At 43.7% G+C, this 57,671-nt stretch carries 52 protein-coding genes (2 of these 52 running past the window's edge); 25 read left to right on the top strand and 27 right to left on the bottom strand.

Annotated features, from left to right (window positions below):
- Positions 1-96, bottom strand: partial view of an endonuclease/exonuclease/phosphatase family protein gene (locus ACZ5ZC_RS07820; protein ID WP_464931579.1) — the 5' end (the start) only. Its footprint begins 858 nt before the window's first position; the window shows 96 of its 954 coding nt (coding positions 1-96); it begins with the start codon at positions 94-96; the stop codon falls past the left edge of the window.
- Positions 97-322: 226 nt separating this feature from the next.
- Between ACZ5ZC_RS07820 and ACZ5ZC_RS07815 the strand changes: the two genes are divergently transcribed.
- Positions 323-856, top strand: a complete 534-nt coding sequence (locus ACZ5ZC_RS07815) for an RNA-binding S4 domain-containing protein (RefSeq protein WP_054867581.1) — start codon at positions 323-325, stop codon at positions 854-856.
- Positions 857-959: 103 nt separating this feature from the next.
- Here ACZ5ZC_RS07815 and ACZ5ZC_RS07810 read toward each other — a convergent pair whose 3' ends face one another.
- The 7 genes from ACZ5ZC_RS07810 to ACZ5ZC_RS07780 all read right to left on the bottom strand — a co-directional run bounded on the left by ACZ5ZC_RS07810 (position 960) and on the right by ACZ5ZC_RS07780 (position 7,495).
- Positions 960-1,778, bottom strand: a complete 819-nt coding sequence (locus tag ACZ5ZC_RS07810; RefSeq protein ID WP_464931578.1) for an EAL domain-containing protein — start codon at positions 1,776-1,778, stop codon at positions 960-962.
- 92 nt (positions 1,779-1,870) lie between these two features.
- Entirely contained in the window at positions 1,871-2,791 is a 921-nt protein-coding gene (locus ACZ5ZC_RS07805; protein WP_464931577.1) for an amino acid ABC transporter permease, read from the bottom strand.
- 81 nt (positions 2,792-2,872) lie between these two features.
- A complete protein-coding gene (locus ACZ5ZC_RS07800) occupies positions 2,873-3,691 on the bottom strand; it encodes a transporter substrate-binding domain-containing protein (protein ID WP_025795545.1) in 819 nt (272 codons plus the stop codon).
- 9 nt (positions 3,692-3,700) lie between these two features.
- Entirely contained in the window at positions 3,701-4,498 is a 798-nt protein-coding gene (locus ACZ5ZC_RS07795; protein WP_182033746.1) for an amino acid ABC transporter permease, read from the bottom strand.
- Complete coding sequence (locus tag ACZ5ZC_RS07790; RefSeq protein WP_054867583.1) at positions 4,498-5,232, bottom strand: amino acid ABC transporter ATP-binding protein; 735 nt, start codon at positions 5,230-5,232, stop codon at positions 4,498-4,500. The genes ACZ5ZC_RS07795 and ACZ5ZC_RS07790 overlap by 1 nt, the downstream gene beginning before the upstream one ends.
- A 170-nt stretch (positions 5,233-5,402) precedes the next feature.
- Positions 5,403-6,050 (bottom strand): lysoplasmalogenase, encoded by a 648-nt coding sequence (locus tag ACZ5ZC_RS07785; protein ID WP_464931576.1) that lies wholly within the window; start codon positions 6,048-6,050, stop codon positions 5,403-5,405.
- A gap of 296 nt (positions 6,051-6,346) precedes the next feature.
- On the bottom strand, positions 6,347-7,495 hold the full coding sequence (locus ACZ5ZC_RS07780) for an iron-containing alcohol dehydrogenase (protein ID WP_006742257.1): 1,149 nt from the start codon (positions 7,493-7,495) through the stop codon (positions 6,347-6,349).
- Positions 7,496-7,701: 206 nt separating this feature from the next.
- Here ACZ5ZC_RS07780 and ACZ5ZC_RS07775 point away from each other — a divergent pair, with 206 nt between their 5' ends.
- Complete coding sequence (locus tag ACZ5ZC_RS07775; RefSeq protein WP_053808441.1) at positions 7,702-8,583, top strand: AraC family transcriptional regulator; 882 nt, start codon at positions 7,702-7,704, stop codon at positions 8,581-8,583.
- 277 nt (positions 8,584-8,860) lie between these two features.
- Positions 8,861-12,025, top strand: a complete 3,165-nt coding sequence (locus ACZ5ZC_RS07770; RefSeq protein WP_464931575.1) for a chitinase C-terminal domain-containing protein — start codon at positions 8,861-8,863, stop codon at positions 12,023-12,025.
- A gap of 97 nt (positions 12,026-12,122) precedes the next feature.
- Here ACZ5ZC_RS07770 and glgC read toward each other — a convergent pair whose 3' ends face one another.
- The 4 genes from glgC to ACZ5ZC_RS07750 form a co-directional block, all read right to left on the bottom strand.
- Positions 12,123-13,340 (bottom strand): glucose-1-phosphate adenylyltransferase, encoded by a 1,218-nt coding sequence (glgC, locus tag ACZ5ZC_RS07765; RefSeq protein ID WP_006742254.1) that lies wholly within the window; start codon positions 13,338-13,340, stop codon positions 12,123-12,125.
- Between the two features lie 410 nt (positions 13,341-13,750).
- Positions 13,751-15,499, bottom strand: coding sequence for a formate--tetrahydrofolate ligase (locus ACZ5ZC_RS07760; protein ID WP_464931574.1), 1,749 nt, complete (start codon positions 15,497-15,499; stop codon positions 13,751-13,753).
- A gap of 236 nt (positions 15,500-15,735) precedes the next feature.
- Entirely contained in the window at positions 15,736-17,040 is a 1,305-nt protein-coding gene (locus ACZ5ZC_RS07755; RefSeq protein ID WP_005397615.1) for an inosine/guanosine kinase, read from the bottom strand.
- 232 nt (positions 17,041-17,272) lie between these two features.
- Positions 17,273-17,743: a CreA family protein gene (locus tag ACZ5ZC_RS07750; protein ID WP_005397614.1), complete on the bottom strand. Its 471-nt coding sequence runs from the start codon at positions 17,741-17,743 to the stop codon at positions 17,273-17,275.
- A gap of 266 nt (positions 17,744-18,009) precedes the next feature.
- Between ACZ5ZC_RS07750 and ACZ5ZC_RS07745 the strand changes: the two genes are divergently transcribed.
- Together ACZ5ZC_RS07745 and ACZ5ZC_RS07740 are read left to right on the top strand one after the other, a co-directional pair.
- Entirely contained in the window at positions 18,010-18,519 is a 510-nt protein-coding gene (locus ACZ5ZC_RS07745) for a hypothetical protein (RefSeq protein ID WP_005397613.1), read from the top strand.
- Between the two features lie 194 nt (positions 18,520-18,713).
- Positions 18,714-19,382 carry an HAD-IA family hydrolase gene (locus ACZ5ZC_RS07740; RefSeq protein WP_054867586.1) on the top strand — a complete coding sequence of 223 codons (669 nt, stop codon included), beginning with the start codon at positions 18,714-18,716 and terminating at the stop codon, positions 19,380-19,382.
- 429 nt (positions 19,383-19,811) lie between these two features.
- Here the strand turns inward: ACZ5ZC_RS07740 and ACZ5ZC_RS07735 are convergent, their stop codons facing one another.
- On the bottom strand, positions 19,812-21,242 hold the full coding sequence (locus ACZ5ZC_RS07735; protein WP_464931573.1) for a methyl-accepting chemotaxis protein: 1,431 nt from the start codon (positions 21,240-21,242) through the stop codon (positions 19,812-19,814).
- Between the two features lie 568 nt (positions 21,243-21,810).
- Between ACZ5ZC_RS07735 and ACZ5ZC_RS07730 the strand changes: the two genes are divergently transcribed.
- Both ACZ5ZC_RS07730 and ACZ5ZC_RS07725 read left to right on the top strand, forming a co-directional pair.
- Positions 21,811-22,413, top strand: coding sequence for an acyl carrier protein phosphodiesterase (locus ACZ5ZC_RS07730; protein ID WP_054867588.1), 603 nt, complete (start codon positions 21,811-21,813; stop codon positions 22,411-22,413).
- Positions 22,414-22,480: 67 nt separating this feature from the next.
- Positions 22,481-23,740, top strand: coding sequence for a DEAD/DEAH box helicase (locus tag ACZ5ZC_RS07725; RefSeq protein WP_226420632.1), 1,260 nt, complete (start codon positions 22,481-22,483; stop codon positions 23,738-23,740).
- A gap of 27 nt (positions 23,741-23,767) precedes the next feature.
- Here the strand turns inward: ACZ5ZC_RS07725 and ACZ5ZC_RS07720 are convergent, their stop codons facing one another.
- Entirely contained in the window at positions 23,768-24,556 is a 789-nt protein-coding gene (locus tag ACZ5ZC_RS07720; protein ID WP_054867590.1) for an EAL domain-containing protein, read from the bottom strand.
- 186 nt (positions 24,557-24,742) lie between these two features.
- Positions 24,743-25,375, bottom strand: a complete 633-nt coding sequence (locus ACZ5ZC_RS07715; protein ID WP_464931572.1) for a hypothetical protein — start codon at positions 25,373-25,375, stop codon at positions 24,743-24,745.
- A gap of 186 nt (positions 25,376-25,561) precedes the next feature.
- Between ACZ5ZC_RS07715 and ACZ5ZC_RS07710 the strand changes: the two genes are divergently transcribed.
- From ACZ5ZC_RS07710 to ACZ5ZC_RS07700, 3 genes are all read left to right on the top strand, one after another.
- The gene (locus tag ACZ5ZC_RS07710; protein WP_005395529.1) at positions 25,562-25,804 is read left to right on the top strand and encodes a DUF2164 domain-containing protein; all 243 of its coding nucleotides are present in this window, start codon (positions 25,562-25,564) and stop codon (positions 25,802-25,804) included.
- 174 nt (positions 25,805-25,978) lie between these two features.
- The gene (locus ACZ5ZC_RS07705; RefSeq protein ID WP_012842319.1) at positions 25,979-26,518 is read left to right on the top strand and encodes a cytochrome b; all 540 of its coding nucleotides are present in this window, start codon (positions 25,979-25,981) and stop codon (positions 26,516-26,518) included.
- Positions 26,515-27,084, top strand: coding sequence for a YceI family protein (locus ACZ5ZC_RS07700; protein WP_464931571.1), 570 nt, complete (start codon positions 26,515-26,517; stop codon positions 27,082-27,084). The genes ACZ5ZC_RS07705 and ACZ5ZC_RS07700 overlap by 4 nt, the downstream gene beginning before the upstream one ends.
- A gap of 138 nt (positions 27,085-27,222) precedes the next feature.
- Here ACZ5ZC_RS07700 and focA read toward each other — a convergent pair whose 3' ends face one another.
- Positions 27,223-28,674 carry a formate transporter FocA gene (gene focA, locus ACZ5ZC_RS07695; RefSeq protein ID WP_048625025.1) on the bottom strand — a complete coding sequence of 484 codons (1,452 nt, stop codon included), beginning with the start codon at positions 28,672-28,674 and terminating at the stop codon, positions 27,223-27,225.
- Between the two features lie 304 nt (positions 28,675-28,978).
- On the opposite strand from focA, the gene ACZ5ZC_RS07690 reads away from it, so the two are divergent.
- Both ACZ5ZC_RS07690 and ACZ5ZC_RS07685 read left to right on the top strand, forming a co-directional pair.
- Positions 28,979-29,884 (top strand): LysR substrate-binding domain-containing protein, encoded by a 906-nt coding sequence (locus tag ACZ5ZC_RS07690; RefSeq protein WP_005395522.1) that lies wholly within the window; start codon positions 28,979-28,981, stop codon positions 29,882-29,884.
- A gap of 435 nt (positions 29,885-30,319) precedes the next feature.
- Positions 30,320-30,802: a DUF1097 domain-containing protein gene (locus ACZ5ZC_RS07685; RefSeq protein WP_005395520.1), complete on the top strand. Its 483-nt coding sequence runs from the start codon at positions 30,320-30,322 to the stop codon at positions 30,800-30,802.
- A gap of 151 nt (positions 30,803-30,953) precedes the next feature.
- On the opposite strand, the gene ACZ5ZC_RS07680 is transcribed toward ACZ5ZC_RS07685, so the two are convergent.
- Positions 30,954-32,588 (bottom strand): ATP-dependent endonuclease, encoded by a 1,635-nt coding sequence (locus tag ACZ5ZC_RS07680; RefSeq protein ID WP_012842315.1) that lies wholly within the window; start codon positions 32,586-32,588, stop codon positions 30,954-30,956.
- 271 nt (positions 32,589-32,859) lie between these two features.
- Between ACZ5ZC_RS07680 and ACZ5ZC_RS07675 the strand changes: the two genes are divergently transcribed.
- The 3 genes from ACZ5ZC_RS07675 (at position 32,860) to ACZ5ZC_RS07665 (ending at position 36,718) form a co-directional block, all read left to right on the top strand.
- On the top strand, positions 32,860-34,602 hold the full coding sequence (locus tag ACZ5ZC_RS07675; protein WP_464931570.1) for a bifunctional metallophosphatase/5'-nucleotidase: 1,743 nt from the start codon (positions 32,860-32,862) through the stop codon (positions 34,600-34,602).
- 626 nt (positions 34,603-35,228) lie between these two features.
- Entirely contained in the window at positions 35,229-36,248 is a 1,020-nt protein-coding gene (locus ACZ5ZC_RS07670; protein WP_134645655.1) for a TerC/Alx family metal homeostasis membrane protein, read from the top strand.
- A 278-nt stretch (positions 36,249-36,526) separates the two neighbouring features.
- Positions 36,527-36,718 (top strand): hypothetical protein, encoded by a 192-nt coding sequence (locus ACZ5ZC_RS07665; protein ID WP_005376351.1) that lies wholly within the window; start codon positions 36,527-36,529, stop codon positions 36,716-36,718.
- Positions 36,719-36,908: 190 nt separating this feature from the next.
- Here the strand turns inward: ACZ5ZC_RS07665 and ACZ5ZC_RS07660 are convergent, their stop codons facing one another.
- The 4 genes from ACZ5ZC_RS07660 to ACZ5ZC_RS07645 all read right to left on the bottom strand — a co-directional run bounded on the left by ACZ5ZC_RS07660 (position 36,909) and on the right by ACZ5ZC_RS07645 (position 41,774).
- Positions 36,909-37,466: a PhnA domain-containing protein gene (locus ACZ5ZC_RS07660; RefSeq protein WP_005395511.1), complete on the bottom strand. Its 558-nt coding sequence runs from the start codon at positions 37,464-37,466 to the stop codon at positions 36,909-36,911.
- A gap of 289 nt (positions 37,467-37,755) precedes the next feature.
- Complete coding sequence (locus ACZ5ZC_RS07655) at positions 37,756-37,965, bottom strand: YgdI/YgdR family lipoprotein (RefSeq protein ID WP_041853072.1); 210 nt, start codon at positions 37,963-37,965, stop codon at positions 37,756-37,758.
- A gap of 135 nt (positions 37,966-38,100) precedes the next feature.
- Entirely contained in the window at positions 38,101-40,509 is a 2,409-nt protein-coding gene (locus ACZ5ZC_RS07650) for a VolA/Pla-1 family phospholipase (RefSeq protein ID WP_104973668.1), read from the bottom strand.
- Positions 40,510-40,529: 20 nt separating this feature from the next.
- The gene (locus tag ACZ5ZC_RS07645) at positions 40,530-41,774 is read right to left on the bottom strand and encodes an outer membrane protein transport protein (protein WP_005395507.1); all 1,245 of its coding nucleotides are present in this window, start codon (positions 41,772-41,774) and stop codon (positions 40,530-40,532) included.
- A gap of 423 nt (positions 41,775-42,197) precedes the next feature.
- Between ACZ5ZC_RS07645 and ACZ5ZC_RS07640 the strand changes: the two genes are divergently transcribed.
- A complete protein-coding gene (locus ACZ5ZC_RS07640; protein ID WP_257887997.1) occupies positions 42,198-43,226 on the top strand; it encodes a site-2 protease family protein in 1,029 nt (342 codons plus the stop codon).
- A gap of 74 nt (positions 43,227-43,300) precedes the next feature.
- Here ACZ5ZC_RS07640 and ACZ5ZC_RS07635 read toward each other — a convergent pair whose 3' ends face one another.
- Entirely contained in the window at positions 43,301-44,089 is a 789-nt protein-coding gene (locus tag ACZ5ZC_RS07635) for a M48 family metallopeptidase (protein WP_237285079.1), read from the bottom strand.
- Positions 44,090-44,292: 203 nt separating this feature from the next.
- Here ACZ5ZC_RS07635 and ACZ5ZC_RS07630 point away from each other — a divergent pair, with 203 nt between their 5' ends.
- The 5 genes from ACZ5ZC_RS07630 to cutA all read left to right on the top strand — a co-directional run bounded on the left by ACZ5ZC_RS07630 (position 44,293) and on the right by cutA (position 47,338).
- Entirely contained in the window at positions 44,293-44,727 is a 435-nt protein-coding gene (locus ACZ5ZC_RS07630; protein WP_012842307.1) for a hotdog fold thioesterase, read from the top strand.
- A gap of 6 nt (positions 44,728-44,733) precedes the next feature.
- Positions 44,734-44,967 (top strand): DUF3389 domain-containing protein, encoded by a 234-nt coding sequence (locus ACZ5ZC_RS07625; RefSeq protein WP_054867596.1) that lies wholly within the window; start codon positions 44,734-44,736, stop codon positions 44,965-44,967.
- Positions 44,968-45,046: 79 nt separating this feature from the next.
- Positions 45,047-46,756, top strand: coding sequence for an SgrR family transcriptional regulator (locus ACZ5ZC_RS07620; RefSeq protein WP_012842305.1), 1,710 nt, complete (start codon positions 45,047-45,049; stop codon positions 46,754-46,756).
- A complete protein-coding gene (locus ACZ5ZC_RS07615) occupies positions 46,740-46,991 on the top strand; it encodes a hypothetical protein (RefSeq protein ID WP_012842304.1) in 252 nt (83 codons plus the stop codon). The genes ACZ5ZC_RS07620 and ACZ5ZC_RS07615 overlap by 17 nt, the downstream gene beginning before the upstream one ends.
- Before the next feature lie 14 nt (positions 46,992-47,005).
- Positions 47,006-47,338, top strand: a complete 333-nt coding sequence (gene cutA, locus ACZ5ZC_RS07610; protein WP_031780471.1) for a divalent-cation tolerance protein CutA — start codon at positions 47,006-47,008, stop codon at positions 47,336-47,338.
- On the opposite strand, the gene ACZ5ZC_RS07605 is transcribed toward cutA, so the two are convergent.
- A complete protein-coding gene (locus ACZ5ZC_RS07605; RefSeq protein ID WP_054867598.1) occupies positions 47,300-47,896 on the bottom strand; it encodes a DUF2238 domain-containing protein in 597 nt (198 codons plus the stop codon). The genes cutA and ACZ5ZC_RS07605 overlap by 39 nt on opposite strands.
- Positions 47,897-48,138: 242 nt before the next feature.
- Here ACZ5ZC_RS07605 and ACZ5ZC_RS07600 point away from each other — a divergent pair, with 242 nt between their 5' ends.
- Complete coding sequence (locus ACZ5ZC_RS07600) at positions 48,139-48,978, top strand: isopenicillin N synthase family dioxygenase (protein WP_005376329.1); 840 nt, start codon at positions 48,139-48,141, stop codon at positions 48,976-48,978.
- 203 nt (positions 48,979-49,181) lie between these two features.
- Entirely contained in the window at positions 49,182-49,802 is a 621-nt protein-coding gene (locus ACZ5ZC_RS07595; RefSeq protein WP_054867599.1) for a DNA-J related domain-containing protein, read from the top strand.
- Between the two features lie 82 nt (positions 49,803-49,884).
- On the opposite strand, the gene ACZ5ZC_RS07590 is transcribed toward ACZ5ZC_RS07595, so the two are convergent.
- The 4 genes from ACZ5ZC_RS07590 to tesA form a co-directional block, all read right to left on the bottom strand.
- Positions 49,885-51,540: an ABC-ATPase domain-containing protein gene (locus ACZ5ZC_RS07590; RefSeq protein WP_005395489.1), complete on the bottom strand. Its 1,656-nt coding sequence runs from the start codon at positions 51,538-51,540 to the stop codon at positions 49,885-49,887.
- Between the two features lie 71 nt (positions 51,541-51,611).
- Positions 51,612-53,522 carry a bifunctional diguanylate cyclase/phosphodiesterase gene (locus tag ACZ5ZC_RS07585; RefSeq protein ID WP_053808423.1) on the bottom strand — a complete coding sequence of 637 codons (1,911 nt, stop codon included), beginning with the start codon at positions 53,520-53,522 and terminating at the stop codon, positions 51,612-51,614.
- A 180-nt stretch (positions 53,523-53,702) separates the two neighbouring features.
- The gene (fabV, locus tag ACZ5ZC_RS07580; protein WP_048625035.1) at positions 53,703-54,902 is read right to left on the bottom strand and encodes an enoyl-ACP reductase FabV; all 1,200 of its coding nucleotides are present in this window, start codon (positions 54,900-54,902) and stop codon (positions 53,703-53,705) included.
- Between the two features lie 82 nt (positions 54,903-54,984).
- The gene (gene tesA / locus ACZ5ZC_RS07575; protein WP_005395483.1) at positions 54,985-55,587 is read right to left on the bottom strand and encodes a multifunctional acyl-CoA thioesterase I/protease I/lysophospholipase L1; all 603 of its coding nucleotides are present in this window, start codon (positions 55,585-55,587) and stop codon (positions 54,985-54,987) included.
- Here tesA and ACZ5ZC_RS07570 point away from each other — a divergent pair.
- Complete coding sequence (locus ACZ5ZC_RS07570) at positions 55,586-56,278, top strand: ABC transporter ATP-binding protein (protein WP_005395482.1); 693 nt, start codon at positions 55,586-55,588, stop codon at positions 56,276-56,278. The two genes, tesA and ACZ5ZC_RS07570, sit on opposite strands and share 2 nt — an antisense overlap.
- On the top strand, positions 56,278-57,671 hold the 5' portion of the coding sequence (locus ACZ5ZC_RS07565; protein WP_464931569.1) for an ABC transporter permease. Its footprint extends 1,063 nt past the window's final position; only the first 1,394 of its 2,457 coding nucleotides appear in the window; it begins with the start codon at positions 56,278-56,280; the stop codon falls past the right edge of the window. Before ACZ5ZC_RS07570 ends, ACZ5ZC_RS07565 begins: the two co-directional genes overlap by 1 nt.

Genomic DNA, 57,671 nt, shown 5'->3' with positions numbered 1-57,671 from the left:
CGAGTAGATGTTTTCGAAATCATAGTAGGCATCAGGAGGTGCGACAAAATTAAACAAGTTAGCCGTGACAAAGGTAATTCTGCTTGGTTGAGACAAAGTATTCGCTCTTTTCAACAATAACTTGAAGAGTATATACCTTCAGACTGCGTAATTGCAGCTTCGTTTGAGCCAAGCCTCGATATACAAGCTAACGAGCAGCAAGTTAAATGGGTTAAGAGGTGCTCAAATGCCAAGGCTAATCGGTGATTGAGCATCGGCAGAGGTTTCTATTTTTAAGCATTGCGTTTAAACTTCAGGGCATCAAATAGTAAGAGTAAGTAACATGACCCAAGATTACGACCACGAAGAGTATTTAGAAGGCGAAGAGATTGAGATCGAAGCGATTGGCATCGACGTTGATGCGCATCCGATCGAACTGTACAAGCTTTTTAAAATCGCGAACTTGGTCAGCGGTGGCGGCGAAGCAAAGCATATCATCGAAGAAGGTTACGTCGCGGTGAATGGTGAGCTAGAAACACGTAAGCGCCGCAAGATGTATGATGGCGACTTTTTTGAGTTTAACCAGGAATATTATGTTGTAGTTTGCGATGCGCCAGTAACCGAACCTGAAACGGCAGAGCAAAAAGCGGAAAAGAAAGCGAAGAAAGAAGCGCAATCTGCACGTAAAGAGAAATCTCGCCAAAGCAAGCCAGCTAAAGGCTCTGGACCTAAGTCAACAGGCCGAAAAGCAGCGCATAAAGAGCGGAAAGCACAACAAAACGCGCTGTCGCAATCGGCGAAGAAAGGTAAGAAAGCTGAAAAGCCGCAGGCGACTCGCGATCCGAAGAGTGGGCGTAACTCTATTGATTTTTTCTAAGCAAATTAATATCTAGCTAGGCAGGTCATCGCCAAGCAAAACCAAAAAGCGCCGAGTATATATCGGCGCTTTTTTGGTTTTACTGTATCGTAAGGGGGTAGTGTCAATGCACTGTCGTCTCTATGTTTAGGCTATCGGTCCAGTGATGAATGGCGCAAGGCTTACCTAAGTAAAAGCCTTGGTAATAATCCAAATCAAGTTGATACATCGCTTGCAGCTGCACGTCTTCTTCTACCCCTTCTATGATCACTTTTGCTCCCATATGAGCCGCGAGCTCAGCGGCGCTATGTATGGAAAAGGTTTCTCCGGCGCAGTAATCAAGTAGATAGGAGCGATCGATTTTTATGATGTCAGGGCAAAGCTGCTGAACACGTGCGATATCAGAATGTTGAGCGCCAAAATCATCGATAGCAAAGATAAAGCCATTCGCTCTCATTAACTGCACGGCTTTGATCAGTAAATCAGTATCACCGCATGACTCTTCGACTACTTCAAACACCACGTCTGATGGGTTCATACCAAGGTCGGAAAGGCGCTTGTAAAGCAGGCCGTTGTCTTTAAAGCCCATGTCTTTGGTTAGGGTGAGTAGGGTTTGAGGCATGACATTGAGAAACAGTTTGATAGGCGTTCCTGCGAAACAGCGTGCAAAATTTCGAATGTGCATTGCTCTGGATAAAAACTCAACACACAATCGAAAGTAGGGATCGAGGCCATTGTTGGCCAGAAATACATCAGGACGAATTAACGAACCATCAATGCCACGAATTCGCAGTAGAGCTTCCATTCCAATAATACGCTGGTGCTTATCAAAAATCGGCTGATAAACACTGTGAAAAGTGAATTGATTGAGAACTACATAATATTCACCAAGATTATCTTGCTTAATGTATCGCTCGTAGTCCGATTGATTCTTTAACTCCATGAAAAACGCCGAAAATTTAGCATCTTTTCAATGTAACAGGATGCAATTCTGATTTGAAGATTCAAATGTGTCTAATTACATATACGGTTGAGTTAATTTGAAATGGATTCCGATTTTGCTTCAATGTAGCGAAAAATAAGTGACAACCCGAAACAAATAAAAAAGTAAGCAATGCCGACAATGAGCCAAATTTCAAAGATATAGCCTGATGAATTTGCCATCTCGGTCCCAACAAACGTCATTTCTTGTATCGAGATCAGTGAAACGATAGAGGTGTCTTTCACTAGAGAGATGGTTTGACCTGCAAGTGCTGGGGTGATGATTTTGAGCACTTGCGGCGCGATAACGAATCGGTATTTCACCCACCGAGACAAGCCCAATGAATCTGCCGCTTCCCACTGTCCCTGGTCGATACTTTGTAAACCTGCACGCACCACTTCTGCAACGTAGGCAGAAGAGAGTAGGCCGACGCATAACACGCCAGAGGCAAGATTTTCCCAAAGGTTAGAAGGCCCAAAAAGAAAGCTTTGTAGCGCATTTGGTTCACCGCTGTAGTTTCGTAGAAGATCTTCCAAACCGAGTAGCGGGATCAACTGGTTAGAAATGAAAAAGTAGAAAATAAAAACAAAAACCAACGGTGGGATGTTTCTTACCAACTGGATAAATGTGTTTGCAGGTGTGCGCAACCAAACGGAGCGAGAGAAGCGTGCTAAGCCTAGCAACGTGCCAAGCACTAACGCGAAGCTGATGCCCCAAATACTGAGCCTTAACGTCGAAATCAAACCTTGGAAGAAGTAAGGTAAACCACCATCGGCTCTTGGCGTAAAAAGTAGTTCAAACGCCTCTTTCCACTGCCACAAATAATGCACACCAACGTTGGAACGATGGTACAGCCAAACACCACCAATACCACAGATAATAAGCAGTACCCAATCGAGCGTGTTTAACCGAACTAGAAAGGAACCTGTGTTGGCCTTTGTGGGTGCTGTGCGAGTGGTGGTTTGTTCGCCCAAAAATTTAACTCCGATAGATGATGGAAAAGTAAAATAGATGATTCAAAAGTATAGGCTCGCGAAGACCACGAGCCATTTAGATTACTGGCCTTGCGCGACTTGATCTTGCCAATCTAATGTCGAGAACCAGTATTCATAACGCTGTTTTAACCATCCATCTTGGGTTCTTTCTTCAATCCATTTATTGAAAAAGGCTTTTTTATCTTCCTCCCCTAAGCGAACCGCAAAGGCTTCGTTACCTTTTGATAGTCGTTCAGAGAATGGAAGGAATAGCTTGTCGCTGTGTTTCACTGTCTCATGTTCTGGCTTTGGGCTAGAGGCAATGACCGCGTGGGCGTTACCATTCAGAACCTCTTGGAAGGCTTGCGCGTCGTCATCAAATTGCAGAATCTTCGCTTTCGGGAAGGTTTCTCTGGCGACTTGAACGGTGAATGCGCCGCGACGAGCCGCTATTTTTACGCGTCGTGAGTCAAAATCCGAGAATTCGCTAAAACCAGAAGCCAGTTCTTTATTTGCTGCTACTTGAACACCGGAGTGTGAATAGGGTTCAGTAAACAACACGCTTTTGGAACGCTCGGGCGTGACCGACATGCCACCGATGATCACGTCGAACTTTTTCGCCAGTAGTGCGGGAATAATGCCATCCCACGCGGTCGGTACAAATTCCACTTTCAAACCTGAATCTTCTGCTAAGCGTTTGGCCACATCGATTTCAAAACCGATTAACTCACCTTGCTTGTTGCGCATTGCCCAAGGGACAAATGTTGACATACCAACGCGCAAAGTGCCTCGTTCTTTGATTTGATCTACATTGGGTGTGGCAACATCTTCTTTCGCGATTGTAGGCATAGCGATGGCTAGCCCTAATAATGCAGTAATGGTCGCTTTGAATAACTTCATGTTATCTCCTTATAATTTGCGCCAACTGGCTCCGAGTTTGTGTTCTAGCCATGCAGACAAGCCAGAAAGTGATAGAGTGAGAGCAAGATAAATTGCTGCCACGGTAAACCAAATTTCAAACGGCATCGCCGTCTCAGAGACGATGTTGCGTGCCTGTGTTGTTAAATCAAAAATCGCCATCACGCTTACAATGGAAGAGTTTTTGATCAAAGAAACCACTTCATTGGTCAATGGCGGTAATGTGCGCTGTAAAACCTGGGGCAAAATTACGTCTTTGTAAGTGTAAAACGGTGATAACCCGAGTGTTTGTGATGCTTCGAATTGCCCTTTAGGAATACTGTTTAAACCTGCGCGGAATATTTCTGCAGTGTAAGCACCTTGAAAAAGGGACAAAGCCAAAACGGCGGTGCTGAATCGGTCCAAACCAATCACGGGGCCAAACACGAAATAGAGCAAATAGATTTGCACCAACAACGGCGTGTTACGTATTACCTCGACATAAGTGGTGCCAATAACATTGCCGACTTTCGAATCGCTAAGCCTTAGTAACGCGGTGACCAACCCCAACACTAAGGTGAAGAATAGACTAATGGCCGAGATGTTAAGCGTGACCAATAGCCCATCGATAAGTTCTGCGGGCCACCATTCGCCATCTTCATAAAAAGCGATGTAATCAGGCACGCGTTCCCATTGCCATTGATAGCCCATAGCATCGGCACCAGAGTCCAACACCCACACAATCGCGATGAAGAGGAGCATCATTTGCAGTAAAGCTTGAAGGACGGGTTTGATTACGCGAACTATCATCAGTAACTTAAAATTTGGTTCAAAAATGCTTGGGTTCGTGGATGCTGTGGCGTCTCAAATAAGGCGATCGGTGAGTTCATTTCCAGGATTTGGCCTTCATCCATAAATACCACGCGGTTCGCTACTTTTTTGGCAAATCCCATTTCGTGCGTGACACAAATCATCGTCATTCCGCTTTGTGCCAACTCAACCATGGCATCCAACACTTCATTGATCATTTCCGGATCAAGCGCCGAAGTTGGTTCGTCAAACAGGAGCAAGTCAGGTTCCATGCATAAGGAGCGGGCAATCGCGACGCGTTGCTGCTGACCGCCAGAAAGCTGGATAGGGTACTTACTCGCTTGCTCTTCAATGTTGACTCGCTTTAGGTAATGTCGTGCGCGTTTTTCAGCTTCTTGTTTTGACAATTTGAGTGTGCGAATCGGCGCTAAGGTGAGGTTTTCCAGTACAGTCAAATGAGGAAAAAGGTGGAAGTGCTGGAACACCATGCCGATTTTACCGGGCTTGAGAGATTTTGCGTGAGAAGGCTGGTCGAATACATGAAGCTGGCCTTCTTGAATCGATTCAAGATGGTTGATGCAACGAATGAGCGTTGATTTTCCTGAACCAGAAGGGCCACACACAACGACGATCTCGCCAGAATGCACGGAGAAGTTGATATCTTTTAGAGCGTGGTAATCGCCATACCACTTGTTTACGTTGCTAAATTCAACGACGGGAGTGTTCTCTTTCAAAGGGGCACGCTATAAAGGAAAAATATCCTTCTACAATAGCAAGTTGTACGCATGATTTCATTAAGAACAAGCTTATATTCAGGTTCTAAGATTAAGAACCTGCTCACTTTAGTGCTTGATAAAGTAATGTTTTAAGAATTAGACACAGAGGCTATTACTAATAATTCAGTTCAACTGAGATACGGATAACGAACAACGATGGCAACAACGGACATCACCATCAATGTTTGTGCGGAATAGTAGGTCACCATGACGACTTGTCGGGAAAATACGGATCGTCCCCCGAAGCGTTCAAAAGCTAAGACGGTACCAGAAACGATGAAGATAAAGCTTCCGAGTACTGCAAATGAGGACGATTGTGTTTTTCCACTCAAATAATACTCGATAGCAGCCCAACACATGGTCATCAATACCAATATGTAGCTGGCAACCGGGAGCTTTTCTTGACCAAGGTTCGGTCGAAACAACCAATAGAAACACACACCGAGTCCAAATAAAGCAATAGGGAGCCAAGGCGTAAAATGCCAAGCGGACATGATGGTAAAACCGTAGCTATAGGAAAGATGGGCAGAGCAGAAGAGCACTAATCCGGTAATAAACTTATCTCTAGGGAGCATTAATAGTAGATCACCAAGCAACGAGAGCGATAAGCCAACCAAAATCCAATGCGTGTATGGCATATGATAGGCAGGAGACTGGATTAAAATCCCTAACATACAGAGCACTGGTAATGGTTTGGATACGTAGAAGACCCACTTAGGACCTTTACGGATACTGATGATATGTATGAATGCTAATACGACAACAACTAGCCACATAAAATGGATTCTCGAACAGACAAGCTAATGTAGTGGATAACTACAACAAATAAAAGGTCCATTAAATGAGTAAGTTAGACCTTTGAATTCAATTTTATTTTTGTTTGTGTAAAGCTGGACAGTTGTCTCTTTACTGACCTACACGATCAATGAGTTTGTAGGGATTAATCGTTATTTTGAGGAGTTCCCGAATTTGAACGTGATGAAGCTTACAAAATAGCATAAAAAAACGGTATTGTGACCGTTAAGTCACAATACCGTTAAACCCTAGAAAGGGCAGTGAACTGTTTTTGCTGTTAGGCAACAGCGAGTTCTAAAATTTCACGACTACGTTCAAGAGTAATCGCCTGGTTTTCACCGAGAACGGTCATTCCGTGTTTATTGAGTTGTTCGATGATGGCATCGATCGCTTGTTCACGACTTTCACCATAGTTTTCTAGCTTAGTTGCGACATCAAGTTGATGATAAAACGCTTCGATCGCTTCGATGGTACGTTCAGCAAGATCGTCTCCAGCTTCAAGTCCAAATACGTTGCGACCCATTTGCTCTAGTTTAGGACGTTTAAATTGCATTTGGTTGCGAAGTAGCGATGGTTGGACGATTGCAAGAGAACGTGCATGATCGACGCCCCATAGAGCCGTTAATTCATGGCCGATCATATGTGTCGCCCAGTCTTGTGGAACGCCACTACCAATTAACCCGTTCAATGCTTGGTTAGCAGACCACATTAAGTTTGCGCGCCACATATCGTCGTCTCGCTCGGCAAACTGTTCTCCGAGTGTTTTTAAGGTTTTCAGCAGTGTTTCTGCATAGCCATCTTGAACCATTGCGCCGGTAGGAAGCGTCAAGTATTGCTCACATACGTGCACCCATGCGTCAACAATGCCGTTGATAAGCTGGCGTTCTGGAAGTGTTTTCATTACATCCGGGTCTAACACAGCAAATTTAGGCTGTACTGCTGGAGACATGAACGGAAGTTTGTCTTGAGTTTCTTTTTTAGTGATAACTGCGCCCATGTTTGACTCTGAGCCTGTTGCTGGCAGTGTCAAAATTGCAGCTAGAGGCGTCGCTTCAGTGACTTGGTGTTTACCAATCATGATATCCCAGCCATCACCATCATACTTAGATGCTGCTGCTACGTATTTAGAGCCATCAATGACTGAACCACCGCCAACAGCAAGAATAAAGTCAACACCATGTTCTTTTACCATTGCGACCGCTTTATCGAGCGTTTCTTTGGTTGGGTTGGGTTCAACACCAGAAAACTCTAGCCATTCATGTCCCTCTAGTGCTTCTGAGACTTGGTCGTACACGCCATTTTTTTTAATTGAGCCACCGCCGTATACCACTAAAACTTTTTGGTCGGATGGGATAGCTTCTTTGATTGCAGCGATTTGTTTTTGACCAAAGAAAATCTTGGTTGGGTTTACATAAGAAAAGTTCATTATTAGCCCTCTTGCTTCCAGTAAAGGAGATTGAATACGTGCATATTAGTCCTGATTAACGTTCGTTAACAGGTCGATTTCTGCAAATAATTTGCCTATTTCTACAAAATTAATGCTCTTGAACTAGAAAGTTAAAGTTGAGAGGAAGTATAGTGCTCACAATAATAATAGAGACCAAACTCGTTGGTCATTGATGGAGCGCTCTAATGCACACTCTCGCAGATATCATGCAGCAATATGTTGAAAAGCAGGGACTGCATGACTTAGAAGGTATGAAGAAAACCGCAATAGATGGCGTATGGTTTTATCGCAGTAGCAAAGGAAATCATCGACAGCCGTTTGTCTATCAGTCTGGCATTATTGTTTTAGGTCAAGGACATAAGAACATTCATATTGGTGATACACCTGTCCAATATGGGCCCGATGATTACCTTGTCGTAGGAGTTCCCATGCCCCTGGAGTGCGAAGCGTTTGCGACAAACAATGAGCCTTTACTTGGCATCTCGATAGATATTTCGCCAACGCTTCTTCATAAGCTCGTTAAAAAACTTGAGGCTGAGAAATTCAGTAATAAGTGTCTGGATGCTACCCGTTGCGGCCTTAAATCGGTACGCATGAGCGAAGGTATGCTGGATGCATGCAAGCGACTAATGAGCGCGTTGTGTAATGAGCTTGATGTTGTCATGCTCGGTGATCTACTTCTTGAGGAAATTGTTTATCGCACTTTGGTAAGCAAAGAAGGGTATGTTTTATTTGACTTAGCACACCAAGAAGGCTCTTACGCTAGAGTGGCCAAAGCACTGAATCGTGTTCATCAAGCGTACCATGAACAGTTGAGCGTACAAACATTGGCAGAAGAAGCCAATATGAGTGTGTCTGCTTTCCATCAAGCTTTTCGCAATGTCACGCTTGAATCTCCGTTGCAATACATTAAGAAAGTTCGACTTAATAAAGCGCGCGAGTTAATCCAGTTGGAGGGGCGACGTGTTAATGATGCCGCGAGACTGGTCGGGTACACGAGCCCATCACAGTTTAGTCGTGAGTACAAGCGACATTTTAATGAAACGCCAAGGTCAACAAAGGCTTAGTGATCTTTATTTCAAAATAACGACTTTTTTTGCCTTTTTTATTAATTTGCGAGTGACATATTTATTTGATTTATAAAATTAGTTACTGGTGCCAAATAATAGGTATGTTGTTGCAAGCATTTAGTGGATTGTTGCGAGGCGGTGTGGAAAACTCGTAAATAGATAGTGTGAAATCACCAACTTGTACTTAAGTTATTTTACGTCGAAATAAAAGTATAAGTGCGCTTTGTTTAGCGCATTTAGTATTGTTTTAACAATAACTTAAGGAAGAGCGATTATGCACCTTAAAAACGGCAACGCAGTGAAAAGCGTGTTCACACTAAGCACTCTCACCGCTTCTTGTCTTATGGCCTTCAATAGCTACGCAGCGGTTGACTGTGCCCCTCTAGAAACTTGGCAATCATCAAAAGTTTATAACGGTGGTGACCAAGTTCAACATGAAGGTAATGCTTACAAAGCACGTTACTGGACGCAAAACAGTAACCCAGCGCAATCTGGTGAGTGGGGCGAGTGGGAAACACTTGGCGCATGTGATGGCACTGGACCGGTTGATCCACCTCAGAATGAAGTCCCGACTGTTACTCTGACATCGCCTTCTGCGTCGGCTTCTGTGACTGCGGGGGATGTTGTTAACCTAGCTGCAGATGCAGCAGATACCGATGGAACCGTTAGCAAAGTAGAATTCTTTGTTGATGGCGTATTAGTTGGTCAGGCAACGTCTGCGCCTTATGCTGCGTCATGGACAGCGACTGAAGGCCAGCATGAATTCTCTACTAAGGCGTATGATGATACGGGTGCAGTGAGCACAGCAAGTGCTGTGACGTTAACTGTGGCACCAGCACAACCTGGTAACGAAGCGCCGACAGTGGATGTTGCACTTTCTGCGACTTCTATTGACTTGGGTGGCTCCGTCACACTGACTGCGAATGCCGCAGATGCGGATGGCACTGTTGCTAAAGTTGATTTCTATGTGGCGGGCGTCCTTGCTGGCACCGCAACAACTGCACCATACACGCTTGATGTAATGCCTTCACAAGCTGGTTCGCTAAGTGTTTATGCGAGAGCAACCGATGATGCCGGAGCAACTGCAGATTCTGCACTCGCGACGTTAACGGTAAACGGTGGCGCGGTGACATCTAACTGCCGCCCTGATGGCTTGTATCAAACAACGGGTGTAGACGTTCCTTACTGTTCTATTTATGACGAAGAAGGTCGCGAGAAAATGGGCGCCGATCACCCACGTCGTGTGATTGGTTACTTTACTAGCTGGCGTGCAGGTGAGGACCCTCAATCTACTTACCTTGTTAAAGATATTCCTTGGGAGCAACTTACTCACATTAACTACGCGTTTGTGAGCATTGGTTCTGATGGTAAAGTAAACGTTGGTGACGTTAATGACCCTAACAACCCTGCTACGGGTAAAACTTGGCCTGGCGTTGAGGTAGATCCTGCTCTTGGCTTTAAAGGTCACTTTGGTGCGCTAGCGACTTACAAGCAAAAACATGATGTTAAAACGCTAATCTCTATCGGTGGTTGGGCTGAAACGGGCGGTCACTTCGATACGAACGGCAATCGTGTAGCTGATGGTGGCTTCTACACCATGACGACGAATGCGGACGGTTCTATTAACCATGCAGGCATCGAGAAGTTCGCAACTTCAGCCGTTGAAATGATGCGTCAGTACAAGTTCGATGGCCTGGATATCGACTATGAATACCCGACATCAATGGCTGGTGCTGGTAACCCTTACGACAAAGACTTCATGGAACCACGTCGTCAGTATCTATGGGCGTCTTACCAAGAGCTGATGAAAGTATTGCGTGAGAAACTTGACGCGGCATCCGCGCAAGATGGCATTCATTATATGCTGACTATCGCAGCACCATCTTCAGGTTACCTACTGCGTGGTATGGAAACCTTCGATGTAACTAAGTACCTAGACTACGTAAACATCATGTCTTACGACTTGCATGGGGCTTGGAATGATCACGTTGGTCACAACGCAGCATTATTCGATACAGGTAAAGACTCGGAGCTAGCGCAGTGGAACGTATACGGCACTGCTGCATACGGTGGTATCGGTTACTTGAACACAGACTGGGCTTACCACTATTTCCGTGGTTCTATGCCAGCAGGTCGTATCAACATTGGTGTTCCTTACTACACCCGTGGTTGGCAAGGTGTTACTGGTGGTGAAAATGGCCTATGGGGCCGAGCAGCACTGCCGAACCAAGCTGAGTGTCAACCTGGTACCGGTGAAGGTGAGAAGAACAACTGTGGTCACGGTGCTATTGGTATCGACAACATGTGGCACGATACAGACCCTAAAGGCAACGAAATGGGCGCTGGCTCTAACCCAATGTGGCATGCGAAGAACCTAGAAAATGGTATCTGGGGCTCTTACGCAGCCGCTTACGGTCTTGATCCAGTTAACGATCCTTCGGATAAGTTTGTTGGTACATATACACGTCATTACGATAGCGTTGCTGTAGCGCCTTGGTTGTGGAACGCAGAGAAGAGCGTGTTCCTGTCTACGGAAGATAAAGCTTCTATCGAAGTGAAAGCTGATTATGTTATCGATAAAGAAATCGGCGGTATTATGTTCTGGGAACTGGCAGGCGACTACAACTGTTACGTACTGGATGCAAATGGTAATCGTACGGCAGTAGATGCAACAGAACAAGCTTGTGCAGCTGGTAATGGTGAGTACCACATGGGTAACACTATGACCAAAGCTATCTACGACAAGTTTAAGTCTGCAACACCTTACGGTAATAAAGTCGCGACGGGTCCGACACCAACAGAAGCGGTAGACATTACAGTCAGCGTTGGCGGCTTTAAGGTTGGCGACCAAAACTACCCAATTAATCCGAAGATCACGTTTACGAACAACACTGGTCAAGCGATCCCTGGTGGTACTGAATTCCAGTTTGATATCCCAGTATCAGCTCCTGATAATGCGAAAGATCAATCTGGTGGCGGTTTGAAAGTCATTGCTTCTGGACATACTCGTGCAAACAACATCGGTGGCTTAGATGGCGTAATGCACCGCGTATCGTTCTCTCTACCTGCTTGGAAAGATTTACCAGCGGGCGGTACTTACGAGCTTGATATGGTTTACTACCTACCAATCTCTGGTCCGGCTAACTACTCAGTGATTTCTGGTGGTAAAGAGTTTGCGTTCAAGTTTGAACAGCCAGAACTACCAATTGGCGACCTAAATGCAGGCTCGGGTGATGGTGGTACTACTGAACCAGGTACGTGTGATACGACAGGTTTAGTGACATACCCAGCTCTACCACAAACGGATTGGGCTGGTAACCCAAGCCACGCTAACCAAGGTGATAAGATCATCCACAACGGTGTGGTTTACCAAGCGAACTGGTGGACAGCGGCTGAGCCGGGCACAGATGGTAGCTGGTCAACGGTATGTAACATCTAATCGTTTTTGATTAACTGTTATAGCCTAACGTTAATAGGCACTTAAACAAAAGCGCACGATGATGATCGTGCGCTTTTTTGTTGCGATGGTTTGTCGTTTAGTCGAATTGGTAACTTTCGGGTATGACGACAATACCTTTGTCTGAGATTTTAAATCGCTTCGCATCTTCTAGTTTGTTGATGCCAATTTGAGTATGTGGCGGAATACGAACATGTTTATCAACTATGCAGTTGACCAACTGACTTCCTTCACCGACCTCTACGTCATCAAAAATGATGGAATCGACTACCGTGGCACTGTCTTGAATGCGTACGTTAGAGGAAATAATGGAATGCTGTACTGAGCCTCCAGAATTGATGACACCGGTAGCAATGATGGAGTTAATAAAAATACCTTCATTGCCCGTGGCTGACGATACAGTACGAGCTGGTGGAAACTGCGGCTCGTAAGTACGAATCGCCCAATTGGATTGATATAGGTTCATTGGTGGTACTGGCTCTAGCAGATCCATATTCGCTTCATAGAAGGAATCAATGGTACCCACGTCGCGCCAGTAGCAATCCTTATCAACGCGCCCTTTACTGCCACAAAATTGATAAGCATAAACGGATTCCGTATCAATCAGCTTAGGTATGATGTCTTTTCCGAAGTCATGGCTTGATGAATCGAGTTTTGAGTCGTCTTCGAGTGCTTCTTTTAAAACATCCATGTCAAAGATATAAATCCCCATGGAAACGAGGCTTCTGGTTTTACTTCCTGGAAGGGTAGGTGGGCATTCTGGTTTTTCTATAAATGAAGTAACTAGCCCGTTTTCTGCGGTGCCCATTACCCCGAATGCTGAAGCATCCTCTACGGGAACATCCATACAGGCAACGGTGAGCTTAGCACCTTTCTCTTTATGCTCTTCAAGCATCGCGGCGTAGTCCATTCGATAGATATGATCGCCGGATAACACAACCACATACTTCGCGTCATTGCGCGATAGTAACCACATGTTGTGATAAATCGCATCAGCGGTTCCTTCATACCATGCACCACCTTTGCGCATTTGAGGTGGAACCGCAGTAATGTACTCGCCAAGCTCTGGATTGAATATCGACCAACCATCTCGCAAGTGTTTTTGAAGTGAATGAGATTTGTATTGGGTCAAAACAAGGATTTTACGTAAACCTGAGTGTAAACAGTTGGTTAGTGTGAAATCTATAATTCTATACTTTCCGCCAAAAGGTACTGCTGGCTTGGTTCTATCATCGGTGAGTGGGCTGAGTCTAGACCCCATCCCTCCAGCTAAAATTACGGCGAGTGCGTCTTCCATATTGTTCCCTTTCCCTTTTTTGCATGCATCAAAACGGTGCTAACCAGGAGGAAGTGGTTTACAGCGCAGGGGTTTTGAAAATGCTTCTGCTGATGTGTTTACTACTGCAAACTTTAGTACAAGATTCGAGCCATAGAATATCTCTTTAAAAATCAAAGGGGTTAAAAGTTCATCGCAAGGCAATTGCACCACATTGGTGAAGTGCTAAGTAGGCCGTGCATCAAATTGGCGCAAGATTATAGGGAAGGGGAGAAAATAAGTATGGATTTACAATGTAAAGTGGAGATAAAACAGTAAGATAAAGATAATCAAGCACGCCTCTTCGTCTGTCCAAAGTGAGTGGATATAGAAGTAAACCACTCACTCTTTAAACGTGCTTCCTTTATAGTCAGCTATACGTTGACGTTACACTAAGAGAGACCGACGATATTTCCTTCATCATCAAGGTCTAAATTCATAAATGCAGGTTTATCAGGCAAACCTGGCATTGTCATCACCGTACCGGACAACGCATACACAAACCCAGCGCCAGCACACAGACGTAACTCGCGTATAGGGACGGTAAAACCTGTTGGCGCGCCTTTGACAGCGGAATCTGTTGTTATCGATAATGGGGTTTTCGCTATGCAAACCGCTAAGTTGTTAAAACCTAGATTTTCAAAATGGTTGAGCTGTTCAGTAGCAAGAGAACTCATTTTTATATTGGCGGCACCATAGCCAGCTTCACACACAGCCATAAGTTTTTCGTGTAACGATTGTTCTTTACTGTATAAAGGACGAAACTCTGTAGGCTGGGCACAAGCGTCAATAACATGTTGAGCTAACTGAGTTGTGCCTTGCCCGCCTTGCGCAAAAGCGGTGCTGATAGCGACTTTAACTTCCGGATTAAATTTCTGAGCCAGCTCTTTAAGTATTTTAAGCTCTTTCTCACAATCTTGCGGAAACTGGTTAATAGCGACAACAGCTGGAATGCCATATTTATGGACGTTATTAATGTGCCATTTTAAGTTTTCAAATCCCGCTTCCAATGCTGCTTGGTCTGGATTAAAAATGGAATCTGGAATGGCCATACCTGGTCGTAAATCGTAGTGTCCAGAATTTGCTTTGAGGCCGCGTAATGTCGCTACTATCACTACACAATCTGGCGCCTTGCTGGTGGCGGCAGCTTTAATGTTACACGCTTTCTCAAATCCCATGTCCGAACCAAACCCCGCCTCTGTTACGGTGTAACTTGATAGTTTTAGCGCGATATCGTCGGCAATAATGGATGAATTTCCATGGGCGATGTTTGCAAACGGGCCTGCGTGAATCAACGTAGGAACGCCTTCCAGAGTTTGCATCAGTGTCGGTGCTATGGCCTCTTTTAATGTCACTGCCATTGCTCCTGCAACTTGCAGATCCTCAGTGGTTACCGGGTTTCCGTTCAAATCGTACGCTACGACAATTTTCCCAATACGCTGACGTAAATCTTTCAAATCTTTAGCCAGTGCAATGATAGCCATTAACTCAGACGCGGCAGAAATATCGAACCCTTCGTCGCGTTCGTATCCATTGATGACTTTTCCTGGCTCATTTAGCCCAATTTTGACTTTACGTAGTGCACGATCATTATGGTCCATTACTCGTTTCCAAGTAATGCTTGCCGTATCGATTTTAAGTGCCTTTAATCCAGTACGTGCTTCAAAGGCATCATAGCCTTCGCGTTGTTCATGATACAAGCGAGCATCAAGCGCGGCTGAAGCTAGATTATGCGCCGCCGTCACCGCATGGATGTCACCAGTAAGGTGTAAGTTCAGTTCTTCCATTGGAGCAACTTGGGAATAACCACCGCCAGCAGCACCGCCTTTAATACCGAATACAGGCCCCATAGAAGGTTGTCTAATACATGCGATAACGGATTGTCTAAGCTTAGCTAAACCTTGCGCCAGTCCGACAGTTGTAACGGTTTTTCCTTCGCCAAGTGGGGTAGGAGTGATCGCAGTAACAAGCACAAGCTTACCGTTATCATTCTCTTTTAGCCGCTCCAAACATTTTGGATGGACTTTGGCTTTGTGCTTCCCGTGAGTGTCATATTCTTCGGGTAGTAACCCTACTTTTTCCGCAATAACATCAATAGAAGAAAGTGGTGTGTTTCGGCAAATTTCAATATCTGACTGCATGGATAATCCCTAAAGTGACTCGCAGGTAGTGTTGAAAAACAATCTGAGTTGGAGCAAGTATTATTGTTGGGCAAACGTTTGCTCGGTGATAGTACAGTTTCGATTCGGTATGTAAAGAGTTTACTGCTCTATACTGTGCTACATACTAACAAAATCTACTATTTACTGCGCCAGATCAAAACAAAAAGGCCACCAAATGGTGACCTTGATGTATTTTTAGCTTTAAAGCTGTGATCTTAACGATCCCAGTAAGTTTCTTCTAAGCTATCTTCTCGTTCAGGAAGTGCTCGCGATAGGCGAGGAGAGTGTTGCGTCAACACTTCATAGCTTACTCGGTTTGCATATTTACAGATCTGAGAAAGTGATGAGTAAGTCAAACAGCGTACTTCGTGCTTTTCTGAGTTAGGCACTTCTTTTTGATGGAAAGAGTTTGCAGCCATATCATGCAGTAAAGCAGAAAGCGCCGCATCACCTGCGCCGTTGGTGTTCTTAATCTCTAGTGGACCACCTAGGTAAGGACCAATGTAAGAGTATACCTTCATTGGCTTCTCACAATCTCCTTTACGCATCGCACGACTAAATTCGTATTGGTTAAAGGCTTCAATTGAACCTTCAAGAATGTCGTGTGTGGTTTCTCGTTTTACTTTTTCGTCGGTGTAACCTGCCATGTATAGGCCATTTGGCCCTGCAGTACATAGAACAAGATCGACCCACTCAAGTGCTTTATCAGCAGCCGCAAGCGGTTCTGTCTCGCCTGTTAATGCGGCGCCTTCTTCTTCATTCATTGCAACAACAGATATGTTCTCGCGAATGTACTCTTGCCACCACTGCGCGTTACCTTCGATAACGTATTTCGTGCCTAAAGTCAGTACAACAGGGACATCGTGCTTCTTGGCAAAGTCGATTGCTTTTTGTACCGCTTTCGGCATTGGATCCTCTTCTTTGCCGCGCATGAGGTAAGAAGAAACAACCAGAGCTGATGCTTTCTCAAAGATCTCTTCAGGAATGCTTTCTGGAAGTAGTTGGTTCATGTGACCTTCATTGATAGCAAATGTGCGTTCGCCATCTTGAGAAATCAAGGTATAACAACGACCAATAGGACCATCTACCGTTTGTAGGTGGTTGAGGTTCATGCGTGAAGACGTGCGGCAAAGGTAACGGTAAGCAAAAGAACCAACTTGAATGTTCTTGGACATCACACCGAGCAAAACGGATTTGCTATCCGCCAATACTGAGTAATTGTGGAGCGTGTTGCCAATCGTGTCACCTGGGTATTGGTGTGTGATCAGGCCTTGCTCAACCAGTTCTTCGTAAAGTGCATCTGCTTTGCTTTCTTCAAGAACGAGTGAATGTCCTTTACTTAGGTTGTATTTTTCTAAAAACGCATCATCTACACGCGCTTCGATATCTACGATGGTTTGACCGACACCAACAATAGTTGGGCGATATAGCTTAGGCGCTTGTCGGATTTGGTTTACTAATGGATCTCGAGCGTGAGTTGGGAAGTAGTGTTTAGATTTACGCTGACCAGGAAACTTCATGCTTGTTCTTGAGTGAGAAAAAAAAGAGGCGGGATTGTATCACAAAAAAATGAAAATCGTGGCGTTTTATTACAAAGAAGTTTGCCCGCTGAAAAAATCAGCGAGCTGGAGAAATTGCGACCAAGATAGCCTAAATTGCTGATGCTTATAGTACTACAATTGGTCGCTTTTCAGATTGTTGATCGGTTATTTTCTTTAACAACGAGCTTGGAGCTACCCAAAATTAGCTGCGTTACTTTTTCACTTCAGTAGGCTCAACGTAAGCCTTGGTACCCCAAAGTGGAACTGTCGATAGGCTGTGCTTAAAGCTACCGTCTGTCTCTTTTGTTGTGTAAGATAGGTAGAGTAAGGTTTGGTTGTCTGCATCATAAATTCGGCGAACCTTCATTGTTTTGAAGAAAATACTTTTTGACTTCTTAAATACAATTTCGCCAGACTTACTTTTATCTATTTTTGCAATCATTTCCGGCGTGATTTCGCCAGTCTGACGACATGATATTGAGCTGTCACTTGGATCCGCTAAGCTAAAATCGGCTTCGATAGAAGCTATATGACACGTTACCCCCGTGACTACCTCGTCTTTTAATTCACCTACTTTGATGTCTTTCAAAGTAAACCAACCGAGTCCTACATCAGCAACATCGTTATCTGAACAACCAACCAGCGTAGTAGCAAGCAATGCACTTAACAGCATCTTTTTCATTATTTTTGTCCTTAACTAGGAAAGATATTGATGAAATCTATCAGAGGTTTGCAACTAAAACAAAATTTAGCCAAGGAAAGGTCTACGTACGCTAGGTTTGTTGTGAGCTTCATGCTAATGTACTGCTCTAAACGAAATGATGAGTTAGAGTGACCATACTTTCTCCCAATATGTTTGACTTTATATCGCTTGTCGCTCTGTCTAAGCTTCACTCTATGTGAGAATGAAACACTCTGCACATTTCGTTTTGCAACTAAGGTATCAAAATGAATGAACAACAGTTAGCCAGTATCGAGCGTAAAAATGCATGGCTGTATGATCTGGTTGAAGTTGAATTTCCAACACCAGAGAGTCTGAAAGGGCGTGATGTCTATTTCAAAGCACTAGAACAAGCAACCTATCAAGTGGTCGACAAAGACACGCTACTTGAGAGTAATTCTGAATTTAGCTCTGACGATATTTTTCTGGTCGATTTTCACCGACTTACTATCATGTTTTCTGTCCTGCAGTCTCAGCGTTGGGATCAACAGTACGATAAAGATATGATTGTGGAATATCTCACTCAGATAATTCTAACGCCAGATTTTGAATTATATGTTGGTTTTAAATCTGGAGCTCCAATTGGTGCCGCTATTATTAGCCACCTTGAAGGAAACACGCTTATCTCTGATGTCGCGGTTTCTGAATCAAAATACAAGAGTTCGTTTGTGGCGGATCTTGCTAAAAGACTAAGTACCGAACACAAGCTTTTAGATTCGGTGATTATTGAAAGCTAATTTGTGCACTCAAATGCATAAAAAGCAAAGCAAGATGACGATAGGTGATCTTGCTTAGAAAAAATGTAATTGCTCCCCTCTATTTCCATGAAATGCCAAGCTCGTCGTTTCAACAATCCCAAACTTAAATAAGATTAAGCCAACATTTTTAAAATCAGCTAGGGCATTAGCCTTTAAGATGTCTGGAGATGGCTATGGCAATTACCAATATTAAGTGCGTGATATTTGATTGTGATGGTACGTTGGTCGATAGTGAACGATTGTGTTGCCAAGCTCTCGTCAATGTATTTAACCTGCATGGCGCAGAATTAACGATGGAAGAGTGCGTTTCTCATTTTAAAGGAGGAAAGCTCGCTGACATCCTTTTAGATACTAAAGAGCTGAAAGATATCAAAGTCCCTATTGATATCTTAGAGCCGCAATACCGTGAAGAAGTCCAGTCTCTTTTTGTTCGCCACTTACAGCCGATGGATGGCGCAAAGCGATTAATTCAGTTTTTAGATTCACATAATATCGAATATTGTGTCGCGTCCAATGGGCCGAAAGATAAAATAGAATACGCATTGGAGTTAACAGGATTGCTCGATGCTTTCCAGGGGAAAGTGTTCTCTGCATTCGATGCGAATAGTTGGAAGCCTGAACCTGACTTAATTATGTACAGTGCAATGAGCATGGGCTTTTTACCGAGCGACTGTCTTTATATTGATGACACACCTAAAGGCGTAGAAGCGGGATTAAACGCTGGCATTAAAACCGTACAGCTATTTAATGGTGAGGCAATCAATCGTGTTGATGATGAACGCGTAATTCGCATTCAACATTTAGATGAATTAAAAGAGCAGCTATTTAGCTGCTCTGTTTAATCTCTTAATGGCACACCGTACTTAAGCTATGGATATGTTTAAGTTTGGACTGTAGGTAAGGGGTTTGATGTAGGCATTGGATGGATGAGAAGCTTTTTGTATGAAATCCGCAAGCAGCGCATGTGAATTTCTCTCCATCCGATGAAATGAGATATTCATCCCCCTGGCAGAGAGGGCAACTTAGGTTTTCGATGTCTTTTGTATCTTTGTAATTATTCATATTGTTTTCCAGCAGCAAATTGGAATTGGCAGGATTAAGCATAGCGGAACGCTTTGTTTATGAACATTATTTCATCAGGTACAGCGAGAACTTGAGATTCACTTCAAATATCCACTTGTGTGTAGTAGAAAATATCGACGATAACGGCTGAAAACGGTTTAAAGAAAAGGGCTCCTGAGGAGCCCTTGTTGATCATAAATGCTGCAAAGTTATGCTGTGCGGTAGCGTTGTAATACCTCACCAAGAGACACTGACGCCTGAGTGAGATTAGCTACCCCTACGGTAGATTGCTCTGCAACTTCTCTGATTGTGCTCGACTGGCTGCGAATTTCTGAAAGCTCAGATGCAATATCGTTGGCGACTGCGCTTTGTTCTTCTGCTGAGGTGGAAATTTGGATACTCATGTCCATCAATGAGCGTGCGGATTCAGCAATAGACGTCACATCATGACCAATTTCATCAATAAGCTGGCTACTGGTTTGCGCTTGTTGAACGGTTCGATCAGTGATTGAAGCAATGTTCTGGCTCTCGGTTTGTAGTTTCTCAATCATGGCTTGAATTTCTACTGTTGCCTGTTGAGTTCGGCTTGCCAATGTACGCACTTCATCAGCAACCACAGCAAATCCACGACCTTGCTCCCCGGCGCGTGCCGCTTCAATTGCCGCATTCAGAGCCAATAGGTTGGTTTGTTCTGAAATGGCATTGATCGTTGTAATAACGTCATTAATCTGCGTCGTGTTCTCATTTAAGTTGGTTACTGACGTGGAAGCCTGTTCAATATAGCTGGATAACGTCTCAATTTCTCCAATCACATTTTGCACGCGATTTCTGCTTATCTCGATCTTTTGAGCATCCTGATCGGATTGCATCGTCGCTTGTTGGGAAATGCTGGATACTTCTTTTGCAGAGGCTGTCATTTCTTCCATTGCTGTCGCGACGGAATCGAGTGTTTGATATTGATGAGATATCTGCGTTTCGCTCAACTGCATATCTTTTTCGAATGCAGAAGATGTCTCACTCAATGTAGCCGCATTATTTTTCACACTGTTAACCAGTTCACTTAAGGTGTCCATAGATTTATCTAACGCGCAACCAATGGTGCCAAACTCGTCTCGGCCAGGATGAAAACCAAGGCGAGAGGTTAAATCACCTTCACCAATTTTTTCGGTTGTCGTATATAAAACCCACAGGGCGCCTCCTATAAAGGTCGCAACCCAGTAAGAGAAAAGGGCAAAAGGAACAACCCATAAAAAGCTGAGTAACAGAGAGGTTAAGGCTGACGACTTTGCAGATTCGTATTGCGCGGATACGTTTTGAGTCAACTTAATCACTTCGCCAGAATGCAACTTTGCATAAGCGGTGACAGAGCCATCAACAAAAGAGCTCTCGCTTACGCGACTTGATTTCGATACGCCGTCAATTTGTGGAACATGACCTGGTTGAGCGTCAACAATACCAGAAAGTTTCGCTTCGCTAGCAGAAATCGCTTGTTGTTTAAATTGTTGTATTTCATTGAAGTAGCGGCTTCCAGCCACAGAAGTGAGGGCTACTAAAAACAGCAGGAATATAACCCATATTTTGTCGTTGATAGACATCTTGATAAACAGCCTGTCTATCGTTCTAAACTCAACTTCTCTCATTTAAAGCTCCATTAGAGATAAAAGATATTGACCAAATCTATTGCTATATCGAAACAAAATATGCGAAGTTAATCAGCAAAATATGTAACGAAAACTAAATTTAGTTTAAGAAATGAGATCTAAGGACGCCTATAACGGTATGTTATATCTTTAAATTGACATAAATATTGATAAAAGAGCTATTTCTCTGAAGTGCTAAGTAGATATGAAATCTGGTTGCAAACGTTTACTTTTGATTCTGCTCATAGGTTTTTAAATCTTTACTTCTCGCTGTCATGAATGTGTCATATAAAGACTATAAAAAGGAGTTGTTGATGTGGATATGGCAAGGCCAAGCCGTCAGCAAGTACAAGCAAGAGAGCTTAAAATAAAGGAGGTCACAATGAGCGACCAATACCAAAACGATGAGAGCCTAGAGCTGCTAGATGCGCTTGAAATTGGCATTATCTTGTCGGAATACGTTGGCTCAGACAACGAAGCCGAATAGCGGAACATTCTCATCTCGTCGTAATTGACGTTATACTAAGTTCATGTCACACCAAGCCTTAAAGGCCAAAACTGGCGTCGGATGAACTTTCTAGCCCACCTGCATATAGCAGACCACTGTAACAGCCATTTATTGGGAAACTTGCTTGGAGACTTCGTAAAAGGAGATCCAAGCAAGCTGTATGAACGTGATATCTCTAACGGCATCAAATTACATAGATTTGTTGACCGCATTACTGATCACCATCCTATTGTTAACGAATGCAAACCTCACTTCAAAGGTACTGCGCGGCGCTTTGCCCCTATCGCTCTCGATATGTTCTGGGACCATTGTCTCGCAAAACACTGGAACGACTTTTATGCCGCACCTCTCGAACACTTTGTCGATTCGGCATACGAGCGAGTAAACCGTGACGTTAATGAACATTTGCCGCCGCGCTTTTTGGTGCTCCACAGCCGGATGTGGCACGGTCGATGGCTTCAGTCATACCAAGACCTGGATAATATCGAATTTGCACTACATCGAATGTCGCAAAGAAGCCCGAGAATGGCTGACCTTACTACAACATTTAGAGTGATTGAGAGTGATTACACAGTATTGGAAGAGAAGTTCTCGACACTCTATCGAGACGTTTTACGCCAGTCGTATGATTTTCAACAACATCTTATTGATTCAGCCCAATGAAATAGAAAAGTAGTATGGCTATTGGGGCTCTGGTAAACTCTGCGCTCCAAAAATAATGAGGTTACACATGTCTGTTAATTTTGCTGACTTAGGTATTGAACAAAAGCTAATCGAGACGCTAAGCAATCTAAATATCGTGACGCCAACACCAGTGCAAGAAAAGTCTATTCCACATGTCCTTGAAGGAAAGAACTTACTTGCTGCTGCACAAACTGGTACGGGGAAAACAGCTGCGTTTGGTTTACCTATTATACAAACCGTTCAGCAAAAGAAACTCAACGGTACGCCTCAAGCATTGGTTTTGGTTCCAACACGCGAGCTTGCGCAGCAGGTATTTGATAATTTGAATCAGTACTCTGCACAAACCGAACTTCGCATTGTGTGTGTTTATGGTGGTACAAGCATTGGCGTACAAAAGAGGAAGTTAGAAGAGGGCGCTGATATTTTGATTGCAACACCAGGCCGCCTTTTGGATCATCTGTTTAATGGCAACGTAAACATCTCCAAAACCAGTATGCTCGTTCTAGACGAAGCCGACCGTATGTTAGATATGGGATTCTGGCCTGACTTGCAACGCATCTTCCGACGTTTACCCGCAGAAAAACAGATCCTGTTGTTCTCTGCGACATTTGAAAAGCGAATCAAGACTATTGCGTACAAACTCATGGAATCGCCGGTTGAAGTTGAAGTGTCACCAGCAAACACGACGGCTGAAACGGTAAAACAGATGGTTTATCCGGTAGACAAAAAGCGTAAACGTGAATTATTGGCGTACTTGATTGGCTCGCGCAATTGGCAGCAAGTGCTTGTATTTACAAAAACTAAGCAAGGTAGCGATGAGCTAGCAAAAGAGCTTAAGTTAGATGGCATAAAAGCGGTTTCAATTAACGGGGATAAGTCACAGGGTGCGCGTCAAAGAGCGTTGGATGAGTTCAAACAAGGTAAGGTGCGTGCGTTGATTGCGACAGATGTAGCTGCACGAGGACTGGATATTCAAGAGTTAGAGCAAGTGGTGAACTTTGATATGCCATTTAAAGCCGAAGATTATGTCCACCGTATAGGCCGTACTGGCCGTGCAGGAAAGTCAGGTTTAGCTATCTCTCTAATGAGTCGGGAAGAAGAATATTTATTGCATGCTATCGAGAATTTGCTTGATCAACGCCTACCGCAAGAATGGTTGGCAGGCTTCGAGCCAAGCCTTATAGAAGAAGTCGAGCCTGAGAAAAATGGTAATGGACGCCGTCGAAGCCGTTCATCAGAGAAGCGTAAGCTAAAAGCAAAATTAGCGATTCATAAGAACCGTGGTAAATCACGTAACTCTCGCTAAACCGCACAAACTTTTGTTCTTACATAGTCAGGCTGTTTTTGCCTCTTCATAAACGTCTAACGTTTGCGGGATAGCGAGTAGGTATCCTTGATACATATCGAAACCGAGTTTTTTCATTAAGTTAAGTTGATGCTCGGTTTCAATTCCTTCGATAACGGTTTTAGAACGCAACGTTCTTGCTAGTGATAATGCATCGACTAGAGCTTTCCAGTCACCATTTTCGTATCTCAGCATTAACGAGCGATCCATTTTTATTATGTCTGGACGAACGCCTTTAACTCGTTCAATTGTCGATGCATTGACGCCATAATCGTCGATCGCCAATTTAAACCCGCCTTGACTTAATTCACGAGCTGCTTGCGACAAAGAGGACTCGTCTTCTACGTTCAACTCAAGCAACTCCATGACGATTTGTTCATTTACTAAATGAGATTGATGAATGGTTTGTTTTAGCAGCCTATTGTACGTGATGTCTCTGGCTAGTATTTTTGCTGCTTCTGGTAATACATTAAGAAACAGTTGTTTATTGTGAAAGTGAGATTGGGCAAAGTTTTTGATATGAATTAGGCGACTTAAGCGTTCAACATTGAGTAGGTCTTGAGCGGAAATGGTTTTTGATTGGAAAAACTGATCTGGCCTGATCATGGCGCCATTAGCATTGGTAATTCTTACTAGTGCCTCAAGTCCAACGATAGAAATCTCTTTTTTATATATAGGTTGAAAGACACTTCGAAGAGTGAGCTTTGCGTATTTCGCAATATATTGCCCGTCGGCTTGTTTACGGATGCAACTAAGGAGTTGCGAGGTGCTCATCATTGTTACAACAACCTAAATCAATGCTTCTACATCAGCGCCATCGCGCTAATTTTTTATTTCATTGGCAGTGAATCTAAGTGGGCTCATGAACTCAAGCAAGAACGATGGTAAGAGATGATTAGATTTGTCGAGTGATATCAAACAAATTGATGAAATGACTGACAATCTTCCTATTGCAATTTGATGTTACCATTGTAGTACGGCATACAGTTGCAAATATTTTCTGACTAACTGCTGTTTATTCGAGCGACGTAAAGGATGACCAAACTTAATGTAACAAGGACTAATGCCAAATCGAGTGTCTAACGATTGCGTGAGCTGCGATTCGCTAGTGTACAGCGTGATGCCTTGCTCCGTGTATTCGTTGATCTGATCGGGCAGTTCTCCCATCCACCAATGAAGCAACTCTCGGCTCGTTTTGCTGCGACTGATCCAATGATCACAAACTAAAAAGAGTAGATCATTCGGTTGCAGCGCATAACCATATTCGCTTTGCCATTCCGTAATTGATGAGAGTAAGTTCTCTCGACAAGATTTTCCCGCACTGACCATATGATGGCTCAGGACCCAAACCGTGCCTATTTCAGATGAAATACGGTAGTGATGAGGAAGGTCCGGAGTATTTAAAACTTCAATTGGTTTTACCACGCAGTTGTATCCGAAGTGACGGAAAGTGTGTTCCATTCTTCTTGAAAACGCGAGACCAAGATGATGCTCACTCATGCCTTGGTTATGTACCGCAGGGTAATGCTTTTCACACAGCTTAAGACAGTCGTCTTGAAAATCATTAACACTTTGAATCACTAGGTCGAGTAGCAAAGAATATCCCTTAATAATTAACAAAACGAACTGCAAAAGGTTAGCATAGTCTTTTGAGAATAGACTAATTTACTTCGGCAACTTCTTGATCTAAACACCAAATTTCTCACAAATGATCGCGCCTACTCTTTAAGAGAGCAAGACGATAGAAGCACACATAGAACAAAATTCTGAAAAAGGGCAAAGATGATAAAGTTAGAACGTGCGCAAAAAGAAACGCTGGCAACCGCCATTCAAGATTATATGCAGGACGAACTAGATGTTGAGATTGGCCAGTTCGATAGTGAATTTCTTATTGATTTCATTACAGAAAAACTAGGGCCAATTTATTACAACAAGGGGGTGGAAGATGCAAAATCACTGGTTGAACGTAGAATGTTAGAAGTGTCCGAAGAGCTGTATGAGATAGAACAAGAAGTTAAGCTGTAAGTTTCAGTTTTATAAACGATTTAAAGTTCCTTCAAAAAATTCGAACAACTTGATAGATAAGGTACCATTGGCTGGATGTAAATGATGGTAAATAATCTGTTTCATATGACGTAAATAGGTTAATGTAGTGTTTCTTGCTCAACATTAACTTAGGAATATATCTAGGAACTTGAGATGGATACACTGGTAAAGAATTACAACCTTACTGCACGCGTGATGCACTGGTTATCTGCGCTGTGCATTATTGGTCTATTTGCAGTGGGTTTGTGGATGGTCGACCTTAGCTATTACAGCGAATGGTATCGAACTGCGCCACATTACCATCGCTCTGTCGGTATTTTACTCGCTATTTTAACTTTGGCACGCATTGTATGGAAACATGTTACGGCGTCACCAAAGGTAGAAGGCAAACCTTACGAAGTGCTTGCTGCTAAAGCAGCTCATGGTGTTATGTACCTACTATTGGTCACCATCTTTGTTTCAGGTTACCTCATTTCAACGTCTGATGGACGCGGTATCGAAGTGTTTAATTGGTTTACCGTGCCAGGAGCGGGAGAGTTATTCCCAGGACAATCAGACATAGCGGGTGAAATTCACTTCTACGCAGCTTGGGCCGTCATCCTGATAGCAGGTTTGCACGCTATTGCTGCGCTTAAACACCACTTTATCGATAAAGACAACACATTAAGAAAAATGTTAGGAGCTTCAAAATGAAAAAGTCACTCTTCGCTACAGGATTAGCTATCGCTATGGCACTACCATTTGGTGCGCAAGCTGCAGATTATGTCATCGATACCAAAGGTGCTCACGCTTCAATTAACTTTAAAGTTAGTCACTTGGGTTACAGCTTCATCAAAGGTCGTTTCAATACATTTTCTGGTGACTTTTCTTTTGATGAGAACAACATTGCTGATTCAAAAGTGAATGTTGTTGTTGATACAACTAGCTTAGACTCCAACCACGCTGAACGTGACAAGCACATTCGTAGTGGTGATTTCATTGATGCTGGCAAATACAGCGAAGCGACCTTTAAAAGCACAAAAGTGGTTGATAAAGGTAATGGCAAGCTAGATGTAACTGGTGATCTAACGCTACACGGTGTTACTCAGCCTATTACTATCGAAGCTGAATTTGTTGGCGCAGGTAGTGACCCATGGGGTGGTGAGCGCGCTGGCTTCGTTGGTAACACTCGCCTTGAGCTTGCTGACTTTGATATCCCAGTAATGGGTGCTTCAAGCTATGTTGATATGGAACTTCATATCGAAGGCGTTAAGAAGTAACGAACTTCTTTTAGATACAGTAAAAGCGCTCTTCAACGAAAGAGCGCTTTTTTATTACCTCAATCACAATTGACAACATTGGCAAGCCAGTCAGTGACAGCGATTGAAAGCCAACAGACGTTGCAAGCGTTTAATGAATTACGCTGTTTCTAACTCGTTTTTTTCTACTAGGTTTAAACGCTCACCAAAAATCGGGCGTAGTGCTGTTAATACTTCAGTACGAGTAACAACACCGACCATCTGGCCATTTTCAAGTACAGGAAGGACTTGTGGCTTGCTCACTTTGATGCTTTTTGCGCGTTCTTCTAAAGATAGAGACGTCATGCGAGTGGCGATGCCCATGCTGCTCGTTGGGTACAACTGCTCTTTATCGATACATAGGAATTCGACAACATCAACTAGACGATCACCAGCATCAATTGCGACCACATCGCGGCTCATGATGTCGACGACTTTTTGGTCTTTCACCGGAATGTAGTCCTCACACCATAGTTCTACCATCACATCGTGAGCAGAGAAGAAACCAACCAATCGATTTTGTACGTCTACAACAGGTGCGCTAGTTACGTTGTTGTCAAGTAGCACATCCAGTGCGATTGCTATCGGTGTTTCTGCACTGATGGTAACTGGTTTTGGGTTCATAATGTCTTTAACAAAAGATGCGTTTTTCATGGTGAAATCCTTAACTGACGAGAGTGTTGTAGTCGTTGTGATAGAAGAGATATTCGCTGCTTTTAGTTCTGGTCGGCGAAAAATACACCAGTTTGCAAGACCAACTAAAACCGCTCCGCCGACGATGTTGCCAAGCGTGACAGGAATTAAGTTAGCGGTAATAAAGTGGCCAATATTTAAGTCTGCGTACTGTGAAGCGGGCACACCGACGGAGGCCCAAAAAGACTCAGGTGCAAAATTCGCGATAACAATGCCAAGTGGAACCATAAACATGTTCGCGACACAGTGTTCAAAGCCACTGCTGACAAACATGGCCACAGGCATGATTGTCATTGCTGCTTTTGTCATTGCATTTGCAGAGCTAAACGTTAACCAAATCGCGAGGCAGACCAATAGGTTACAAAGGATGCCGAGCGCAAACGCCTGAATGAGAGTGTGATGAAGCTTGTGCTGCGCGATGTTAAGCGCATTTAACCCCCATTGACCGCTATCCATTTGATAAAGACCAGCTGCAGTAACTAGCGCAAGTAGGAACATCGCACCAATGAAGTTGCCAACGTAAACCTTGCCCCAAATAGAAAGCATTTTTCCGAACGAGATTTGCTTATTGGCCCATGAGATACTGGAAAGAACTGAGCTGGTAAATAGTTCACCGCCGCAGATCACGATGAGGATCAAGCCCATACTAAATGCTAATCCGCCAGCAAGACGGCTTAAGCCCCAACCAGCGCCAGCGCTGCCAGTAGTCACCGTGATGTAAAACAAGAACGCCAATCCAATGAACGCGCCCGCCATGATGGCAAGACTCAGTGTCATACTGCTGGTTTTGTTTGCTTTACTTAACGCAAATTTTTCCGCTTCAGCCATCATTTCTTTTGGAGAAAAGTACTGGTGATTTTGAGAGCTGGTCACCGCCATATTGACTCCTTAATTTGTAATCGCATAAAAATTCCTTGGTTATTAACTCAAAAATGAAATTGTTGTTTTTATTTAGAAGCCTCAATGACTTCAGTCTCAAAGTCATTGAGGCTTGCGGTGTTCCCGAACCGCACAGTCAGAATAAGGAGAAGGGTTTGGTAGGTAAAATTGATAATATTTAGAAACCTCATCAAATTAATTGATAACTTTATGCGGCTAGGTAAAATGAACTCTATTGCTTATTGGGGCATGTTTTTAACGATTGTGAGGGTATGAAAAATACTCACCAATAAAGGAGGGCACTTTGCGCTACTCACTTAAGCAATTAGCGGTTTTTGACGCAGTTGCAGATACCGGCAGTGTAAGCCAGGCCGCAGAGAAACTGGCTTTGACACAATCAGCGACAAGTATGTCGCTTGCGCAATTAGAAAAAATGCTTGGCAGGCCTTTATTTGAGAGGCAGGGCAAGCAAATGGCGTTAACCCATTGGGGTATGTGGCTACGACCAAAAGCAAAACGCTTATTACAAGACGCACTGCAGATTGAAATGGGCTTTTATGAGCAACATTTGTTAAGCGGTGAGATTCGCATGGGCGCGAGTCAAACTCCGGCAGAGCATCTGGTTCCAGACCTTATCAGTATCATTGATAATGACTTTCCAGAAATGCGTATTTCCCTTGGTGTGCAGAGTACAAAAGGGGTTATTGATGGCGTATTAGATTATAAATATGACTTAGGGATCATCGAGGGGCGTTGTGACGATAACCGTTTGCACCAAGAAGTCTGGTGCCGAGACCATCTTACTGTTGTCGCTGCTTCTCATCATCCTTTTGCTCGCAATCAATCTGTAAGCCTCGCGCAGTTAGAACAAGCGAAGTGGGTGTTGAGAGAGCATGGCTCTGGCACACGAAAAACATTTGATAGCTCTATTCATCATCTAATTGAAGATTTGGATGTGTGGCGAGAGTACGAGCACGTTCCGGTGTTACGCAGCTTAGTTGCTAACGGCCAGTACCTTACTTGTTTACCGTATTTAGATGTAGAGCGATATATAGAAGCGGGTCATCTTGTTGCGTTAAATGTGCCCGAGCTAAAAATGGAAAGGACACTGTCATTTATATGGCGAGCTGATATGGCAGAAAACCCACTAGTCGACTGCATTAAACGAGAAGGTCTGCGAATGATGAAAGGTAAGCCTTCGGTATTGTAAGTTACCACTCAAATAAGCTCTAGAAGTACAGCAATGCCACTCGCTTAATTGGGAGTGGCATATTTCTATGTACAGTATACTGAACTTCGAAGAACAAGCGTGATTCAGGAGCTTTTATGCACTCACTTGGTGATCCATGATTCTGCACGCCGATATTAGCTTCCTAGTCTCGTTAAAGCTTGCTGGAGTGACCTATTGGAACTATCCAACACACATCCTTTTTTACCTAGCACTAGAAATGCTCATTCCCTAAATCTGTTGATTTATCGGTTGCGTCAAACTTTTAGTGCAAGTCATGAAATCGTTATAACCTTATTGTGATCATTGTCACCGATAAACAAGACTGATGTATCTAACATGTGTCCTTGATTTCAATGTATGAAGGCAGTTATTGAGCCATATGGGTACGATAATAGCCAAGCAGGTACGACTACCATGACGACACTTTTAGCTATCTCTATCACTACTGGAATTTTATCTGGCGTATGGGGTTGGATCGCCATTTCTTTAGGTTTGCTTTCTTGGGCTGGTTTTTTAGGTTGCACGAGCTACTTTGCTGCGCCAACTAGCGGATTGAAAGGACTTGGTATCAGCTTAATCACTAATATGACGGGTGTATTCTGGGCAATGGTAATTATCCACGGTTCAACTTACGTTGGTTTGGAAATTATCGGTTATGTGATTACCGCTATTGTGGCATTTTTCATGTGTATTCAAGCGAAACAGGCTTGGCTCGCGTACATTCCAGGCACTTTTATTGGTTCCTGCGCAACATTTGCCGCTGATGGAAACTGGCAACTTGTCATTCCATCTTTGCTGCTAGGTGGTGTGTTTGGTTATCTAATGAAAGCGACTGGGCTTTGGTTGCATACGAAATCAAGCACTACTTCTTCTACGCTTGCTGAGCAAGCACAGTAGTGAACCCCCGATCTTATTTGTATCCACTGTGTATTGAGTTTTATCCCTCTCAATACCTTTAATCAAAATTAATGATGTTTGATACAAGCACACCAATTTGGTGTGCTTTTTTTGTATTACAAGGCAAGGTGTGAGTGTGAAATATTCTAACTCATGTATTGCCGTTTGCCATGGTGACAACGCGCTTAAGTGTCCAACGCAGAAGTACAGGAATGCACTCCATACCTCTCTCTTCACAGTGGGAGACAATGGCCAAAGCTAAGTCCGGTTTTGCATGCTTTTTCAAAACACGGTTTACTACTTTTTTAGCTGGGATAGGGTGATCATGAGGAACTTTGATGATGTCCTTAAAGAAAAGTTCAAACCCATGATTATATAGAAAATGTTCGATATCTCGATCAGGTAACTCTGTAAGTCTATGCCTTTCCTGATCATGATCGAGTTGCGCTCTCACGGCATGCGCGTACTTTTTACCTGCCGGGTCACCATCGGTAACAACATGCCAGTCGATACCGAACTCTTTTGCTACTTTGATCAGTGACTTCAGTCCAGACTGTGCAAATTCAACGATTTGAACTCCTTCCGCAGCTAAGTCATATCCGCATTGACGAGCCAGTTCATGAAATAACCAAACTTCAGTTTCGCCCTCTACGAGTAACCAACACCGTGCAAACAACGCCCCTGAGCGATGAAAACGAATGTGGAAACCAATTCGGCGTAACTCATCTCTACCAAACTTGGCAGAGTTTAAGCTCTTGGCAATGGTTCGGTCTGACAAGCGAATCAAACGCCGGATTGAATAAAGTGGAACCGAGCCAAGTAACGTACCGCTGTTGGTAGTTAAAATCTTTTGCATTGGCAACAACTGCAATAATGACCACGCTCTAGCGAGATGAGTTGGGTGTAGTCGGCCTTCTGGGTCCTCGATGATCAGTATCGGTCTTGCGCAGCGTCTTAAATCGGTAGGGCCTTTTGCTTGAAGGTAAGCATTGAGAAGCCCCATTAAAAGCAAACGGCTTTGTTTATCATTTGTTTCCTTAAGGAATTGACTTAATCCTTTATCAGAGGAAGGGCTTGTATAAAAAAGACCATCACGAGGTTTTCGTGGGTTACCTTTGCTGACACTGCGGAACGCAAAATAGTGTTCGACAAGTGTTTGCATTGAATCGAGACTACTGCGAATCTCACCCTTGTTTACGTGCCCAGGCATCGCCAATAGCCGTCGACAGGTGTTATTGATTCGTTTTTCAATCCGAGCATTTTTGCTGTCGCCGTTTACGTGGTTTAGATCTGGGAAGCGTCGGGAGTCTCGTAGACGGATAACAGGGTGAAGAGTCATCAACTCTACAGCGAGTTTCTCAGAGTGGTGCAGTTTCTTCGGCTTGCCGTTGTGATCCAAAAACGCGTATTCAGTTTTAATATCATACTCGTCGCGAGACGCACTAATTCGATAGTAAATGACCTGCTCACCATCCTCGTTTGTGCACCATGCAGGTTTTATCCGTCGATAACGCCCAGCTTTTACTTCGTTCTTGTCTTGTGCTTTAAAGCAAACAATGATCTGCAAGTGTTGGGTTTGTGGATGAGAAATTGAATAATCAACGTGAAAATCTTTTAATTCGAATTGATACAATGAGCCATTAGCAGGTAGCGCGATAGAAAGGGCATCGAGCAATGATGATTTGCCCCACGTGTTCTCACCGATGAGCGTAGTGAGTTCGTCAAAAGAGAGTGAAAGGCGTTTGATGCCTCTAAACCCGGAGATTTCGATGCGTTCTAGTCTCATCTCAATCCTCCTTGCAATTATTTGAATTATAGAGAGTTATTTTGCTACTCCTAAGCATATATTAATTCGAAATATTGGAGTTAAGCTCAGTTCACAAAATTACGAGAGCCCCTTAATGAATAGAGACCGCAACAAGCGACGCTTGCTTTCAAAAGTAGTGTAGATAGCATCGTGATCACTTAAACATGAAATCAAAAAATCACAGTTTCATAAAATTCATGATTCTGTCATGATTCACTTCTTATTATTATAAGGAATGAAAAGAGAGAAGATGAAGATGAATAACAATCATAAGCCAGTGAGAATCAAACTGGCACACATCAATGACACACATTCCTACTTTGAGCCAACGTCATTACAGTTAAAGCTTAAGATCAACAATGAACTCACGCTAGAGCCATACGTGAGTGCTGGCGGGTTTTCTCGCATCGCAACCCGAGTAGAGCAGCTACGAGACGACGCTCAGCGTCAAGGGCATGGGATGTTATTTCTCCATGCTGGAGACTGTTTCCAAGGCACACTTTATTTCTCATTATTTAAAGGTAAAGCCAACGCCGATTTGTTGAATGCGTTAAAGATTGATGCGATGGCGTTAGGCAACCATGAATTGGATATGGGTAATGAACCTGTTGCCTTATTCTGTCAACGCACTCAGTTTCCATTGCTTGCTGGTAACTGGGATCTATCAAATGAATCGCTTCAAAAGCCTCACCGAGTCAGCGATAGCAACAATGTGTATAGCTATCAAACGGAGACACAAAGCGCACAATACATCGTCAAAGAGTTTCATGGTGAGCAGGTTGCGATTTTCGGATTATCCATTGATAAAATGAGCGATATCGCGAACCCAGATGCAGATACGCCATTTAAGTCTGCAATTGAAACCGCTAAGGCGACCGTAAAACAAATTCACTACTCTGGTATTAAAAATATCATTCTTCTGAGCCACTTAGGTTATGAAGGCGATTTAGAGTTGGCTGAACAAGTTGAGGGGATTGGTATTATTGTTGGTGGACATAGCCACCGACTGCAAGGCGATTTCTCATCAATAGGTTTAGGGCAAGATGACCCTTATGGTGTCAAAGTAAAAGATACCTACGTTGTGCAAGCGGGCTTTCATGCTTTGACTATGGGGCACTGCGTCATTGAATTTGATGAAAACGGCAAAGCAACCATGCTGAGTGGTCAAAATGAACTGTTACTTGGCCGACGTATTTTTTGGGACTCGACACTAAATCAACAGCTTGACCAAGGCGTATTCGAAACCGCGTGTGACTTTATCCATGGTCAACCTAATGTGGTGGTCTGTAAGAAACACCCGGAGACTCAAGCGATCCTAAGTGATAAATACATCCCTCGGGTAAGACAGTTACAGTCACAAGTCATTGCTAGTATTGACACCAAAAAGCGTCATGTGCGAATCCCAGATGAGTTTGGTGAGAGCGAGCTGGCTTCTTCTGTTGCTCGTTCATTTTTGTACAGCCTAAATAAACGCGGGCATGAGGTTCAATTTGCGATTCATAATGCGGGTGGCGTGCGAACATCATTGAATCCTGGCAACATCACAGTGGCAGATATTGCCGGACGGTTGTTGCCTTTTGCCGTTCCGATCGGCTTTTACGACGTAAGAGGCAGTGCTATTCGCCGAGCACTTGAAGGCGCCATAAACAATGCACTCAACAATGATGTGGAAGGTACTGGCTCTGGCAGTTATCCATACACTTACAATTTAAACTTTGAGTACCGAGCTGATGCCCCTAAAGGTGAAAGAATTCAGTCATTAGCAATTTTTGATGGTCAACAATGGGTCGACGTTCAAGACGACACCTGGTATCGAGGCACTTCCTCCGCTTATACCATGAAAGGGAAAGAAGGTTACGATGCGCTACTGGAGATGAAAGGCGAGGGGCGTGTAACCAACTTATCCATGGCAGACTGTTTTATTGAACTTCTGACCGATGAGCCAAACTGCTTGAATCAAAGTCACAAACTTTATACACAGCAACACAGGTAGTAGATATTGGTATCGATTTTGCTGTCTTTCAATTGCTACATGCGATGATGAGGGTGGCAGTATGTGGAATAAAGATTGGACAGATACGGCAGTGGTGGTTGCTTGGGTCGCAATTTGGTCAACGTTAGTTTACTTTGTACCTTTGAGCGGTTTTTGAATTGCTAATAACACGGAAGTTAGGAAAGGAGCAGTTATGCTCCTTTTTTGTGTCTATGCTCTCAGAGACATCGCTCCGACTCTTAAATGTATCACCTTGAGTCACTTGCTGATCTTTACATCTAATAACAAAAGTTCACGTGGTTGAACCAATTCCTTTGTTTTTTTATTTCTTTCTGATTTTTAATAAGAATTTTATTTCGATTAGACAAAGTTTTTTTGTTGGAAAGCGTTACATTCGGCGTTATCATTGCGGCGTTTGGGGAGTAGTTAGCGCAAGTTTACTTATCGTCATCTCGTTAAGCATCAGCTTATCCGGTAAGTAAAGGTGTTGCGTGATTCATCCACGCCGACACTTCAACGAGACCAACGCATTCATTGACTGGCAGCACATGATTACTATGTGACTGCTTGTTGTTATTGTCTGCGGAAGGTCACCAAACTCATGCCCTTCCGCCATGGGAGGAAGCATGTCTCTTATCGAAAGTACCACCCAATTGAGCCAATCGGCACCACTTCAAGAGTCATTAGCGATGTATGGCGCTTTTGGTCTTTTTACGCTTGTTCTTGTTGCGCTTGATATCTATCAAACGCGTGGTGGCGTAATAACGATGAAAAAAGCCATCCTTTGGAGTGTTTTTTGGTTCTTACTTGCCTTTGTTTTTGCAGGTTCTATCTATTTATTCTGGGACCTTTACGCACCGCACAGCACTTATACGAACGATAAAGCAACGGTTTCATTCTTAACAGGCTACTTACTAGAGAAGTCGCTAAGCGTGGATAACTTGTTTGTGTTTGCCATCATCTTTGCACAATACAGTGTGCCGGAGCATTTGCGTCCGCGAGCGCTGCTTTGGGGCGTGATTGGTGCGTTAGTTCTACGGGCTATCATGATTGCGGTTGGTGCTCAGTTACTTGCGCAGTACCACTGGGTGTTGTACCTCTTTGCCGCATTCCTTATTTGGACAGGTATTAAGCTTGCTCGCGACAAAGGTGAAGCAGAAGAAGTTAACCCATACCCTGAGCAGTTTATTCGCAAAATATTGCCAGTTACGGATGATTACCAAGGAAATCACTTAATCTTAAAGCAAGCTGGTAAGTGGGTGGCAACACCAATGCTGATCGTAGTCGGTGTAATTGCAGTGATGGACGTAATGTTTGCACTGGATTCTATACCAGCCATATTCGCGGTAACACGAGAGCCATTTTTAGTCTTAGCCGCGAACGTGTTTGCACTGTTGGGTTTGCGATCTTTGTACTTTGTTCTGCAAGCGATGTTAGACAAGTTTGTGTACTTAAAACCAGCATTATCGGTGATCATGATGTTTATCGGTGTAAAGATGTTATTGGTGGGAACAGAGTATGAGATTCCGACAACGTGGTCACTCACATTCTTAATCGTTGTGATGACATCAGCGGTTGTGGCATCGCTCCTCAAAAATAAGTCGAACAGTCGCTCTAGCGTTAAAATTACTAATCAAAAAATATAAGTAAAGCGCTAAAAATAAAATAAATAACGAAACTTAATGTTAAAAATATGTTGTTGGTCGAGATAACTTTATGCAGGTAACGTTAAGTTATTCAACATAATTAGGCAGTTTGTGACTATTTATGCTGTTATTATTCATTTGTATTTTTGATGTTTGTAATGGACTTGTTTTATTAGATAATATAATCCGAATGGGTAAAATTTGTCATTTCTTAAACAATAAGAAACTGACTAATATACAACCAACAAAACAGACTACTGCTTTAAAGAGAGGCAATCATGGCACAAGCAATGCAAATGACAAATGTAGCTTTACCAACCTCTATGGATAAGAAAACCTACGCGGTTAACTTCAAAGGACTGATTGCTCACTTACTAGACATTCTATTCGTAGATAATACTGCACCACGCAGTTACTATGCGGAAGATTTGTCAGCTCACATTCAAAAAGATATCGGTATGTACCGTTAATCTTGAAATAATGAATGAAAATACCGGCTTATAAGCCGGTATTTTTTTAGCTGCTCAAACGCGAATAACGGAGCTAGAACTCTATACAGAGTCAATCCGGAGTAGAGGAGCTTATTCCAAATTGGTGTTCATTAGAAATGAAAACGGGGCACTAATAGTGCCCCGTTTTGACTTGTAGAGTAATACGATATTACTTCTTACGGCAGTATTCTGCGATCACGTACATTGACTGACCGCCATTTGCCTTGCCCGAAACTAGTTTCGGATCATCACCAAGGCTGATACCACGGATCACTGTGCCTTGTTTGATTACTTGGTTAGTGCCTTTAACTGGTAGGTCTTTGATTACCGTTACATCGTCACCTTTCTTAAGTTCAGTGCCGTTGCAATCTAACGTTTTGTCATCATCAGACATACCCTTCATCGCCCAGTTCATTTGCTCTTCTTCCATGTACATCATGTCAAGAGCATCTTGAGCCCAGCTTTCAGAGTTTAGGCGAGTGAGTTGGCGCCATGCTGTCACTTGTACTGCAGGAACCTGGCTCCACATGCTTTCGTTTAGACAACGCCAGTGGTTAATGTCTTTTGGCTCATCGATCTCACCCAGACACTTATCACAAACCATGATAGCAGTATCAACGGTCACGTTACCGTGAGGTGGGACAGCGTATGCTGTTAGTTGAGATTCAGAAGAACACAGTTCACATTTTGACTCGCAGCGCGCAAGCAGAGTAGCTTCAATAGACATAAGGACTCACCTTAGTAATGTTATTTTGTGGCGGTATTATCCACTTTATCCTGAGAAATAAAAGGGTGTTAGCGAATTAAAGCCGAGATTTTACAATATTCCAACCTGATTAGGGTGAAGATGTAAAATATTCGCTAAACAAATAATACCTGTATATAAGAAAATGCATTGATTGCTTTGGGTGATGAATTGGTTGCTTCATTTCTTGAGGAAGTTAGAGGTTCGTTGGGAGTATTGACTGCGCTCAGAAGTGTGGGTAGAGCCCTCTAAAAATGTAGAGGGCATATTGCTAGCGTTCAATAATCTGCACAATTTGATCTTTTGAAATGCTCATTTCTTTCCCATCCATGTCTTCATACTCATACATACCCGTTTCTTCGTTAAGGTCTGGCTTACCGTAAGAAGTAATGATTTTCCCTTCATTTGTCGACATAAGATATTGGCTACTTCCGCATGCAGCAAGAAGTAAAGCAGTGGCCATTATAGTGAATATGCGCATAGAGTTTTCCTTTCAAACAAGTAAGTTAGGTACGACACCGATTTAACTATAGCAAAGGATATACGGGACGGTTTTTTATGATAGAGAACGAAAAAGCCCAGTCGAAACTGGGCTTTGGTAAGAGAGGTGATACGATTACTTCAGAACGGAAGTATTAGTCACACCCGTTAAAGTGTCATCCATTAAGAAGTCTGTGTTTTCCATTTGCATCTCAACGTGATGGTCAATATCAGAAAGTGTGCCATTTGGAGAAACAAACGTAATGTGCGATGCAGTAGCGTTATACTGCACAAAGCTTGCCATTGGAGACACGGCTGTATTAGCACTGTTTACGGTCGTTAAACCTAGCTTAGCTGCTAGAGGCTCAGTCCCGGCAAACGGTGCATTTGGAACGCTGTTTGGTACATTGCCATCGCCATCAACCTCGGTCATCAGGAATGGTGTTGTTAGTGAACCAGAAGCAACTAAATCTGACGCGTTTGTGAACGGGTCTACGGTATCTAGCGTGGTTTGTGCCGCGTAGATAAACTGCGAGAAGCCAGCTTCTAGTGTTGCTAACTGAGTTTCTGTTGCTGCGGCCTCAAAAGCTTCGTAACACGTTTTATCTTCCAATTGTGTACATGACGCATCTGCATAACTCGCGTAGTCTGCAGACGCAGCATATGCTAAGTTATGCCTGATCTGAGCGCCATAGGCTTCTGAACCTAGTAACAAATTGCCGATTTGGCCACCAGAGTTCTGTACAGAAGCAGAGCTAAATGTGTAAAGTGCATCTGCGTTGGGGCTACCTAGCGTGTTATTTGCTGCTGCCACGGCAGATGTAGCCACAATACCGCCAAGAGAATGACCTAGCATTTTGACTTTAGAACCAGTCATTGGGTTAAAGCCTTGTAGAGGCCCTTCTGCCAACAGACCACCTTGCGCCGATACCACTAAGCTCGCGCGTAAACCCAATACATCCAGTACACTTTGGCGTAGGTTATCACGAGCGATTGCCAAGTTAGAAAGATTTAGATACGCCAAGATATTAGCATTAGCTGAACGTTGCTCATCTAAGCTACGTGTGCCGTGAATAGGTAAGTCGATAGCAATAACAGCCACACCTGCTTTCACCATATTGAACGCGAAGGCATATGAATCCTCTTTTGCTGAAGTGATGCCGTGTTGATAAATCACAACGTCGGTCGCGACACCAGATTTAGGTGTGAAGACAAGTACTTCGACATCTTCTACCGATTTAACGACTGGAACTGGGGAGTAGCGAGTCACAATACGTTCACTGTCGAGTTGGGTACCATCGCTTAATGTGAGTTTAGCACCCACCAGTTTTAGCTGCTCTGTAGGATCGGTTGCAAGCTTTGTCACGTCAACAGGGTTATTTGCGAAAACGCCAGTTGATAGCTGCTGAACCATGTTCGCTTGCTCGTTCGGATCCGCCAGTGCTGCACTTAGCTTCGCTAGGCTTGGCATCGCAGACACCATTGGCTGCATGTTCCAGTTTGCCCCTTTTTCTAGATAATGAGGCAGTCTGACCACACCTTGAGTCACATTTACATCGGCACCTGACTTCGCATAAAGGCCTTTAATTGCCGTTTTTGCCGCGTCTAGATCACTAACGTACTTACTAAAGTCATCGTCAGAGTCTAGCGCAGTGCTAAAGTCTTGGGTTGCACCAAGTGTCATTGTGTAGGCTGTTGATAAATCTACTGAACCTTCGTTCGCATCGTTTTTGTAAACGGCGTTTAGTGTATTTGCACCCGTTGAGAAACCGGTTGCGGTTACACCTTTAACCGCCGCCAAAGTATCACCTACAGACTGAGTGCTGAACCATGAGGAGTAAACGATGTCGTCAGGGTTAACTTGAGCTAGACCAAAAATGCCTTCCACCGCTTGTGTCACCGCTTGAATAGAAGCAAGAGCACCAGTTTCATAAACGATTTCTTTAGATTTACCTGTCGCGTAACTGGCTGATGTACCGATTGGCTCACCATTCACGTCAGTGACATCTTGTGTTACTGCAAAAATGTACTCGCTTGACTCATCAAGCGCATCCATGAACTGGATATATAGAGAGTTGCCTTTTGCTTGGACAACGTAGTCTTGGTTCTGAACGAGAACGTCTTCGATTGGGTTAGACTTACCATCCCACTCGGTTAAACGTTGATTAATCTTGATGACTTTAATACCAGACGGCAGCATACCCGTTGCAAAACCATCGCCTTTAAAGTTCAGAACGATTGGCATAGACGTTGACCATCCATCCATCGTATTCATCGAGGCTCTAGGGTTGGTTAAGGCATCATCACCGTCAGTTGGCAGACCAAGCGTGCCATCTGTTGTGTCCATTAACAAGTAAGAGGGCGCAGGTACATCCGCATTCGCCCCTTGAAGCGTAAAGCTGATAGATGTTCCACGGTCGAGCAGTGCTTGGACTTCATCTTCAAATTGAACTTTGTCGGAAGTACCAGAGCTTGATGTATTATCACCACAACCAGCAAGAAGGATTGCAGAACAAAGCATTGATAATTTAAACGTGTGTTTCATTGGTTTACTCCGTAATCCCATTATTTGAAGGTGTAGTTCATCTGTACCGCGCTGATGTAAGCAGTACCTTCAGAGTCGAACTTGATCTCTTCATCCTGAGCATTTGTCTCGGTGAAAGAGCCTGATTTACTCTTAACAAGTGCAAAGCCTGCATCGAAAGTTAAATTCTCATTCATTGCGTAAGTCAGGCCTGCGCTGTACCAAAAACGGTCACTGTCAGGGATGCTCAATGTGGCTTCACCTGCTTGTTCGTCGTATGCAAAGCCTGCACGGAATGTCCAATCCGCATTGAGGGTGTAAGTTGCACCAATAGAATAACGGTTGTTGTCTTCGTATTTCTCTGGTTTGTAGAAACATTGACCAGCAGTTCCATCATTACATTGAGGACTCGTCGCTTTCAGTTCTTTAAATGTGCTCCAATCGGTCTGTTGCCAGCCGTAATGTACTGCCCATTGTTCATTCAGTTGATGGAAAGCCGATAATTCGATAATTGAAGGGAGAGAGATTTTTAAACGGCCATCCACTTTTGGTGATGGAGCTCGGCCTGAGTCGTAACTACTAAACTCACCGTCGTCAAAATCTAGATCAACTTTAGAACGGTAACCAAAGCCAAAACGGTTGTTTTCATTTAGCTCGTACAAAGCGCCAATATTCCAACCCCAAGCAAAAGTTTCGCCTTCCATGCCGACAAGGTTATCGGACTTATTACCACCTAAAATACCGGCGAGTGCGCCTTTATGACGAGTCAGCTCCGCTTCCGCGTACACTAGGTTGATACCGCCACCGACACTGAATGACTCGTTGATACGGTAAGCGACATTAGGGTTGATGTTTACTGAAAGTAGGGAAGTGTCACCCGCCATGTCACCCGCAGAAATATCATCTGGATAATCAGTAGCAACACCGTATGTTGTGAACATACCGATACCCCAAGCCCAGTTATCGTTGATAGGGCTGATGTAATAACCCGCTGGCACGACTTGTAAAGGGGCAACATCTTTCGCATGTTCTTTGTTAACTGTGTCATACACATCGACTTCAGGATCGATGATAGATAACGCGCCCGAGAATTGAGCTTCTTTGAAAAGCGTCATCGCTGCTGGGTTTCGTGCAAGAACGCTGGCATTGTCTGCGACCGCTCCTTCACCTGAAAATGCTCGACCAAGACCAGATGCTGAATGCTCAGCTACCTGGAAGCCCGCTGAATGGGCATTACACGCAAACAATATCGAAATTGTAAGCAGAGAGCAGTGCTTCTTGTTCATCCTTGACCCTCCTAGGGTGTCATAGTGTTGGACCGAAGTCCTTGTAATTGTTGTGTGATACTTACACCAGTTGTTAATACGTGAAATACAACTGTGATGTAAATGTAATGTTAATTGTATGTTTAATAACTTGTCAAAGTTTGAGCGTATTTTGCGTTTTAAATATGATGCATAGGTCAAACGGTGATTCGTAAGGGCATGTATTATCGTTATATTTTTTAAGAGAATGGTACGACCAGAATTGTTTTACGGGCTTTATGATTAAATGGCATTCAAACCAAGAGATAGCGGGCTTTGCCGTTTCTGTACTTAGCAGGCATAATTCGCGCCTCGCTTTGTTGTTATTCAATAGACGCAATAGGAATCGTGTTGGAATTACTGAATGTTGAATTTTTAGGTCGTTCGTTAAGGCTCGAAGGATCGATGGCTGGTTGGCAGCAGTTATATTGGGATAACACCTTGGTGTCCCAAATAGATGCCAGTGATAATGTTGCAGACACTTGTCTTCACCAGTTTAGACTCTCTGCAGGGGAGGAAGTCCTGGTATGCGATTTGGAGTGTTCATTAACATGGCAACCGTTTGAATTGAGTTACAAGGTCACAATTAACGATGAGCTTATTAGCGAAGGTTGCCGAAATGAAAAAGACATCGAACGCCAAGTACCAGAAGTTGAGCCGCCAACGGAAAAGCGTTTAAGTGTGATAGGGCTAGTATCGCTTGGAATGAAAGCACTCAAGAGTGCGAAAGTAATCAAAGTGGCGTTAGCATCTGCAAGTCTTGCTGCATATTCTTGGCTATTTTCTATCGAGTTCGCGTTAGCTTTGATCGCCTGTTTAGTTTTCCATGAGTATGGCCATATTAGAGCGATGAAGTACTTTGGAATGAAGACCAAGGGCATCTATTTGATTCCATTTCTTGGCGGTTTAGCGCTGAGTGATGAAAAGATCAACACACGCTGGCAAGATGTGGTTATCTCGATTATGGGACCATTTTTTGGTTTAGTTCTTAGCATCGCGTTTACTTTGCTTTATTGGATGACTGGAGAGGTGCTCTTCGCTGGCCTAGCAGTGTTTAACGCGTTACTAAACCTGTTTAATCTGTTGCCTATTCTGCCACTAGATGGTGGTCATGTACTCAAAAGCATTACCTTCTCGATGAACACTTGGGTTGGATTAGTCGGCAGTATAGCAGCAGCCTTGTTGGGTATTTTTATCAGCTATTCTTTCGGGCTGACGTTGCTAGGTTTTTTATTGTTAATGGGGATGCTAGAAGTGGTCATGGAATGGAGAGGTCGACATCATAGTCATTTATTGCCGTTAACCCGTTACGGACAACTCTTCTCACTTGCTTGGTACTTGGTTTCTGTCGGTGGTTTTGTCGCTATCATTTGGTATTTTGCTACCCTTGGAGATAGCCTATTGAGCTTGCCACTACAGATACTGGGTACTTAAACTATTCCTTATACCCATTAAAAAAGCTCCTTAGGGAGCTTTTTTTGCGAAAAATAGACACTGGTAGCAGAAGTTTAGCCACATTTTGGCGCTTTCGTGTTATACGCAGGCAACTTATTTATGGTTGCTTGTAAATCTTTAATACGCGTACTGTGCGATGGGTGAGTTGAGAAGAATTCAGGCGGTTGAGAACCGCCGGATGCAGCACTCATATTTTTCCATAAATCGACACTTTGACGTGGGTCGAAGCCTGCTTTTGCCATAAACTCAAGCCCGACAATATCAGCCTCGGATTCCTGTGTACGACCGTATGGTAAAATAACACCGTATTGGACACCGACACCAAGTGCCGCCATCGTCATTTGCTGATACTGTTTGTACTCGGAAGCTCCTATAGCAACGTTTGCCAGAGACAATCCCGCATTTGCTAACTGGCTTTGTGAAAGGCGTTCATTACTGTGGTCAGCAAGGACGTGAGCCACTTCGTGACCAATGACTGTTGCCAACTGATCTTGGTTTTTCGCGACACCTAAAAGCCCTGTGTAAACGCCGATCTTCCCACCAGGTAGGGCAAACGCATTGACTTGTTCACTATCAAAAACAACCACCTCCCAATCTTTAAATCCAGCTTGCGCAGGGATGGTGTCAGTGATGTGTTTGGCAACGCATTGTACGTAGGCATTCGTTTTGCGATCTTTGCTGATTGGGATATCTTTCTTCATTTGTTCGAAAGATTTGGCGCCAAGCGATGACATTTCTTGATCTGAAAACATCAGGATCTGATTACGGCCAGTCGGTGATGCGCTACATGCCGTTAAGCCCGCGATAGTTAAAAGAGCAGAGGCTTTCATCCATACCTTCATAATAGGCTCCATCTAAATTATTTTTGTTTTGAAGCAATAGTATATACCCAAATAGTAACATGATGCATGGATCAAATTATTCATCAACTGGCAAAGAGGCCAAGATGTTACATCTTGAAGTTAAACTTAAGTAAAGTCTATGCTAGCTCTCTAATAAATCGTTACAATCCGACAAACCAATTTGTGAAATTAAGAGTAAAACAATGAGTATATGGAAAAAGCCGGTTAGCATAGAGATTCTGAATGCTACATCAAAAAATACCCTGATCGAGCATCTACAAATTGAATACACAGATTTCACGGATGACTCCCTTACAGCAACCATGCCTGTATGTAGTTTTACTCATCAACCTTTAGGAATGCTTCATGGTGGCGCTTCTGTTGTACTCGCAGAAACATTAGGCTCTTTAGCTGCAAATTTCTCTGTTGATGAGGGGAGTTACTGTGTCGGTTTGGATATCAACGCGAACCATGTACGTGCAATGCGAAGTGGTCATGTGATTGGTACGGCAAAACCCGTACACCTTGGCGTTTCAACACAAGTGTGGCAAATCGACATAACTGATGAACGAGGCCGATTAGTGTGTACCAGTCGCTTAACTATCGCAGTGAAGCAACATAAAACGAAGTCGGTATAAAGCAAGATGGTGATTGAGTTTTCATTAGGAAAAATCATTGCTACCCAGCGTGAAATCGTGATTAAGCTCTCCGGCAGTGCAATGGTAACCTTACAAGCGCAAACCGATTCTATCCAGTTACTGGGTAGAGGAGCGAACGTTGTTTTATCTCATGGTGCAGAGTGTAAATGGTCTATCAAGCTGGATAATGAGGAACAACTTGTCGGTCTTGCACGAGAAATTGGCATCGATATTCAATAATTTACTGCGTGACGTTTGCACTTTTTGATAAAAATGAGGAAACTTAGCTTATCAACAATAAGATAAGAATTTCCTCTTTATGAGTAGCCCTCGTTTACGTGTTCAGTTCGAAACACTGTTTGAAAAATTCGCCGGTCACGATACGGACGTTCAGCTAGAAGACATTACCGAAGCGCTGTTTTGTACACGTCGCAATGCCCGTATTGTTCTCAATAAATTAGAAGAGGAGGGCTGGATTGAATGGCATCCAGCGGCGGGTCGAGGAAAGCTCTCAAAACTCGTTTTCAAACGTAACCGTAGCGATGTCAGTGAAAACCTCGCCAGACGTTATCTCGACGAAGGGAAAATTGGCCAGGCTCTAGATGCGCTTGATAACGACGCGGCTCGATTAACGCAGGTTATTCAGGGTTATTTAGGGCTTCAGCATCGGCAGGGCGAACAGGTGGTACGTTTGCCATATTATCGACCATTGGCGATGTTAAACCCACAGAAACCGATGCGGCGTTCTGAACAGCACATCGCCCGACAAATTTTTAGCGGGCTCACTCGTCTTGATGAAAATGAACAACTTCAGCCAGATTTAGCCCACACATGGGAAGCCATTTCTGATACACACTGGCGTTTTTATCTTCGTCGTGGGGTGCGTTTTCATAATGGTGAACCGTTATCAACCAGTTGTGTACTTGAAAGTGTGCTTGCACTAAGTAGCCTGAACCTGTTTTCTCATATAAAAAAGGTATCTTCACCACAGGAATGGACCGTCGATATTGAACTCGTCCGTCCTGACCGCTACCTGCCTTTGGCGCTGAGTGAGTCGCAAGCAAAAATTTTGCTACCAAGCGCTTTGCGTTCAGAAAACTTCGATAGACAACCAATAGGGACTGGGCCGTTCCAAGTTAAAATGAATGATGATAAGCGTCTCATTTTGACTGCTTTTGATGGCTACTTTGGCTTTCGTCCCTTGCTGGACCAAGTTGAGGTGTGGGTAATTGATGAAGCGTACTCTTCAATGGTCTATCCAAGCTTGTCTAAGCCAAAGATGGATAAACAAGGTTCATCTGATGAGGTCGAGCTTGATCCTGGCTGTACATTTCTATTACTAAACAAAAACACCGGGATTGCAAAAGACCCACGCTGGGCAGAATTTCTATCACAAACTCTCAACAGTCACCAGATTTACGCGCATGTTCCTCAAGATAAAGTGATGGAATTGGGTGTATTGCAAGCCTTTGGCCTTAAGCCAGGTTGGATTGATCTTAGGCCAGCAGAGGCGGGCAGCGTGCCGCAGGCTGATAAGGTGATTTCCGTAGCGTATCAGAAAAAGCATCCGATGTTTCCAGTAGTTGCCAAGGCCATCAAGACACTCTTAAAACCGCACGGTATAGAGGTCGAGTTTATTCGTTATGATTCTCAACCGCCCGCACCGGAGGAAGTGGATATTTGGGTGAAAGCCATGGGTATTGCAACGAATCGAAATGATGCGTTGGCTGGCTGGCTTCTGGATTACAGTGATATTGAGAAATTCAGTTCTGGTTACGATTTTAGCGAATGGGCGAAGCTCGTTGATCAGTGGCGTGCTGGTGTTTATCCAGACTTCCCTGCACGTGAGTTAGGACGTCAGTTGGTAAAAAGTTGTCAGGTGATTCCGATGTTTCACTGCTGGTTGGGTGTCAATAAAGACCACAGCGGCGCCTTACAAAATGCAAAGTGTAATGCCTTAGGTTGGTTTGACTTTAATAACGTATGGGTAAAACCTGATATAGAAATGAATCATGGCGAAACCGAATAAGAAACAGCCGACGAAAACCGTCGATATCTATTGCTCAAAGTGTAAAACTCAACTATTCAAGTACCGTAAAGGCGGAAAAGGCGCACTGGTCAAGTGCTTCAAAGAGCGCATTGTTGACGATTTCACACAAACCCCATGCACCTGTCCCAGTTGCGGGCAAGAGTTTGCAAGAGATACCCTAGTGAGAGGAACGCCCGCTTACAAAATGATTGGCGGCAAAGTGACAATGAAATAATGAAGGGCTAGAAAATGAGTATAAAACATGACTACTGCATGGTGTTAAGCACAACCAGCAACGAAAAAAATCGAGATCAGATCATTAAAGGTTTGCTAGATGCCCAATTAGCCGCGTGTATTCAAACGATGCCTATTGAAAGTCACTATGTATGGAAAGGGGAGATTTGTACTGACAACGAATGGTTGCTGGTGATCAAAACTCGTCGAGAGCTCTATGAATTGGTGGAAGAGAAAATAGAAAACCTGCACGAATATGAAGTAGCACAGATCGTACAGGTTCCAATTGTTGATGGGTTTAACCCTTATTTAGAGTGGCTGAGAGAATCGACGCTGAGCCGACATTAAAAACAGCGACAACGCTGCACCGACGGTGTCGCACAACATATCTTTCTGGGCGTCCCATATGTCACCTTGTGAGCCCAGAAAGGCGATTCCTTCATCGCCGCCAGCCAATTCTGCATACCACCATTCGATAATCTCATAGCCTGCAGCAAGCGACATGATCGCAAACAAAGCAAACCAGCAAGAGAACGTTTTGTTGAACTTGTTTTTGTGTATCAAGTATTCAGCTATCGGATACGCATAAAGGCCAATCGAAAAGTGCGCAACGCGATCAAAGTTGTTTCTATCTGAACCAATCATGTCGTTAAACCAGTCAAATGGTACTTCGGAAAACGTATATTTCGCTCCGATAGTGTGCAAACAGAGCCAGATGAACATTAAAAAGTAAGCCGTCTTACTGAATTGATAGCGAATCGAGATTGCCCAAATAGCAACAAGAATACCAATTGCTGGGATAATCTCTGCAAACCAAACGGCACGTGAGTTAGGTTCTAACGCAGAAAATAAAAACACGATGGCATAAAAAATCGTCAATCCTAAGAGTGTCGAGGTGCTTTTCATAGAGTTACTTGATCCTTCAATTTATCTTACAGTGGGACTCCATAGACTTGGGTAATGATTACACTTAATTGAACGGTGTGCAATTGTTATTTTGATGGTGTTTTTGATCACTGAAAATGTTGATTTATTGCCAAACTGCTCAACATTAAAACGTTTGCGCGTGCACTTTTCATTAAAGTTTGATTTACAACATGCCCATCCATAGAATCCGTGATTCAGTCTAATAAAAAAGAAGTAAAGCCATGAAACTGGAAACTGTCGATTATCTTGCTGACGATGCTGCTCAACAGTTCGTTACCTCTCTGCGCGAAACAGGGTTCGGTGTGTTGAAAAACCACCCGATTCCACAAGAGCTTGTAGAGTCAATTTACAAAAACTGGCATGAGTTTTTCTGTTCAGATCAAAAGAATGATTTTCACTTTAACGTAGACACCCAAGATGGCTATTTTCCACCTTCTGTGTCTGAAGTAGCGAAAGGGCACAAAGTGAAAGACATCAAAGAGTACTTTCATGTTTACCCTTGGGGTCAGATCCCAGAGCAACTTAAAGCTGAAATCTTAGAGTACTACGAGCGTGCGAATGCATTTGCTCAGGAGCTATTAGGCTGGGTTGAAGCGTACGCACCTAAGGACGTTCAAGAGAAGTTTTCTATCGCGTTGTCAGAAATGATCAATAACAGCGACAAAACATTACTACGCGTTCTTCACTACCCACCAATGACAGGCGAAGAAGAGCCAGGCGCTATCCGTGCTGCCGCGCATGAAGACATTAACCTACTAACGGTTCTGCCAGCCGCTAATGAGCCTGGACTGCAAGTAAAGAGCAAAGAAGGTGATTGGATAGATGTACCATGTGACTTCGGAAACTTAATCATCAACATTGGTGATATGCTTCAAGAAGCGTCGGGCGGTTACTTTCCTTCAACGACTCACCGTGTAATCAACCCAACGGGTGGCCGTCAAGAAAAGTCGCGTATTTCATTGCCGTTGTTCTTGCATCCAAAGCCAGAAGTGGTTTTGTCAGAGCGCTACACCGCACATAGCTACCTTATGGAACGTTTACGTGAACTAGGGGTTATTTAACCTTTACGTGATCTCCTTACAAAGGCCGATGGTTGATGACTATCGGCCTTTTGTTGTTTATGGTACAAAATGATACCCACGCTTAATTCGGTGCCACAGAAATTGGGCCTGAAACACGCGTCAGCAAGCATTTTTACCAGTACAGATGAGCAGCTTTCTCTGAGATTAGTGTGATGCTTCAATATTAAAAACAGAGAGGATGAATGGAAGGACAACGCACGGTCAGTAGTATTGAGACTCACGCAATAGAAAACCCGTTGCTTTGGCCAATGCTAGAAATTCTTAGAAAGCAGCCTTCCGATTGGAAAGTTCACACCTTAGCAAGCAAGTTGAGTGAACAGGGCTACATTTCGAAATTGGATGATTCTCCTGATAAGGATTTATTCAAACGAAATTTCTTAATCATGAACGCGCTATACCAACTGCAAGAAACGCTTTACCCAGATGCCTGGCTGCAAGTTGAAGCGATGAATATCCAGCTGATGTCTTCGTTAGAAGCTTCGAGGCATATCGTTGATATTAACGACCCTTTGCGTGAATATTATCTGGATTGGCGCAACTACGAAGCGGACGAAGATGAAGTGCGTCGATTGTTGAATGAATTTTGGACCACTTATCAAAAATTCATTGGTGGTTCGTCTACAGTCAGCGTGGATAAAACAAAAGCACTCTCACTGTTTGAGCTTAACCATGATGCAACACCCGCAGAAATTAGAAAGCAGTGGCGAAAACTCGCGCTTCGTTGGCACCCAGATAGAGAGAATGGTGATGCAGAAAGGTTTAGAATTCTTTGTGAAGCGTGGAATGTACTGAGAAACGAATGATTCGGTATGAATAAAGATAAAGGAAGGCAGCTAACTATTAGCTGCCTTTTTTCATTGGATTGTCTCAATCAGCGTATCAAAACTAGCATGAAGGCTTAAACTGAGATTTTCTCATGCGATTAAGCGCTGCCATTACGTCTAGTGTGCGTGGTTTGGCTAAGTCCCCTTGCTTAGGAAGCGATGCATGCCACTCACCAGACAGCATTTCTTCAATTTCCTTCGCTGGATGATTACACCAGCCTGGAAGCTGAGCGATTTGGAACCATAACCAGCCAATCGTGTTGACTTCATCAGCGGACTCAATCTGTTCCAAAGCGCTAAGGTCAGTAAACTCTTTGCCAAATCGAAGTGACTCTTTGCCTTTCGCATTCACACGAAATTTACCGTCAGTGAGAATATTCATCAAAGCAACGCGATTCAGGGCGCGAGGCGGGAAGGTTTGTAAACGTTCTTCCGATTCGTTATGACGTTGAGTAGGGTGCTGAGCGATCACTTCTTTCGCTTTTTCTGTCACATCAACCGCTTGGTAGTCGTGCATCTGAATGACTGTGTCGGCAACGTCTAAGTAGTCGCCTGAACCACCCATAACGATAATGGTAGAGATATCGAGATCATCTCGCAATTGACCAATGCGATCGACAAGAGGGGTAATTGGTTCATCACCTTTTGCCACCAATGCCTGCATACGTTCATCTCGAATCATGAAGTTCGTCGCAGAGGTGTCTTCATCAATCAATAACGTGCTCGCACCCGCTTCAATAGACTCTTGAAGCCAAGCGGCTTGTGATGTTGAGCCTGATGCATCTTGAGTCGAAAAGTCCGCTGTATCTTTACCCATTGGCAAATGGTTGATGTAATTCGACAGGTTCAAATGATGCACGCATCGACCATCTTCGGCGCGGATCTTCATTGCCTTGTCATCAGCTACGATGTATTCACGACCATCTCCTGGAATATGGTCGTAAATCGAACGCTCAATCGCATTCAGTAAGGTAGATTTACCGTGGAAACCGCCACCAACGATTAGCGTAATGCCCTTTGGAATCCCTAATCCCGTGACATGGCCTTTGTTTGGTGCATGTAAAGTCACTTGCAGCGATTCAGGGGCCTTGAACTCAACCGCCTCTTTCATTGGGAGATCACAGTTGCCAGCAATTCGAGGAAGAATGCTGCCATTTGCGACAAACGCAACTAGGTTATTGGCTTCCAACTGTGCACGCAGGGCGTCTTGGTCTTCAACAACTTGGCAATGCTCAATCAATGCTGCTTTGTCGAGTTCACGTTCTAAGGTCGCTCGACGGATAAACTTAGGCAAATGGAAAGTCAGTATGTTGTTGGCTTTTTTCCCCAACACTGAACGACCTTCAGCAGGCAAGTTAACTCGAAAACGCAGTTCAATACCTTCCTCGGTAAACAATACTGCGGTGCTATCCAACACAGTTTGGCCATTCAATGAAATGGATACGGAGTTTTCTTGTTTAGCAAACTGCTCAAAACTGCGCGCAATAAAATCACGTGCTGCTCGTTGAAAAGCAGGGGACTCGTCTTTTAACCATTCCAGACCAGTCAAGGACCAGGCGCGAGTTGCACGAAAACGTGACGCGGAAGCATACGGATCTCCTTGTACGTGATCGATGAACAAAGTGAAATCAGTGAAGTCGTATTGACCTTTGATTTGCTGATAAGCGCGGTAGTTCTGCTTTTCAATTTTCTTAAGCGTGGCAGTCAACTGATCCATGAAGATATTGGCCTTTTAATAGAAGCGGGCGGCGATTATAGAAACCACCGCCACCTTAGTAAAGAGAATGCTTAGGAAGAGTAGGCGTATTGTCCGCCTGAAAGACGCTGATTAAACAAACTTTGCTCAAATTCATTACAAGGCATCGGTTTACCATAGAGAAAGCCTTGCCCAATATCACAACCCTCACCAATAAGAAACTGCTCTTGTTGGGGGGATTCAATGCCCTCAATAACCACTTGGAGGTCCAGTTTTTTAGCTATGTGTATGATAGAGCAAATGATCGCACGATCATCGTCCGACTTTTCCATTTGCTGGACAAAGCTCTTATCAATCTTGATGGCATCAAATGGGTATTTCTTCAAATAGCTGAAAGAGGCGTACCCAGTACCAAAGTCATCCAGTGACAACGTCACGCCTAGTTCGTGCAATTTGTTTAGCGTTGTGCGTGCTACGATTTCATCGGCAATTAAAGCGCTCTCCGTCACCTCGAGTTCGAGAAAATGTGCTGGTAAATGGAAGGATTCGAGTAGGTGTTGCACTTGCTCCGCAAAGTTCACGTTTTGTAATTGAATTGGAGAGACGTTAACGGCAATTTTGAAATTATCAATTAACTCCGACCACTGTTTAGCTTTGTCTATCGCGGTACGAAGAACAAAAGAGCCAACTTCAAAAATAAGCCCATTTTGTTCGGCCATATGTATTAATGCTTCGTTAGAGACGTCGCCCAGTATTGGGTGTCTCCAGCGCAGCAATGCTTCTGCGCCAATCCATTTGTGAGTATGGGGATGAACTTTGGGCTGAAAGTATAGCATCAGGTCGTCATTTCTTACCGCTTGCAACAAGTAGCTTTCCAATTGATTGTGGTTGTTTAGCTCATTCGAATGACTTTCACAAAAATAACTATACGCTTCGCCAGACTCTTTACACAGCAGCATGGCATAGCATGCATTTTGAAGAAGTTGTTTGGCATTGCTGGTTTGGTGGGCTTGTACAACACCAATATAAGAGTTGAGGTGAACCTCTGTGTCTTTTATATAAAAGCTTCCCAAGCCAATATTGGTGATATCATCCAGTAGCTTACGCAATTTCATATCAATATCGTTGCCCCAAATGAGCAATACAAGGTCATTCGAGCTCGGCCTCCCGGTAACAAAATAACTCGATTCTCGTTTACCAAGGCGATACCGAAATTCTTTTAATATCTCGTCAAAGGCCTCAAAGCCATAACGGGTTTGGATACTGCGAGCATTACTAAAGCCAATGTTTATCACGAGCAGTGATTGCTGGCTATGATCCAACGTTCCGAGTGTCTCTCCGACAACACTTTCCAGTGCTGCGCGGTTTAAGAATCCGGTTCCCTGATCGTGTGTTTTTTGGTAGCTCACTTGTTTTTCTGCGGCCTTACGACGATCAATCTCTTTTGTTAGGGAGTAACTCAACTGCGCTAGGTCCGTAGTACGGTTCTCAACTCGATTTTTGAGTTCATTATTAAGACGCTGGAGTTTGTGTTGCTGATACACGACGGAGAGCTGCGCTTCGATTGAGTCTTTGAAAGTTCCGAGCAATTGGCGGTAAGTGTCGCTGTATTCATTCTTCTTGGAATCAAGCATGCAGATGGTTCCAAACGTCTCTCCATTTGGCCAGAATAACGGTAAACCGCAATAAGATATCATGCCTAGTTTGATGTCAGGGTTATTGCACCATTCTTCATCCTCGAGCGCATTAGGAACCATGAGTTCGCTCTTATGCTCAATGACATGCTCACAATATAAACCGTTGCCGAGTAGTTCAGCATCGCCGGTACGATAGGGGTTACCTTGAGTTTCACTGGATGTGTTGACTTCTATACGATCTGGGTGGATACGCATGATTAATGTGGTGGGTACGTGCGTGATTTGAGCCAGTAAGTTGACGATTTCCTGCCAGCTTTTTTGCATAGACTCAGGGATTTCATAATCTAATGTTTGCAATCTCCCCATATAGGTCATCCTTTACGTGGTTTCACTTCCTGTGAATTTAAAATGTAGACTGCTCTATCTTGTTCTCGGTTTTTAATTAAGTATAGGGTGGCTGGGGCTTGAAACAAAAAAAAGTCCTGAAAAGTGTTCAGGACTAGGAATAGTTATCACATATCTCATACTTGAAACAGATAACAAGCATTAAGGTTTAAGCGATTTTAGCGACTCAATAGAAATGTCTTGCGAATAGTCGACGTCTTCAAAGTTAAAGCCATTTAGCTTCATAAATTCATCTTTAAAGCCTTGGTAATCACCAATCTCTTTAAAGTTATTGGCGTTCATTTGTTCTAAAAGAGCATGGACTTCTTGTTGTACTTGCGGGTCAAGTTCTAAGTCGTCTATCCGGATTAAGCGTTCGCCGTCAACAGGCACTTTATCTTGATCGTACAATTTAGTGGTAAACAGTCGCTGCATTTGTTCAATACAACGTTCGTGAGTACCTTTTTCCTTCATCACTCGATAAAGTGCTAATAGGTAGGGACTTAGCGCAGGAATGAACACACTGGCTTTCGTCACCAACGCCTTACACACTGTTGCGTAAGCACCGCCGTCAAAGTTGGCAAGTTTTAGATTCAACGAGTGACTGGTTTGGTGTAAATCTATTTTCGCTCGACCTAACGTACCATCGAGATAGATAGGGTGCGTAACGTCTGGTCCCATGTAAGAAAACGCGATGGTTTTGCAGCCTTGTGCAATCGAGTCGTTATTAATCAGTGTATCAATCCAGCTTTCCCAGTCTTCACCGCCCATCACTTTGATAGTGGCTTCGGCCTCTTCCTCTGTTGCGGGAGTTAAAATGGTTTCTACCCACTGATCGTTTTCCAGCATAATTGAAGCGCCAGTAACAGGCTCACCAATAGGCTTAATGACGCTGCGCCAAAACTCATCAGACTCTGGTTTAGGTCGAACACCCGTCGCTAAGCTATAGATGACTAAATCAACTTCACCTTCAAAGTACGTTTCAATGGCTTCAATCACTTGATTGCGGACAGAGTCAGAGAATGCGTCACCAACAATATTGATGGCGGTACGCCCCGCGTGATTTGCTTCTTGTTTAAAAAAGATGTTGTTATACCAACCCGCACTTCCAACGCCTTTATCTGAAGGCCCGCGCTCGAAGGAGACACCAATGGTATCAGCTTTAGCACCTCCGAAGGTGAGGGCAATACGAGCCGCTAACCCGAAACCAGAGGAAGCACCAATAATCAAAACCCGTTTTGGACCGCTTTTGATCTGCGGGGCGTGTTTTACGTATTCAATTTGCTCTTTAATGGATGCATGACACCCGTGTGGGTGAGCAGAGCGAGCAACAACACCTTGAATTAAAGGGTCTATTCGCATGTTGTTATCTATCCTCGATGAGTGGAATTGAAAATAGATTAACGTAAAGTTAAGTAAAACTTATTGAGCTAGACCATTAAAATTAGAGATGTTTAATTAATTCTTGAGCAACAAAGTCAGCAATCCAAGGCTGTGCATCAGGCTTTGGGTGAAGGCCATCATCCATCATCCACTCGGGTTTGATGACCACATGCTCTAAGAAGAATGGCATCAAGGTAACTTGTTGATGTTGTGCAAGCTTAGGGTAGATATCGTAAAACATATCGCTATAGCGCTTACCATAATTAGGTGGCACTCGAATTTGCATCATGACAACGTCCGCACCTGAATCTTTTATCATGGTAATCATTTTTGAGAGATTCGACGTAATAAGTTTAGGAGGGAAACCTCTTAGGCCATCGTTGGCACCTAACTCAATGAGCACCATATCAGGGCTGTGCTGGGTTAGCAGCTGTGGTAATCGAGCTAAGCCGTTGCCTGTGGTATCGCCAGAAATGCTGGCATTAATAACTGTTACATCTTGACCATGTTCTGACAACGCATCAGGGAGTAAGCTAGGCCAACTCTTTTCGATCGGCATCTGATAGCCCGCGCTCAGGCTATCACCTAAGACAAGTAGCTTTTCGCTCGCATGTGCAGTAGCGGAAAAACAAAAAAATAGAACTAAGGAAAGTATACGAATCATGCAAACACCTGTACTTAATGCACCTATTGTTCAAGCCAATTTGGTTTCTAAACAAGTCTCTACTAATCAAGAGCAATTAACAATCCTCAAAGATGTAAATGTTGACATCAGGAAAGGAGAAAAAATCGCCATCGTCGGTACTTCCGGTGCGGGTAAGTCAACGTTGATGACGTTGTTAGCTGGCCTTGATACACCAACATCAGGTGAAATTACCTTGTTAGGTCATGAGTTATCAAAACTTGACGATGAAGCTCGCGCAAAAATTCGCGCTGACTCTCTAGGTTTTGTTTTCCAAAGTTTCTTATTAATCCCGAGCTTGAGTGCATTACGCAATGTCACGCTTCCTTGTCTTTTACGTGGTGAAGCCGAAGATGAAGCAAGAGCCGCCGAATTATTAACCGCTGTTGGATTGGAAAAACGTGTCGATCATCTTCCAAGTCAATTATCTGGTGGTGAACAACAACGTGTCGCGCTAGCACGTGCCTTTATGACACAGCCTGAACTGTTGTTCGCAGACGAGCCTACCGGCAATCTTGACCATCAAACCGCAGACAAAGTGATTGAGCTGCTATTCGATCTTAATGAGCAGCATGGAACAACGCTGATATTAGTTACACACGATGGTCATCTAGCAAGTCGATGTGACCGTATTTATCGTATGGAGGCGGGTGAGCTTAAGGAGGAGGTGTAATGTCTGCAGTATCATCAAGCGAAGCAACATCGACAGAAAGAAGCAGTGCAATAAAACACTCGTCAAACAAAAGCCTAATACGTTGGAGTTTCGGCGAAATAAGACAGGGGAACCTTTGGCCTATTAGCGTCGCTCTTATTCTTGTGATTGCGAGCATCTTTGCGCTTTCTGCATTAGCGGAGCGAATGGAGCAGGTGATCGTCAAGCAGGGGAAGGATGCATTGACAGCGGATGCGGTGTTTGTGTCTGCTAATCCTATACCTGACACGTTGTTATCCTCGACTGAAAACCTAGAACGTTCGACGATGACACGATTTGCCACGATGGCATTTAGCGACAATGGTATGCAGTTGATTTCCGTAAGGGCAGTGGACGACAATTACCCTTTAATGGGAGAACTGGTACTAGACAACAACCCATCCGGTCGCGTTAAAGAGAACCAACTATGGCTTGATGAGCGGATTATGGCTCAACTAGACGTCAAGTCGGGTGACAGCGTCACTATAGGCGATGCCGATTTTACGGTTTCAGGTGCAGTGCTGATGGAACCTGGGTTAAGCTTTAACCCATTTCAACAAATGCCTTCTGCATACATCCATCAAAAAGACGTTGAGAAAACGGGAGCGATTCAAGTCGGGAGTCGAGTTCAATACCGTCTGTTTCTACAAGCCGATGATAAAACGCTAAAAGGCCTGCAAGAAGATACGGTTCTTTCTCCTAGTGATCGCTGGCGCACGCAAGATACTGCCAGTCGTAGCAATGAGGTTTTTGAACGTACGACGCAGTATCTGTCGTTGACCGTAGCGATTGTCATCATTATGGCGGCGACAACATTGGTTCTTACTTGCCAAAACTACGTGAATAGTCGAACACAAACCATTGCGATGCTAAAAAGCCTTGGCGCAAGTCGACGATGGATTGAAAAATGGCTGTTTATTCAAGTCACAATCCTGCTCATTAGCGCCAGTGTCGTTGGGTTATTGTTGGGGAGTGGGCTGGAGTACTTATTGCGCATTCCACTCAAAGACTTATTACCAGAGCCACTACCTAGTTACGGCGTCACTCCATATCTAGTGTCGTTTATCTCAGCGGTCCTGATCACCGTTCCTGCCCTTGGCATACCATTGTTGGGTTTGATTAAAACTCCAGCCTTAGAAGTGCTACAGCAGGGCAAAGCACAACGTTCTTGGAAGCGAATGTTGCTCGTTCTAGTCCCCGTTGTTCCATTACTTTTGCTTTATGCTGATAATACCTTAGTTTGGATTGTTCTTATGGGTATTGCAGTACTGTTTGTTGTGCTTGCTGCAGTGAGCGTCGCACTCACAAAATTGTTTGCGCGTATTTCAACACAACCTGCCATGAAGCTTGCGTTGAGTCGTATCAACCGCACGCC

The organism is Vibrio sp. JCM 18905 (assembly GCF_055393305.1).
The sequence above is the reverse complement of the archived record's forward strand: the minus strand, read 5'-3'. Positions and strand labels throughout refer to the sequence as shown.

Excerpts from the sequence above, each read along its gene's own strand:
- ACZ5ZC_RS07815 (WP_054867581.1), top strand. The coding sequence starts at position 323 with ATGACCCAAGATTACGACCACGAAGAGTATTTAGAAGGCGAAGAGATT.
- ACZ5ZC_RS07810 (WP_464931578.1), bottom strand. The coding sequence starts at position 1,778 with ATGGAGTTAAAGAATCAATCGGACTACGAGCGATACATTAAGCAAGAT.
- ACZ5ZC_RS07800 (WP_025795545.1), bottom strand. The coding sequence starts at position 3,691 with ATGAAGTTATTCAAAGCGACCATTACTGCATTATTAGGGCTAGCCATC.
- ACZ5ZC_RS07795 (WP_182033746.1), bottom strand. The coding sequence starts at position 4,498 with ATGATAGTTCGCGTAATCAAACCCGTCCTTCAAGCTTTACTGCAAATG.
- ACZ5ZC_RS07785 (WP_464931576.1), bottom strand. The coding sequence starts at position 6,050 with ATGTGGCTAGTTGTTGTCGTATTAGCATTCATACATATCATCAGTATC.
- ACZ5ZC_RS07780 (WP_006742257.1), bottom strand. The coding sequence starts at position 7,495 with ATGAACTTTTCTTATGTAAACCCAACCAAGATTTTCTTTGGTCAAAAA.
- ACZ5ZC_RS07775 (WP_053808441.1), top strand. The coding sequence starts at position 7,702 with ATGCACACTCTCGCAGATATCATGCAGCAATATGTTGAAAAGCAGGGA.
- ACZ5ZC_RS07770 (WP_464931575.1), top strand. The coding sequence starts at position 8,861 with ATGCACCTTAAAAACGGCAACGCAGTGAAAAGCGTGTTCACACTAAGC.
- glgC (WP_006742254.1), bottom strand. The coding sequence starts at position 13,340 with ATGGAAGACGCACTCGCCGTAATTTTAGCTGGAGGGATGGGGTCTAGA.
- ACZ5ZC_RS07760 (WP_464931574.1), bottom strand. The coding sequence starts at position 15,499 with ATGCAGTCAGATATTGAAATTTGCCGAAACACACCACTTTCTTCTATT.
- ACZ5ZC_RS07755 (WP_005397615.1), bottom strand. The coding sequence starts at position 17,040 with ATGAAGTTTCCTGGTCAGCGTAAATCTAAACACTACTTCCCAACTCAC.
- ACZ5ZC_RS07750 (WP_005397614.1), bottom strand. The coding sequence starts at position 17,743 with ATGAAAAAGATGCTGTTAAGTGCATTGCTTGCTACTACGCTGGTTGGT.
- ACZ5ZC_RS07745 (WP_005397613.1), top strand. The coding sequence starts at position 18,010 with ATGAATGAACAACAGTTAGCCAGTATCGAGCGTAAAAATGCATGGCTG.
- ACZ5ZC_RS07740 (WP_054867586.1), top strand. The coding sequence starts at position 18,714 with ATGGCAATTACCAATATTAAGTGCGTGATATTTGATTGTGATGGTACG.
- ACZ5ZC_RS07735 (WP_464931573.1), bottom strand. The coding sequence starts at position 21,242 with ATGAGAGAAGTTGAGTTTAGAACGATAGACAGGCTGTTTATCAAGATG.
- ACZ5ZC_RS07730 (WP_054867588.1), top strand. The coding sequence starts at position 21,811 with ATGAACTTTCTAGCCCACCTGCATATAGCAGACCACTGTAACAGCCAT.
- ACZ5ZC_RS07725 (WP_226420632.1), top strand. The coding sequence starts at position 22,481 with ATGTCTGTTAATTTTGCTGACTTAGGTATTGAACAAAAGCTAATCGAG.
- ACZ5ZC_RS07720 (WP_054867590.1), bottom strand. The coding sequence starts at position 24,556 with ATGATGAGCACCTCGCAACTCCTTAGTTGCATCCGTAAACAAGCCGAC.
- ACZ5ZC_RS07710 (WP_005395529.1), top strand. The coding sequence starts at position 25,562 with ATGATAAAGTTAGAACGTGCGCAAAAAGAAACGCTGGCAACCGCCATT.
- ACZ5ZC_RS07705 (WP_012842319.1), top strand. The coding sequence starts at position 25,979 with ATGGATACACTGGTAAAGAATTACAACCTTACTGCACGCGTGATGCAC.
- ACZ5ZC_RS07700 (WP_464931571.1), top strand. The coding sequence starts at position 26,515 with ATGAAAAAGTCACTCTTCGCTACAGGATTAGCTATCGCTATGGCACTA.
- focA (WP_048625025.1), bottom strand. The coding sequence starts at position 28,674 with ATGGCGGTGACCAGCTCTCAAAATCACCAGTACTTTTCTCCAAAAGAA.
- ACZ5ZC_RS07685 (WP_005395520.1), top strand. The coding sequence starts at position 30,320 with ATGACGACACTTTTAGCTATCTCTATCACTACTGGAATTTTATCTGGC.
- ACZ5ZC_RS07680 (WP_012842315.1), bottom strand. The coding sequence starts at position 32,588 with ATGAGACTAGAACGCATCGAAATCTCCGGGTTTAGAGGCATCAAACGC.
- ACZ5ZC_RS07675 (WP_464931570.1), top strand. The coding sequence starts at position 32,860 with ATGAAGATGAATAACAATCATAAGCCAGTGAGAATCAAACTGGCACAC.
- ACZ5ZC_RS07670 (WP_134645655.1), top strand. The coding sequence starts at position 35,229 with ATGTCTCTTATCGAAAGTACCACCCAATTGAGCCAATCGGCACCACTT.
- ACZ5ZC_RS07665 (WP_005376351.1), top strand. The coding sequence starts at position 36,527 with ATGGCACAAGCAATGCAAATGACAAATGTAGCTTTACCAACCTCTATG.
- ACZ5ZC_RS07660 (WP_005395511.1), bottom strand. The coding sequence starts at position 37,466 with ATGTCTATTGAAGCTACTCTGCTTGCGCGCTGCGAGTCAAAATGTGAA.
- ACZ5ZC_RS07655 (WP_041853072.1), bottom strand. The coding sequence starts at position 37,965 with ATGCGCATATTCACTATAATGGCCACTGCTTTACTTCTTGCTGCATGC.
- ACZ5ZC_RS07650 (WP_104973668.1), bottom strand. The coding sequence starts at position 40,509 with ATGAAACACACGTTTAAATTATCAATGCTTTGTTCTGCAATCCTTCTT.
- ACZ5ZC_RS07645 (WP_005395507.1), bottom strand. The coding sequence starts at position 41,774 with ATGAACAAGAAGCACTGCTCTCTGCTTACAATTTCGATATTGTTTGCG.
- ACZ5ZC_RS07640 (WP_257887997.1), top strand. The coding sequence starts at position 42,198 with ATGGCTGGTTGGCAGCAGTTATATTGGGATAACACCTTGGTGTCCCAA.
- ACZ5ZC_RS07635 (WP_237285079.1), bottom strand. The coding sequence starts at position 44,089 with ATGAAGGTATGGATGAAAGCCTCTGCTCTTTTAACTATCGCGGGCTTA.
- ACZ5ZC_RS07630 (WP_012842307.1), top strand. The coding sequence starts at position 44,293 with ATGAGTATATGGAAAAAGCCGGTTAGCATAGAGATTCTGAATGCTACA.
- ACZ5ZC_RS07625 (WP_054867596.1), top strand. The coding sequence starts at position 44,734 with ATGGTGATTGAGTTTTCATTAGGAAAAATCATTGCTACCCAGCGTGAA.
- ACZ5ZC_RS07620 (WP_012842305.1), top strand. The coding sequence starts at position 45,047 with ATGAGTAGCCCTCGTTTACGTGTTCAGTTCGAAACACTGTTTGAAAAA.
- ACZ5ZC_RS07615 (WP_012842304.1), top strand. The coding sequence starts at position 46,740 with ATGGCGAAACCGAATAAGAAACAGCCGACGAAAACCGTCGATATCTAT.
- cutA (WP_031780471.1), top strand. The coding sequence starts at position 47,006 with ATGAGTATAAAACATGACTACTGCATGGTGTTAAGCACAACCAGCAAC.
- ACZ5ZC_RS07605 (WP_054867598.1), bottom strand. The coding sequence starts at position 47,896 with ATGAAAAGCACCTCGACACTCTTAGGATTGACGATTTTTTATGCCATC.
- ACZ5ZC_RS07600 (WP_005376329.1), top strand. The coding sequence starts at position 48,139 with ATGAAACTGGAAACTGTCGATTATCTTGCTGACGATGCTGCTCAACAG.
- ACZ5ZC_RS07595 (WP_054867599.1), top strand. The coding sequence starts at position 49,182 with ATGGAAGGACAACGCACGGTCAGTAGTATTGAGACTCACGCAATAGAA.
- ACZ5ZC_RS07590 (WP_005395489.1), bottom strand. The coding sequence starts at position 51,540 with ATGGATCAGTTGACTGCCACGCTTAAGAAAATTGAAAAGCAGAACTAC.
- ACZ5ZC_RS07585 (WP_053808423.1), bottom strand. The coding sequence starts at position 53,522 with ATGGGGAGATTGCAAACATTAGATTATGAAATCCCTGAGTCTATGCAA.
- fabV (WP_048625035.1), bottom strand. The coding sequence starts at position 54,902 with ATGCGAATAGACCCTTTAATTCAAGGTGTTGTTGCTCGCTCTGCTCAC.
- ACZ5ZC_RS07570 (WP_005395482.1), top strand. The coding sequence starts at position 55,586 with ATGCAAACACCTGTACTTAATGCACCTATTGTTCAAGCCAATTTGGTT.
- tesA (WP_005395483.1), bottom strand. The coding sequence starts at position 55,587 with ATGATTCGTATACTTTCCTTAGTTCTATTTTTTTGTTTTTCCGCTACT.